Below are 41,979 nucleotides of genomic sequence, written 5' to 3'. Positions count from 1 at the left end.
CCCCCCCCCCCCCCCCCCCACCGGTCTTCTCAGTGTGTGCCCCAGACGCGCGTCAGCATTTGGGTCCCGACACGAGCAACCGCTCGACAGAAGTCCACACGCGTTGGATATGACCATCGCGTGTGGACTTCTGTCGAGCGGTTGTGTGCCTCAGCGGCCCTGCGGAGGTTCCTTGCCCTCTGGGGCGTCGGATTCCTTGGGGGTGTCGGAGTCCCTGGAGGTGCCGGTGGCGGATGTACCCGAAGCGCCGGGGGCCTGCGCACCCTTCGCCCCGGAGGTTCCGGAGCCAGAGTTGCCCTTCACTCCGGCCGCGTCCGCGCTCGCGGAGTCACCATCTGAGGTTCCGTCGCCGGCGGCGTGTGCGGCGGAGTGGTCGGCGCCCGAGTCATCGATCGCCTCGGCGAGCTTGTCCTTCGCGGTTTCGAGGACGGCCTCCGCCTCGGTGTCGGGCTCGGATTCGTCCGGCGGCTCCCCGCCTCCGCGGGGACCGTTGGCGTGGACGATGTAGCTGACGACGGTGTTGATCACCGCCACTGCGGGCACCGCGAAGAGCGCACCGACGATGCCGTAGAGGAAGCCGCCGGCGGCGACCGCGAGGACGACAGCGAGAGGATGGACGGACACGGCCTTGCCCATGAGGAACGGCTGGAGGACGTGGCCTTCGAGCTGCTGGACGCCGATGACGACGGCGAGCATGATCAGCGCCGCGACGAATCCGTTCGACACGAGCGCCACGACGACGGCGACGACGCCCGAGGCGATCGCACCGACGATCGGGATGAACGAGGCGAGGAAGACGAGCAGCGTCAGCGGGATGACGAGCGGGATGCCGAGGATCGCCGCGCCGATGCCGATGCCGATCGCATCGACGGCGGCGACGAGGATCTGCACCCGCACGTACTGGGTCAGCGTCGTCCAGCCGCGCTGGGCGGCGCCGATGGCCACCGGCTGGGCGGGCACCGGCAGCAGGTTCATCACCCAGCGGAAGATCCGCTTGCCGTCGTAGAGGAAGAAGAAGGTCGTGAACAGGCACAGGAGCAGTCCCGCGAGGAACGACCCCACCGAGGAGGTCGCCTCCCATGCTCCGCCGAGCAGCTGCGAGCTGTTGTTCTGCAGGAAGTCCGTCGCCGACTTCACCCCGTCGTCGATGTAGCCGGAGATCGTCGTCGAGTCGAGGCCGAAGGGATTGTGGGCCAGCCAGCTGCTGATGCTCGAGAAACCGGTCATCACCTGACCGACGAGGTCGGGCATGCCCGAGTAGATCTGCTGACCGACGAGCGTGAAGAGTCCGGCGACGACGATGATGAAGCCGAAGAACGCGATGATCGTCGCGAGCACCCGCGGCATCCCCTTCTTCGTCATCCACCCCGTCAGCGGCGCGAGCAGGGCTGCGAGCAGGAGCGCGATGAGCACCGGGAGGAGGACGTGCCAGACCTTCGCAAGCAGCCAGAACGCCACCCCGATCGCCACGAGGACGACGATCGAGCGCCACGACCAGGCGGCGGCGACCCGCAGCCCCGGGGACACGTAGGGTTCGGATGCGGATTCGATCCGGGAATGGGCGATCTCCACGGGATCGATCTCTCCCGCATGGCCTTCGTCGCTGGTCGGCTGCGCGTCGGCGTGTCCTCGGCGATGCGAGGCCCAGGCGGCGCGCAGCCGGTTCGGCGACGGCGTGTTCTCGTTCTCTGACATGCTCCAACAATAGTTGGTCACGACGCGTTCGAGGTGGAATGATGACCCGAGAGGGAGGGTGATTCTCGTGGGCAAGCGCATGCTCTACGCCGTTGCCACTATGACAGGGACGGCTGTCGGCATCGGCGCCTCCGCCGCCGGTCTGCTCCGCCACCAGGCCTCGTCCCTGCGTCGCGGCTTCGACGGCGACGGCGATCGCCCCTTCCCCACGATCGCCGAGGAGGTCTCCGCCCCGCCGGATCACGACGACGGCGGCACCGCCTCACTCGCCGTCATCGGCGACTCCTGGGTGTGCGGCATCGACGTCGACGACCCCGCCGACACCCCGGCCATGCTCATCGGACGCGGACTCGCCCGACTGTTGGGCACCGCGGTGCGCGTGCAGTCGACCGCCCGCCCCTCGGCACTCTCGGACACCCTCTCCGAGCAGGTCGATGAGATACTCAGCTCCGGTCGGCTCGCCCGCCACGGGTCTGATCCGTCGTCGGACCGTCGGCGGTTCGCGATCATCTCGATCGGCACCGGCGACGTCATCCATCCCATCCACGGACCGATCGGCATTCCCGCACTCAACCAGGCGATCAACCGCCTCCAGCGGGAGGGCCGCTATACCGTCTTCGTCCTCGTCTGCCCCAACCTCGGCGGACTGCCGGGGCTGCGCGACCCGCTCAAGACCACCCTGCGCCGCTCCTCCCGGGTCCTCGCCGGCTCCCAGTGGCTGGCAGCGCTCTCGGCTCGGGCCGTGCCCCTGCAGGCCACCGGGTCGCTCACCGGCACGACCCGGAAGTCCCTGCTCAACGAGTCGGGGCGGTTCCCCAGTGCGCTCGGCTACGCCCAGCTGGCCTCCACCGTGCTCTCGGCGATCGCCGAACGTCTCGAGGCCCCCATCGCCGTCGATCGCTCCCATGACATTCCCGACGACACCCGCGAGACGCCCGAGGACACGGCCGCAGCGTCGGACGCCGCCGGGACCGTCGCGTCCGAGGACGTCATGCCCGAGGGCGTCATGTCAGAGGACACAGCGTCGGAGACCGCTGCCGACGACCCGGTCGACCCGCAGACCGAGGGCCGAGCCGGATGATCCCGGTCGTCCTCGCCTCGCAGTCACCGTCGCGGCGCGCGATCCTCACGGCTTCCGGTATCGAGCCGACCGTCATCGTCTCCGAGGTCGACGAGGATGCGATCGAGGAGACGTTCTCCGGCGGCGTCGGTGACCTCACCACGGCCCTGTCCGAGGCGAAGGCCCGCGCCGTCGTCGACCGCATCGCCGCGATGCCGCCCGGTTCCCTGCCTGCCCCGCTCGCAGACGAGCTCAGCTGCGTCGTCATCGCCGGAGACTCCCTGCTCGAACATCGAGGCCAGGCGATCGGCAAACCCGGGACGGCGGAGAGGACCCGCGAGGTGTGGGCCGACATGGCCGGTGAGTGGACGACCCTGCACACGGGGCATTCGCTGGCCCTCCTCGAACGCGCGAGCACCGACGAACCGCTGGCGCTGCGCGACCTCCGCTCGGCCCGTTCGTCGACGGCCGTGCTCATCGGCACCCCGACTCCCGAGGAGCTCGAGGCCTACATCGCCACCGAGGAGCCGTTCCATGTCGCCGGGGCGCTGACGATCGACGGCTACGGCGGAGCCTTCGTCGACCGGCTCGACGGCGACCACCTCACCGTGCTCGGCCTCAGTCTGCCGACTGTGAGGCAACTCGCCCAGGAGATCGGCCTGTTCTGGCCCGACCTCTGGACGCCTCGGCGGTAGACTCGGAGCGGTCGAGAGGACACGCCCGAGGCGTTCGAAGTTTTCTCTCCCAGTTTTTATCGGTGTCCTACAAAGCGTTTGCGGCGATCCCTAAATTGATCTGTGATCATACAAAAGGAGCACCATGACCACAGTTCTCCCCGAAGAGACGACCGCACCGCTGTCCACCACCGTCCCCACTGCGCCCGTGCGCCGGGTCCTCATCGCCAACCGCGGTGAGATCGCCCTGCGCATCATCCGGGCTGCGCACGACCTGGGGATGAAAGCGGTCGCCGTCTACACTCGAGCCGATGCGGACGCAGAGTTCGTCTCGCTCGCCGACGACGCCTGGCTGCTCGAGGGCACCGGCGCCGGGGAGACCTACCTCGACATCGACAAGATCCTCGCCTTGGCAAAGCGCTCCGGAGCCGACGCGATCCATCCCGGCTACGGCTATCTCGCCGAGAACGCCCTCTTCGCCCAGGCCGTCATCGACGCCGGGCTGACCTGGATCGGCCCTCCCCCGGCCGCGATCGAACTCCTCGGCGACAAGTCGGGGGCCCGTGAGGTCGCCGAGGCAGTCGCAGCCCCCGTCGCCCCCGGCTCGGTCGGCGCCGTCGCCGATCTCGCCGAAGCCGCCGAGGTCGCAGACCGCATCGGCTACCCCGTCGTCATCAAGGCCGTCCACGGCGGCGGCGGTCGCGGATTCCGCGCCTGCCCGAGCGCCGACGACCTCGAAGCTGCGTTCACCGCAGCCACCCGTGAGGCGCTCGCGGCCTTCGGCCGCGGCGAATGCCTCATCGAGAAGCAGATCGTCCACCCCCGCCACATCGAGACGCAGTGCCTGGCCGACTCCTTCGGCAACGTCCGCGTCCTCTCCACCCGCGACTGCACACTCCAGCGCCGCAACCAGAAGATCGTCGAAGAGGCCCCGGCCCCGTTCCTCACCGAGGAGCAGGAGCGCATCGTCTCCGAAGCCTCGATCCGCGTGCTCGCCCACGTCGGCTACGTGGGGGCGGCGACGTGCGAGTTCCTGCTCGGCACCGACGGCACCATCATCTTCATGGAGGCCAATGCGCGCATCCAGGTCGAGCACACCGTCACCGAGGAGGTCACGGGAGTCGACCTCGTCGGCTGGCAGCTGCGCATCGCCTCGGGCGAGCAGCTTCCCGAGGCCTTCCCCGCCGTGCGCGGCCATGCGATCCAGTTCCGCATCAATGCCGAGGATCCCACGACGTTCTTCCCCGCCACCGGCACCGTGAAGAACTACCGCGCCCCTGCGGGTCCGGGTGTGCGCCTGGACTCCGGCATCGGCGAGGGCAGCGTCGTCGGCACCGACTTCGACCCGATGCTCGCGAAGCTCATCATCACCGGCGCCGACCGTGACCAGGCGCTCGCACGCTCGCGGCGCGCCCTGGCCGAATACCGCATCGACGGCGTCTCGACCCTGCTGCCGCTCCACCGCGTCCTCGTCTCGGAGCCCGCCTTCGCCGGTGACTTCGACGTGTGGACGAACTGGCTCGAGACCGCGTTCGTCAACCCGCTTGCCGCACCGACCACAGGAGATCACATGAGCACCACTGCCGACAGCTTCAGCGTCGTCGTCGAGGTCGACGGTCGCCGGATGACGGTCTCGGTCCCCAAGGACGTCATCTCCGACCTCGGCCACGTCCCCAGCCCCAGCGTGCCCCGCCGCAAGCGCAACCTACGCCGCAAGGGCGCTCAGCTCGCCGACGAGTCCAACGCCCTCAACGCGCCCATGCAGGGCACGATCGTCTCCGTCGCCGTCGCCGCCGGTGACACGGTCGAAGCCGGTGACACCCTCGCCGTCATCGAGGCGATGAAGATGGAGCAGCCGCTCAAGGCCGGCCATTCGGGCACCGTCTCCGAGGTGCTCGTCGACGCCGGCACTGCCGTGAAGTCCGGCGAGCCGATCATCCGCTTCGCCGCCTGAGGCACCGCGCCGTCGCACGCTTTCCTGCCCGGTTCACCGACCGCTGTCGGTGAACCGGGCAGTGATGTATTCGGACTCCGCGTCATTGCCGGGGCACCCAAGCGCCGCCTCGACCGCCGCCTCGGCGTCCGCGTCCCGGCCCAGCTCCCGCAGCGTGATCGCTCGGGCGAGGTGGAAGGGGCGATGGCGGGAGAGCTGCGGATCATCAGCGAGCGCATCGAGGGCGGTGAGCGCCGCCCTCGGCCCGTCGACCCGACCGCGGACGACGGCGAGGTTGAGCCTGACCACCGGTGAGGGGTCGAGGCGGGCGAGCATCCGGTAGAGGAGGAGGATCTGCGGCCAGTCGGTGTCGGCGAAGGACGCCGCCTCGGCGTGGAGGGCGGCGATCGCCGCCTGCACCGTGTACGTTTCCGCCCCTGCCCGGCTGGTTCCTGCCCGAGCGGCGGCCGCACGGGCGAGTCCGAGCCCTTCGGCGATGAGCGCCGAATCCCAGTCCGCCCGGTTCTGCTCGGCCAAGGGCACCGGTGCGCCGTCGGCGGCGATCCGGGCTCCCGCCCGCGAACGGGTGAGCAGGAGAAGCGCGAGCAGACCCTGGGCCTCGACCTGCTCGGGCAGCAGCCGCACGAGGAGACGGCTGAGACCGATCGCCTCCTCCTGCACGTCGACGCGGGCGTGCGACCGACCCGTGGTCGCGACGAAGCCCTGGGTGAAGATGAGGTAGACGGCCCGCAGCACCCCGGGCAGCCGCTCGGCCAGCTGATCCGGTGCGGGGGCGCCGAAGGGGATCCCGGTCACGGTGATCCGCCTCTTCGCCCGCACGATCCGCTGCTGCATGGTTCTCGCGTCGACGAGGAAGGCCGCAGCGACCTCGGGCGTGGTCCAGCCGGCGAGGAATCGGAGGATGAGTGCGATCCGCTCGCTCTCCCCCAGCGTCGGATGGGAGCAGGTGAAGAACAGTCCCAGCCGTTCGTCGGGGATGTCGGCGGTGCTCAGGGCCTCGCCGAGGCGGTCGGCAGGATCGTCGTGGTCACCGGGCCGGGACTCGTCCTCGATGCGCAGCCGGGCGAGACTGCGGGCCCGGGCGCCGTCGGTGCGGATGAGGTCGATCGCCCGGTTCTTCGCCGTCGTCATCAGCCACGCCTGCGGACGGTCAGGGACCCCTCTGTCCGGCCACGTCTCGACAGCGCGGAGCATGGCCTCGGCCAGGGCCTCCTCGGCGAGATCGAGGTCGTGGAACTTCGCGGCCAGCGCCGCGAGCAGCCGCCCGCGTTCCTCCGCGCCGATCGCGGTGAGGACCCGGGCGGGCTCGGCCGGCTCCATCAGTAGTCGGCGACGGGCCGGATCTCGATATGGCCGAACCGCGATCCCGGGCTGCGCTTCGCCCATGCGATCGCCTCGTCGATCGAGGGCACCTCGATGACGTAGCTGCCGCCGACGAACTCACCGGATTCGGCGAACGGACCTGCGGTGACGACGGAGTCGCTGACCCTCACGGCGTGTTCGGGGCCCTCGAGGGCGAAGCCGCCGACGACGATGCCGGCGTCGGTGATCTCCTTGTCGAAGGCCATGAACTCGCTCGGATCGGGACCGCCGTCCTCGCCGCAGTCGGCGTCGGTGACGTTGCCCATGAGCAGCAGTGCGTACCTCATGTCTCTCTCCTCTTCTCGTGACGCCGACACGGCGCCGTGGGTGCCGGGCAGAAGCGTCCGACACCACTCTGACGCATCGGGGGAGGCGAAATCGGCAGGTGAGGAGGAAAGATTCTCCTACAGGTGCCGGTGGAGGCGACGCGAGGCTTCGGTGAGCGAGCCGCTCAGCGACGGGTAGACGACGAAGGAGGCCGAGAGCTGGTCGACGGTGAGACGGTTCTCCACGGCCATCGTGATCGGCAGGATGAGCTCGCTCGCCCGTGGGCCGACGACGACGCCGCCGAGGATCGAACCCGATCCGCGCCGGGCGAAGATCTTGACGAAGCCGTCCTCGATGCCGAGCATCTTCGCCCGCGGGTTCGTATCCAACGGCAGCATGACGGTGTCGATGTCCGTGGGGTTCTCGCGGTAGTTCTGCTGCGTGAAGCCGACCGTGGCGATCTCCGGGGCCGTGAACACGTTCGAGGCGACGTTGCGCAGCTTGAGCGGCTGCACGGCATCGCCGAGGGCGTGCGACATCGCGATCCGTCCCTGCATCGCCGCGACCGAGGCGAGCGGCAGCACACCGGTGCAGTCGCCGGCGGCGTAGATGCCGGGACGGTTCGTCCGGGACACGCCGTCGACGACGATGTAGCCTGCGTCGTTGACCTTGACCCCGGCGGCCTCGAGGCCGAGGTCGGCGGTGTTGGGGATCGAGCCGACGGCCATGAGGCAGTGCGAGCCCTCGACCCGACGGCCGTCGGCGAGGGTGACCTCGACGCCGTTGTCCGTGCGCTTGACCGACTCCGCCCGGGACCGGGAGAGGACGTTCATGCCCTTCGTGCGGAAGACGAACTCGAGGACGTCGGCGGCGTCCTCGTCCTGACCGGGCAGGACCTTCTCACGGGAGGACACGAGCGTGACCTCGGCACCGAGGGCCCGGTAGGCGGAGGCGAACTCGGCGCCCGTGACGCCGGAGCCGACGACGATGAGGTGTTCGGGCAGGTCTTCGAGCTCGTAGAGCTGGGTCCAGGAGAGGATGCGCTCACCGTCGGGCTGCGCGGTGGCGAGCTCACGCGGGTGGGCGCCGACGGCGAGGAGGATCGTCGAGGCCCGCAGCGTGTACTCCGTGCCGTTGTGCTCGACGACCTCGACGCGGTCACGGCCGACGAGCTTCGCGCTGCCCTTGATGACCTTGACGCCGGCGCGGATGAGGCCGTCGTGGATGTCATCGGACTGGGCGTTGGCCAGGGACACGATGCGTTCGTTGACGGCCTTGAGGTCCGCGGTCACCCGGTCGTGGTCGGGATGCTCCTCGGTCGTCTCGTCCTTGCCGGTGATGCGGATGCCCAGGCCCGCCGACCGTGTGATCTCGTCCATCATCTCCGCCGTGGCGATGAGGGACTTCGAGGGCACGACGTCGGTGACGACCGCGGCCCCGCCGCAGCGGTTGCGCTCGATGAGCATGACGTCGGCGCCGAGCTGGGCGGCGGCGAAGGCGGCTTCGTAGCCTCCCGGTCCCCCGCCGATGATGACGACACGATCTGCTGCGGATTCAAATTCTTCGTTCACGACCCAATCCTCTCAAATCGCCCTGGCCGGGGCGAATGAACTCTCTCAGTACTCGGCCGTGTCGGCGGACGGCTCTGCTGCGTCGGCGGATCGCCCTGCCGTGTCGGCGGGGTCGACCTCCTCGGCGGTGTCCCGGTGAAGGGCGGAGAGCGCGACGTAGGCCTGGGCGTTCTCCCGCACCTTGGCCACCCCCTCCTCCGTCATCTCCCGCCGCACCTTGCCCGGCACCCCGGCCACGAGGGAGCGGGGCGGGATCTCGGTGCCTTCGAGGACGACGGTGCCAGCGGCGATGAGGGATTCGGTGCCGATGCGGGCGTCATTGAGCACGGTCGCGTGCATGCCGATGAGGACGTCGTCGTCGACCCGGGCCCCGTGGACGAGGGCCTGGTGTCCGATCGACACGCGCCTGCCGATGACGACGGGCTTGCCCTCGTCGGTGTGCATGACGGTGTTGTCCTGGACGTTCGAGTCCTCGCCGATAGTGATCGGGGCCTTCTCCGCCCGCAGCACGCAGCCGTAGAAGACTCCCGCGCCCTTCTCCACCCGGACGTCGCCGACGAGGGTCGCACCGGCGGCGACGAACGCTCCGGGGTCGATCTGCGGGGTGTGCCCGCCGACTGCGATGATGCGTGCCTGCGATTCTGTCATGAGTCCTCCATCGGTTCTCGTCCCAGTGCTGTCATCGGCCGCGCGGACACAGCGTCGTGACCGGTGGCAGCCGTTGCCAGTCTACTGCCGGAACCGCCGTGAACCGGGGGTCGTCTCGGGGGCTGACCTGCGCGGCGACTTCACGTCCGCGGCAGACTCCATTCACGTCTGAGACATCCTCCTTCTGCAGAGTGAGACGCGCGGTGGACGGATTTGCGTCGAGCACCCCATAGCAGGAGAATGGGCAGAATATTTGTCAGAAACTTCACACTGCCAGACTCTTGTGCGCCCAAAACGGTTATGTGAACCTTGACTGTGAGAGTTGCGCGCCGCTGTTGTCGTGCGCGCACACCGAGTTTCATCATCTCCGTCGAAAGGTCACCATGGATTGGCGACATCGTGCAGCATGCCTCAATGAGGACCCGGAACTGTTCTTCCCCATCGGCAACACGGGTCCGGCTCTGCTCCAGATCGAAGAGGCTAAGACTGTGTGCCGTCGTTGCGAAGTGGCCGAGACCTGCCTCCAGTGGGCGCTCGAATCCGGTCAGGATGCCGGCGTCTGGGGTGGACTGAGCGAAGACGAGCGTCGTGCGCTCAAGCGCCGTGCGGCCCGTGCCCGTCGCGCAGGCTGAGGTCGCCTGCACTCACCAGAGTCCCCTGCTCGGACCACGATCACCGTGATTCGAGCTGGGGACTCTGTCATGTCCGCACCGACTCCGGCCCCTGCTCCCGCACAGACGTCGGAGTCCGGGGCAGAGGAGTCCGGGGCGGAGGGGTCTCAGTCGTAGGAGTCGGGACGCAGCGGCACATCGAGGATCGCCTCGGTGCCCCCGCCCTCGCGCTCGCGCCACTGGATCGATCCGGCGAGGTCGGCGGAGACGAGGGTGCGCACGATCTGCGTGCCCAGACCGTTGCCCGGGCTCACCGCCTCGCCGAGGCCGACGCCGTCGTCGGCGATCGTCACGTGGAGATGGTCGCCGTCGCGTTCGGGGATGACCCACACGTGTCCTTCGAGCGTCTCGCCCGGGGCCAGTCTCTCCTGCTTCTCGAGCGGGAAGCCGTGTTCGATCGCGTTCGTGATCAGCTCGGTGATCGCCAGCGCCAACGAGGTGGCGTCGGCCGAGGAGATCGTGCCGAAGCTGCCCTTGCGCTGCAGGCTGACCTGGACGAGCGGGCTCGTCAGCTCAGGGGTGAGCCGCAGCCCCTTGTCGACGACCTCGTCGAAGTCGACCTCGGACTCCACTCCCTGGCTGAGCACATCATGGACGACGGCGATGATCGAGACCCGGCGCATCGCCTCCGAGAGCGCGGCCTTCGCATCAGGTGAGTCGATGCGCCGCGTCTGCAGCCGCAGCAGGGCCGAGACCGTCTGGAGGTTGTTCTTCACCCGGTGGTGCATCTCCTTGATCATCGCGTCGCGGGAGAGAAGCTCCCGTTTGCGCCGCCGGATCTCCGAGACGTCCCTGGCCAGCACGATCGCCCCGGTCCGCTGCCCTGAGTCGGTGAGCGGAATCGCCCGCAGCGACACACTTGTGCGCCCGACCTCGAGTTCGGTCCGCCACGGCGCCCTGCCCGTGAGCACGAGCGGCAGGGTCTCGTCGACCTGCCGCAGCTCCGTGCTCAGACTCGAGACCACCTCGGCGAGGTAGGCGCCTTCGATCTCCCCGCCGTGGCCGAGCCGGTGCATGAGGGAGACGGCGTTCGGGGAGGCGTACTGGACGCGGGAGTCCCGGTCGAGGACGAAGATCCCGTCACCGACCCGCGGCTCCCCGTGCCGCACGCCGCTGGGCGCCTCCCGGTCGGGGAACGTTCCCTGGGCGACCATGGTCAGCAGGGCGAGAGCGGCCTCCAGGTAGTGCTTCTCCAGGCGCGAGGATCCCCGCCGGCGCAGGCCCTCCGAATAGCGCACGAGGATCGCGATCGTCTCCCCGTGACGGTTGAGCGGGACCGCCTCGGCGCACACCTCGGTCTCCTCGGTGCCGGCGTTGACCCCGAGATCCTTGGCCGGAGCCGTCTCGGTGACGAGTGCGCCCGAGGCCACGGCGGCACCGAGGAGGTCGCGTTCGAGGCCCGTGGCCCGGGCGCCGAGGAGGTCCCGGTTGAACAGCGTGGGCCCCGTCGTCGGACGGGCATGGGCGACGACGGTGTAGGCGCCGCTGGCCGAGGGCACCCAGAGGACGAGGTCGGCGAAGGAGAGGTCGGCGATGAGCTGCCAGTCCCCCACGAGCAGATGGATGTACTCGACATCCGCCTCATCGGTGATGCCTTCGGCGGCGAGCTGTTCGTTGAGCACGGGTCCTCTGTTCTGTCAAAGCCGGTGGGAGACCTCAGCGGGCCCGGAGCAGCGCTCCGGACCCGCCGTCGATCAGGCGCTGTGCTCGGACTCCCAGGCCGAGGAGCGCACGACGCCGCGCAGCATGCGCAGCAGCACCGACAGCGGCGCCTGCGTCACGGTGTCGAGGGCGAGCACGGTCTCGATCGTCTCGAGCACGCGCTCGGCGACGGTCTCGTTGCGCTCGAGCCATTCGGCCAGGCGCTGCTTGGCGCGTTCGTCCGGGGTCCCCGAGATCGGGGTGTCCGTGGCGGCGATGACGGAACCGGCGACCGAGAGGATCGCGGAGTAGAAGTCGTCGCGCAGCGAACCGCGGGCCAGTGCCGACCAGCGATCGGAGCGGTCGAGATCCCCGATGGCCGCGAGCACCTGCGAACCGGAGAACTTGTCGTTGACGGCGTAGTACACCTCGGCGACGTCCTCCGCGGACTCATTCGTCCGGGCGGCGAGCTGGGTGATGTCGAGGAGGGCGAACTCGTCGAGCAGCGCCGCCGCCCGCCAGGCCAGCTCCTGCGGCACGCCCTCATCGATGTACTCCTGCGCCTTGGCTGCCATCGCCTCGGCGTCGAAGCCGTCGACGAGGTCGGGCACGCGCTGCCGCAGGGCGGCGACGACCTTGCCGTAGAGCTCGATGCCCGAATCGACGTCGAGGGTGTCCGGGGCCTGCTGGACGAGCCAGCGCGAGGACCGGTCGAGCAGCCGCACATAGTCGTGCTGGAGCTGGACCTGGACGGCCGTGGGCACCTCGTTGTCGAGTGCGGTGACCGCGTCGAAGAAGTCGTCGAGGCCGAAGATCTCGGAGACGACGACGAAGACGCGGGCGATCTGCGGCACCGAGGCGGGAGTCTCCTCGAGCATCCGGTAGACGTAGGTGAGTCCGCCGCGGTCGACCATGCGGTTGACGAGCTTGGCCGTCGCGATCTCCCGGTGCAGCGGGTGCTCGGGGATGAGCTGCCCGTACTGCTCGACGAGGGCGTCGGGGAAGTACCCGGCGAGCTCACGCTGCATCCACGGTTCGTCGGGCACGACGCTGCCGAGGATCTCATCGGCGGCGTGCATCTTCGCATACGCGAGCAGCACCGCGAGCTCCGGGGAGACGTAGGAGCTGAACTCGCGCTTGGCCAGCTCTTCGGCGTTGGGGAGGAACTCGACGTGACGGTCGAGGTCGGCGTGCTTCTCGAGGTAGCTGAGCATCCGGCCGTAGGTGCCCGACATCGACTCCGTCTGCGAGCGCGCCTCACCGAGGACGACGTTCTGGGAGTAGTTGTTCGCCAGCACCCGCTCGGCGACGTCGTCGGTGAACGACAGCAGCACCTTCTCGCGGTCCTCGGCTGCGAATGCGCCCTTGTGGAGCAGGGTGCGCAGCAGCAGCTTGATGTTGACCTCGTGGTCGGAGCTGTCCACACCGGCGGAGTTGTCGACGGCGTCGGTGTTGATCGCCACTCCGTTCAGTGCCGCCTGGACGCGGCCGAGCTGGGTCACGCCGAGGTTGCCGCCCTCGCCGATGACGCGTGCCCGGACGTCGTCGCCGTCGATGCGGATCGCATCGTTGGATTTGTCCCCGACGTCGCCGTGGCTCTCCGAGCTCGACTTGATGTACGTGCCGATGCCGCCGTTGTAGAGCAGGTCGACGGGGGCTGCGAGGATCTCGGACATGAGCTCGGCCGGACTGCGCCGGCCGGGGTCGACGCCGAGGGCGGCCGCCGCCTCGGGGCTGAGATCGATCGACTTCGCCGAGCGCGGGAAGACGCCGCCGCCCGCCGAGATGAGGTCCCGGTCGTAGTCCTGCCACGAGGACCTGGGCAGGTCGAAGAGCCGGCGTCGTTCGACGAAGCTCGTCGCGGCGTCCGGGTTGGGATCGATGAAGATGTCCCGGTGGTCGAAGGCGGCGACGAGGCGGATGTGCTCGCTGCGGAGCATGCCGTTGCCGAAGACGTCGCCGCTCATATCGCCGATGCCCACGACCGTGAAGTCGTCTTCGGCGGTGTTGACGTCGAGTTCGCGGAAGTGGCGTTCGACGGACTTCCATGCACCGCGGGAGGTGATAGCCATCTTCTTGTGGTCGTAGCCGACGGAGCCGCCGGAGGCGAACGCGTCGCCGAGCCAGAAGCCGCGGCGCTCGGCGATCGCATTCGCGACGTCGGAGAAGCGCGCGGTGCCCTTGTCGGCGGCGACGACGAGGTAGTAGTCGTCGCCGTCATGGCGGACGACCCGGTCGGGGTGGACGACCTGCTGGGTGCCGTCGGCGGCGTAGACGAGATTGTCGGCGACCTCGAGGAGGCTTTCGATGAAGACCTCGTAGGCGGCCTGACCGGCAGCCATCCACGCATCGCGGTCGCTCATCGGGGGCAGCTGCTTGGGGAAGAACCCGCCCTTGGCCCCGGTGGGGACGATGAGGGCGTTCTTGACCATCTGCGCCTTGACGAGGCCGAGGACCTCGGTGCGGAAGTCATCGCGCCGGTCCGACCAGCGAAGACCGCCGCGGGCGACGGTGCCGAAGCGCAGGTGGACGCCCTCGACCTGCGGGGAGTACACCCACATCTCGAGCGCCGGCTTCGGCTTCGGCAGGAAGCTGAGCTCGGTGGGCCGGATCTTGAGCACGAGCGCCGTGGGCAGCTGACCCGAAGCGTTCTGGAAGTAGTTCGTGCGCAGGGTCGCCCGGAGCAGTTCGAGCGAGGAGCGCAGCACGCGGTCGGCGTCGAGGCTCGCGACGTCGCCGAGCGCGGTCTCGATCGCCTGGTCGATGCCCATCATCGCCTCATCGCGTCCGGCGTCATCGGCGTCGGGGTCGAACTTCGCGAAGAAGTAGTCCACGAGGAGGCGGGAGATCTCCGGGTTGTCGCTGTAGACCTCCCCGACGTAGGCGTCGGAGTAGGTGAAGCCGGCCTGGCGGAGGTACTTGCCCAGGGCCCGGATGATCGTCACCTGCTGCCAGTCGAGGCCGGAGACGACGAGCCGGTCGAAGACGCCGGCCTCCTTGCGGCCCTCCCAGCCGGCCATGAAGGCCTCGGCGACCCGTTCGCAGTCGCCGTCGCCGAGTTCGCGGTCGAAGCGCAGCCCGAAGTCGTAGATGTAGCGGTGGCTGCCGTCGGCGAGGTCGAGTTCGTAGGGGCGCTCGTCGAGGACGGTGGCCCCGAACGCGGTGAGGAACGGCAGGACCGCGGACAGTCCCACCCGCTCGTCACGGTAGAGGGCCAGACGCACCGGGGCGTCCTCGTCATCGGTGGGACGGTAGAGGCGCACGGCCGCACCCTCACCGGCATCGAGCGCTTCGAAGCGGGCGACGTCGGCGACGGCGTCGGCCGGCGTGTGGTATTCGCCGTAGCCGGGCGGGAAGGCCCGCGACCACAGGTCGGCCCGGGCCAGGGCGGTGCCGCTGTCGCCGCGTTCGGCGGGGGCGAGGAAGGCGTGGACGTCCTCGGCCCACGACCGGACCGCGGCGACGATGCGCTTCTCCACGGTCTCCGGGTCGATCTGGGGCAGCTCCTCGTCACGGGCGACGCGGGCGACGAAGTGGATGCGCGCGAGCGCGGATTCCGTGAGGAGGACGTCGAAGTCGACGCTCTCGGCGTTGTAGAACTGCTTGAGCACCTCCTGGACGCGCACGCGGGCCGCGGTGTCGTAGAGGTCGCGCGGCAGGTAGAGGATGACGGAGACGAAGCGCTGGTAGGGGTCGCTGCGGACGAAGACGCGGGACTGGCGGCGCTCCTGCATGTCGACGATCTGCATGACGACGTCGAAGATCGCCTGCGTGTCCTCGTGCAGGAGGTCATCGCGCGGGTAGGTCTCGAGGATGCCGAGGAGCTCGTTGGCCGAATGCGAACCCGTCGGGAAGCCGCTGGCGGACAGGATCTTGCGCACCTTGCGGTTGATGACCGGGATGTTGAGCACGCTGTCGTTGTAGAACTCGGGTTTGAAGACGCCGACGAAACGGCGTTCGCCGACGATCTGACCGGACTCGTCGAAGGTCTTCACCCCGATGTAGTCCATGAACGACCCGCGGATGACGCGGGAGCGCGAATTCGCCTTCGTGAGCACGAGGACGTGCGGTTCGAGCGCCTTCTCCGCGACCGCGTTCGACAGCGGCGACTTGACCAGCGGACGCAGGGCCGAGATGCCCAGGGACGTGTGCTCGATCGGTTCGAGGCTGCTCGACTCGGCGTCGTGGCTGTAGTCGTACTCGCGGTAGCCGAGGAACGTGAAGTGACCGTCGAGCCAGGTGAGCAGCTCGGCCGCGGCTTCGGCCTCGGAGGCGAGCTCGGGGCGCGGGGGGCGGGCCTGGAGCTCCGCGGCGATCGACTTGGCCTTCTCGGCCATCGCCTCCCCGTCCTTCGCGGCCGCGGCGACGTAGTCGAGGACGCTGCGCAGCTGGGTCTCGAGGGCGGCGAAGTCCTCTTCGGGCAGACGGTCGATCTCGAGGCGGATCCACGACTGCTGATGTGGATTGTCGGCGGTCGGTTCGACGATGGTCTCACTGACCACGGGGATGCCCGCGGTGTCCGCGGACACGGCCGGCGCCTCGGCGGGTGAGAGGATGCTCAGGTTCGCTCCGTGGCCGTCGACGGCGATGATCGGGTGGTGGACGAGGCGGATCGCGCGGCCGCTCGCGGCGAGGTCGGAGACGATCGAGGACACCAGGTGCGGCATGTCGGGCAGGACCATGGCGATCACGGTGTGGTTGTCGAGGTACTCCGGGGAGTCGACCGAGGGGTTGTAGATGCTGATCGCCGGCGTCGTGCCGTCGTATTCGAGACCGAGTGCGTAGTGGGTGGCTGCCGCGGCTGCGAGTGCCTCAGCTCCCGCCTCGGCGGTGCCCGGTTCGAACCGGGGATAGTACGCTTCGATGAAATTCTCCGGGGCGCCCTGCCCCTTCTGCTTCCTCCACTCTCCAGCAATGTCCGAAAATGAGACCTGAGACACCTTTACACCTCTACGATCAGCGCACAATGATTGTCGCCGGCTCGACTCCGGGCCGGCACCCCCAACACTATGCCCAATCGGCGACAAAGGCACGCCGGTCAGCGTGCCGCGCCGGGAGCGTTTCCGGCTGGCAGACTGGGACCATGCGAACTCTGACACTCAGCCACGACTACACGGTCGGACTCCCCGACTTCCTCGCCGCCCTCGCCGCAGCCTCGACGTGGGAGGAGCTCGGTTCCCGGGCGAGCACCCAGCGGGTCGACCCCGACACCGAGGTCACGGTGCGCACTCAGGTGCCGGCGAACGAGCTGCCCGCCACGCTGGCCTCGCAGCTGCCCTCGGGCGCCGAGCTCGTCGAGGTCTACATGGTCCCCGGCGACGTCATCGGGGATGCCGCCGAGGTGCGGATGACCGCCCATGCGGCCGGGGTTCCCGTCGAGATCGACGCGCTCATCACGCTGACCGGGCGCGGCACCGGCACAGCCTTGGAGATCCGTGCCGAGATCAGCTCCTCGGTGCCGCTGTTCGGCTCGATGATCGAACAGGCGCTCGTGCCCGTCCTCGAAGCCCGCCTGACCGAGCGCCTCGACGCGCTCGCCGAGATCGCCGTCGGCTGAGTCCCGGCGCTCAGCCGCCGAGGTCCGGCTCAGCCGCGGTCGCGCAGCAGGTCGCCCAGTTCGCTGCGGTCGTACCAGAGCAGATCGGAGTCGCCGAGGAGGTCCTCCCCGACATCGGTCCCACCTGACTGCACGGCTGCGTCCCAGACCGGGGCCTCGTCGAGGTGGAAGCTTGCGATGCGGTCCGTCTCGACCGTCTCGAGGGTGAGCAGGTCGAAGCCGTCGGTGAGCGACCGACGGGATGTGGTCTCCGGGGCGTCGTAGGCGACGACGACACGCGGCGAGGGCGGTTCCGCGCCCAGGGCCTCGGTCGCGGCGAGGGCTGCGGCGATGCTCATCGCGGCGAACTCGCACTCCTCGGCGTCGTCGGGGCGCAGGTCCGCGACCGCGATGTCAGGGGCGACGGCGATCGCGGTGTCGAGTCCCTCATCGAGTGCGGCGAGCGTGGTGGGAATGTAGCAGCGTACGGCCATGCCACCATCCTACGATCGCAGCCGCTCGCGCCGCCGAACGCGCTTGTGCGCGGGGACCAGCCGAGCGGCCGCCTCGGCGAACTCCCGGGTCAGTGCCGAGCGCGGGTTGACCTCGCCCAGGGTGCGCCCGGCCAGCAGTGAAGCGTCGACCGTTGTCCGGTCGTCGCTGAAGACGAAGTCGGGCGCCCGGCCTGCGAACCGTTCGAGCGCCTCGTGGATGCGGGCCTCGGCGGGGGCGCCGACCGCCGAGGCGCGCACCTTTGTGATCCCGATGCGCATGCGCTCCCGCAGCGCCTCGGCCCGATCAGTGCCGAGGAGGCGGACAAGCTTCTGGAGTCCGATGGGGTCGCCTGAGGCGAGGACGAGGACGGTGTCGGCTGCGTCGAGGGCGGCCCGCGTCGCGGCATGCCGGTCGTAGAAGGGGTCGGCGAAGTCGTCGTCGGGATCGAGGCGGTCGGAGACGTCGACGATGACCGCGTCGTAGAGGCCCGCGAGATCGTGCAGCACCGTCTTCAGCACCGCCCCGCGCACCTCCGGCCAGCGTTCGGGGCGGGTGAGACCGGTGACGACGTGGAAGTCCTCACGCACACTCGCGTGCGGCACCGCGGCGACCTCGGTGGGCGGGGACTTCTCCGCGGTGAGCCGGCACAGGCTCGCCAGATGCGAGGACTCCTCCGTCAGGCCCAGCGTCGTCGCCGCCATCGCCCCGACCGTGTCGGCGTCGACGAGGACGCTGCGGTTCCCGAGCCGGGCCGCCTGATCGGCGAGGTTGACGGCTGTGAGCGTCCGGCCGGGTGAGGACCCGGTCCCCCACACCGTGACGATCCGCCCTTTCGCGCGTCCGCGGCTCGGCGGGGCGCTCGGGCGGGGTGGGACGACGGCGCTGCGGAGGACGTCGTCGAGCGCCCGGGAGACCACAGCCGCCTCTGCCGTCGCCGGCACCGAGGCGGTGATCCCGAGGCGGGCCAGTGCCGCTGTGTCCGCGCCGACGCCGAGCACCTTCGTGCCGGTGGCCTGGATCTGGGCGACGACCTCGGCGTCGAGGCCGGGGAAGTACTCGCCGAGGATCGCCACGTCGGCGTCCCCGGTCCGGCACAGCGCGAGGAGTTCGACTTCGTCGGCCGGGCGGGCGACGACCTCGACGTCGTCGAGGTCGCTCAGGAGCTCGAAGAGGATGAGATCGAACTCGAAGTCGACGGCGAGGAGGACCTGGGGCATCGCACTCAGTCCTCGGCCACAGAACCGGGGGCGCCGACGACGGAGAGCACGCTCGTGCCGTCGAGGGCCGCGAGCACCTTCGCAAGCGCTGCGGCCGGCACGAAGACCTCGATGCGGGCGCCGTCCCCGACCCCGAAGCTGCCGACGTCGCGGGAGATGTGGGCGACCGGGGCGGCGCTGACGATCTGCTCGGGATCCGCCGTCTGTCCGTCGAGCCCCGAGGCCTCGGGTTGGGCCCAGACGTCGACGAGGCTGCCGGTGTCGACGACCGAGGGCACCGAGCCGGGGATGTCGATCGCGACGATCCGCCCCTCGAGCTCGGCCATCGGCGCCACCGCCGAGGCGGGCACGAGCTCACCGGGGGCGATGACCGTGCGCACGCTCGTGCCTCGCGGCAGCGGCGCATCCGCGGAGAGGTACTTCTCCCCGACGTCGGCGAGATTGACCTCGGCGACGACGAGATCGTCGGCGCTCAGCGTCTGCCCGGGCACGAGCGCAGCTGCACTCGCCCAGACCCGGGTCGTCGCTGTCGCAGCGCTGACGAGGAGGTACGTCGCGATGATCGCCGCGACGACGAGGACGGCGCCGACGAGGAGTCGGGCATCGGTCCAGCGGGGAGGGCGAAAGCGTCTCGAGAGCTCCATTGCATCTCCGATCCGGCAGAATTTTCCATGACAGGAACTGCTTGTGAGTGATAGTATTGAACACCAAACGAGGTCAAAGCAATGATTTCGGTAAAATCAGTCGTCGCATGGAACTTGGGAGAACGCTCATGGTCGTCGAAAACCGCTTCCTGCCGCTCACCGATGTGGCCGAGCTGCTCAATGTCTCGATCGCTCAGGCGCGCGCCCTCGTGCGCACCGGCGACCTCCGCGCCATCAAGGTCGGCGGCCGCGGACAGTGGCGCGTGGAGAAGGCCGAGATCGAGGCCTACATCCAGCGCATGTACGAGCGCACCGAACACGAGATCAAGGCCGGCCTCATCGACGACTGACGTCGTCCGACCGGCGGGAGACAGCGGTCCCGCCGGTTCGCCGCGCACCGGATGCTCAGGCAAAGGGGTTCACCCGCGCCTGCACCGAGGCGATGCGCGAGAGCGGCACGATCCGCCCCGCGATCTCGAGGTAGTCGGCGGCCACCAGTTCGACGCGTCCGCGCATCGTCCCCTGTGAGGCCCGCAGTTCGACGGCGATCTCCTCGCCTGCCGCGGCCAGCCTGCGCAGCGCCGAGGCGATCCCGAGGCGTTCGAGCACGCCCTCGCCCGCCCGATGCCTGCGGGAGGGAATCCGCATATCGACCACGGCTGCGAGTGACACGATCGTCACCGCCGGCCCGTCGAGGACGATGATCCCCGCCCCGAGGAAGACCAGGGCTCCGGTGATCTCACGAGCATCGGTCGAGACCCGGATCTCCTGCCCCACTGCTCCGCGCAGACGCTCGAGCAGGGTGCGCTCGGCAGTATGCGCGGCGAGCTCGTCGGCGAACTCGCCGCGCCGGGCATGACGCTCCTGCCATGCGTGCATGGCTTCGAGGTCGTCGAGGAAGGCATCGATGCGCTCATCCATATCGTGAAGCATGCCCGAGGCTCCGCGCGTCCGCAAGAGCACGGACCGCCGGACAGCGAACTACAGAGACGTAGTTATTGAAGCACTATTGACAGCAAACACCATTAAACGTCACTCTAGTGGAACCACCTTCACTAAGGACGTTCGACATGTATCTTCTCGGTCTCTGCGCCACCGTCTGGGCGGTCCTGCTCGGGGGCACCGCCGCGCTGTGGGCGGGGCTCCCCCAGCCGTACTCCGTCAGCGATCTCATCGTCCTCGTCCTCGCCTCGGCTGCGACGCTCGCCTTCTCCCGGCTCGGACTCGTCGCCGCGCTCGGGCTCATCCTCCGCCTCCTGCCCGCGGGGCGGATGCGGATGCGCCTGCGCGCCGCAGCCCTGCGCTGGGCACCGCGGACGCTCGCCTCGACCCTCCTCGCCGCCACCGCGGTCGCCGGCTCCGCTCAGTTCGCGCACTCGGCAGGACCGGCCGCACCCGATCCCGGCTGGCCGACCGTGCCCGCCGCACCCCGCGATCCCGGCTGGCCGACGACCGGACCCGACGGCACTTCCCCCGGCAGCGACTCCGGCGGCGGTCAGCCTCCCGCGGACTCCCCCGATGAGCCAGGTCCCGACGAATCAGCTCCTGACAGGGCTCCCGGCGAGGCTCCGGAAGACAGGGCTGCTGACGAGGATGCATCTGATGACACAGCACCGAGGGACGACGATGCATCTGACGACAGGGCACCGCGGGACGACGGACCCCGTGACGGTCCTCGCGCCGCCCCCGACCGGGCACCGCGCATCCACGTCGTCGAGTCCGGGGAGAGTCTGTGGTCGATCGCCGGGGAGTTCACCGATTCGACCGCCGATCAGGCTGAACTTGTGGCGGCGATCCATGCCGAGAACCGCGCGATCATCGGCGCCGACCCCGACCTCATCATGCCCGGACAGCGATTGGAGATCCGACCATGAGCGCCCCGCTCGTCCTCACCCGCCCACGCCGCGCCTCCGTGGGAACATCGCAGGCTGTGCATCCGCGCCCACAACCCGCCGCGGCCGTGCCTCCCACGGATGACGCCGACCGCATCGAAGCGACGGCGAAGTCGCTGGCGATCGCGTGCCTGGAGATCTTCTCCGGGATCCGCCGCAGCGAGTCGATCGCCCGCTGGGTCGACGCCGATCTGCTCACCCGGATCGACCGGAGGGCCCAGCTGCGCGCCGAGATCGCCCCTGCGACCCCGATGCGCGAGCACACAGCTGCCCGAACGCTGCAGGCCGGACATGCCAGGGTGTGCCGGGTGCATGCAGGCGTCGCCGAGGTCACGGTGATGGTCCGCACGGCCACCCGGGTGCGCGCGGTCGCGATCCGCCTCGAACTGCTGACGAACCGGTGGACGATGACGGCGATGCAGACGATGTGAGACTCGCCCTGTCTCCGCACGGCTGCGGGGACAGGGCGAGTCGTCATCGCCTGGCTGGGATCAGCGCTTCGCCTTCTTCTTCGCCCGCCGCTGCGCACGGTTGGCCGGCTGCGGCTGATCTGCGGCTTCCGACTCGTCCTCGGAGACCGAGGTTCCGCCGTCCTCGGACGGGGCGGAGAGCTGCATCTTCGGAGTCGTGTGACGCAGCTCGGCCGCGTCGACCTCGACCTCGGCGTCCTCGTCCCCAGCGCCCTCGGCCCGGTTGACCTTGACCTCGAGGGTGTCGGTGAGGCGGACGACGTCCTCCTTGATCCCGTCCTGCATCGTCGTGAACATCTCGAAGCCCTCGCGCTGGTACTCCACGAGGGGGTCGCGCTGAGCCATCGCACGCAGGCCGATGCCGTTCTTGAGGTAGTCCATCTCGTAGAGGTGCTCGCGCCAGCGCCTGTCGATGACGGAGAGGACGACACGCCGTTCGAGTTCGCGGGTCGCCTCCTCGCCGAGGTCCTCCTCACGCTGGGCGTAGAAGACGTCGATGTCGGACTGAATCTCGGTGTTCAGCCGGTTCTTCGTCAGATTGCCCAGGCCGCCGACCTCCTCGGCGAGGTCCTCCTCCGTGATCGAGGGGGTGTAGATCTTGCCGAGCGCCTCGAAGAGCTCGTCGACCTTCCACTCCTCGACCGGACCCGTGGTCGCCGCCTGGACGTAGGCGTCGATGACCTGCTCGCGGAAGCTCGCGACCTGGTCGGCGAGGTCCTCGCCGTCGAGCACCTTGCGGCGCTCGTCGTAGATGACGGTGCGCTGCCGGTTGAGGACGTCGTCGTACTTGAGCACGTTCTTGCGCTGTTCGGCGTTGCGCTGTTCGATCTGCGTCTGCGCCGAGAGGATCGCGCGGGTGACCATCTTCGATTCGAGCGGAACGTCGTCGGGAACGTTCGCGGTGGCCATGATCCGTTCGGCCGCCCCGGAGCCGAAGAGGCGCATGAGGTCGTCGGTGAGCGAGAGGTAGAAGCGGCTCTCCCCCGGGTCGCCCTGACGGCCGGAGCGTCCGCGCAGCTGGTTGTCGATGCGTCGGGACTCGTGGCGTTCGGTGCCGAGCACGTAGAGACCGCCGAGTTCGACGACCTCCTCGGCCTCCGCCGCGACCTTCTCCTCGGCCTCGGCGAGGACGTCCTGCCACTGCTCCTCGTAGGCGTCGGCGTCCTCGACGGGGTCGAGTCCGCGCTTCTCCATCTCGGACACGGCGATGAACTCGGCGTTGCCGCCGAGCATGATGTCGGTGCCGCGGCCGGCCATGTTCGTCGCCACGGTCACCGCGCCCTTGCGTCCGGCGAGTGCGACGATCGCGGCCTCACGGGCATGGTTCTTCGCATTGAGGACCTCGTGGCGGACTCCGCGCTTGGCGAGGTGCTTCGAGAGGTACTCGCTCTTCTCCACGCTCGTCGTGCCCACGAGGACCGGCTGGCCGGTCTCGTGGCGTTCGACGATGTCATCGACGACGGCGTCGAACTTCGCGACCTCGTTCTTGTAGACGAAGTCGGACTGGTCGACGCGCTGCATCGGCTTGTTCGTCGGGATCGGCACGACGCCGAGCTTGTACGTCGACATGAACTCGGCGGCTTCGGTCTCCGCGGTGCCCGTCATGCCCGAGAGCTTGTCGTAGAGGCGGAAGTAGTTCTGCAGGGTGATCGTCGCCAGCGTCTGGTTCTCCGCCTGGACCTTGACGCCCTCTTTGGCCTCGATGGCCTGGTGGAGGCCCTCGTTGTAGCGCCGGCCCTTGAGCACACGACCGGTGTGCTCGTCGACGATGAGGACCTCACCGTCGAGGAGGACGTAGTCCTTGTCCTTCTTGAACAGCTCCTTCGCGCGGATCGCGTTGTTGAGGAAGCTGATGAGCGGAGTGTTCTCCGCATCGTAGAGGTTGCCGATGCCGAGGTAGTCCTCGACGCGTTCGATGCCGGGCTCGAGGACGCCGACGGTGCGCTTCTTCTCGTCGACCTCGTAGTCGCGGTCGGTCTTGAGGCGACGGACCACCTTCGCGAACTCGTCGTACCACCGGTTCGCGTCGCCTTCGGCGGGGCCGGAGATGATGAGCGGGGTGCGAGCCTCGTCGATGAGGATCGAGTCGACCTCGTCGACGATGGCGAAGGCGTGCCCGCGCTGGACGAGCTCCTCGGCCGACCATGCCATGTTGTCGCGGAGGTAGTCGAAGCCGAACTCGTTGTTGGTGCCGTAGGTGATGTCGGCGGCGTACTGCTTCCGGCGTTCGTCGGAGGGCATGTTCGCCTGGATGCAGCCGGTCTCCATGCCGAGGAACCGGAACACGCGTCCCATGAGCTCGGACTGGTAGGTCGCCAGGTAGTCGTTGACGGTGATGACGTGGACGCCGTTCCCGGTCAGCGCGTTGAGGTACGCGGGCGCGGTGGCCACGAGCGTCTTGCCCTCGCCGGTCTTCATCTCCGCGATGTTGCCCATGTGCAGGGCGGCGCCGCCCATGAGCTGGACGTCGAAGTGGCGCATGCCCAGGGTCCGGCCCGAGGCCTCCCGGACAGCGGCGAACGCCTCCGGCAGCAGCGAATCGAGCGACTCGCCGTCCTCGACGCGCTTCTTGAAGCGGTCGGTCTCCTCGCGCAGTTCGGCGTCGGACATGGCGCTGAACTCATCGGACAGCTGGTTGATGGCGTCCGTGTACCGGCGGAGCTTCTTCAGCGTCCGGCCCTCACCGGTGCGCAGAAGCTTCTCGAGGATATTAGCCACTTCTCTCCTAAACGGCGCGCTGCGCCAGACGACGACTCAAGAACTCTATAGGCCCTAGCTTAATGGCACGTGAGTGCCGGCCACATCCACAGCCTCCACCTGCAGCCACCGCGCCATCTCGCTCAGCTCCGCGACGAGTTCGTCCCAATGCTCCTCGCCGGGCTCCCACGTCACCCGGTGCGCGCGCAGCACCCCGGCCGCTGCGTCCCGGTGGAGGTCGACGCGTCCGACGAGGCGGTCGCCGAGGAGGAACGGCAGCACGTAGTAGCCGTGGACGCGTTTGGGCGCGGGCGTGTAGATCTCGATCCGGTACCGGAAGTCGAAGAGCCATTCGATCCGCCTGCGGTGGAAGACGAGCGGGTCGAACGGGGCGAGCAGCGCGCGGGAGGACACCGAGCGCGGGGTCCGGGCGGCATGCCACTTGAGCGCCCGCGTGCCCTCGACCTCGACCGCGATCAGCTCCCCGGTCTCGAGCAGCGTCGAGATCGCTTCGTCCGTCGGGGCCTGCAGCTGGCGGAAGTAGTCGGCGAGGCAGTCGGGACGGGCGATGCCGAGTGCCTGCGCGGCGATGCGGGTGAGGGCGAGGACGTCGTTGTCCGTCCCCGAGATCCCCCGCCGGCGCGGTGAGCCGTCCGTGCGCAGACCGAGTTCGGGGTCGTCAGCGGTGCCGAAGGTCAGCGGCTGGTCGCCCAGCAGCGGGCTGACGTCGCGGGGCAGAGCGTAGATGCGCTCGAAATGGTCGTTGCGTCCGGCCGCGCTCACGGCCCCGGCAGCGAAGAGGGCTTCGAGCGCCATCTTCACCTGGCTCGGGTTCCATCCCCAGTGGCCCCGATGCCGTTCGGGGATCTCATGGTCGACGAGCGCGGCCACGGTGCGCGCGGTCTGCGGACCACCCTCGAGCGCCTCGAGCAGGGCACACAGCAGGCGACGGAACTCCTCCCCCGTCTCGGGGTCGCGCTGTCCGTAGTCGTTGCGCCACCATTCGGCCCGAGTGCGGGCGAAGAGGCTCCAGGTCGTCGGGGGCACGAAGGCGGCCGCGTGCGCCCAGTACTCGACCCCCATGCGCGGGGCCGTGTAGAGGAGGCGGTCGAGTCGGCTGCGGTCGTAGGGGCCCAGACGGGAGAAGAACGGCAGGTAGTGGGAGCGCACGACGCGGGCGACGGAGTCGATCTGGGTGAGCCCCATCCGGGCGAACGTCGCCTTGAGGTGACGCGCGGTGACCGTCTGCGGGCGCGGCCGGTCGAGTCCGGTCGCGGCGATCGCCGTCCGCCTGGCCGCTGCCAGTGACATTCTCTGCATGCCTCCCACCCTAGGTCACGGCCCTGACGCAGCTCTGCCCGTTCGGCTGAGGCGGATCGGCCGAACGGCTGAGGACCGGAGGCGCCCGGCCCGGAAGGATGGAGACCACACAACGGAAACCTCGAAAGGATCCATCATGAAGAAGGCTCTCATCGCCCTCACCGCCGTCCTCTCCGCCATCGCCGTCGCCGTCGGCGCACTCTTCATCTGGGAGTACCGCTCGAAGGCCCAGCTCGAGGCGCAGGTCGAGGACTACCTCGGCGAATGCAACGTCAAGTCCGAGAACATCGAAGTCCACGGTCGCCCGTTCATCCTCTCCGCGATCGAGGACAAGGTCGACCTCACCTACGTCGATCTCGCCCCGGCCCCGGGCACGAACAAGGATCAGATCCTCATCCACCGTCTCAGCAACGGCCGTGCCGACCGCCTCACCCGGTTCATCACCTTCGACTACCCGCAGGGCGATGTGCGCCCGGTCACCGATGCCGACGGCGCCTTCACCGACAAGGCCCGCCTGGACGGCAAGGAGGTGACGTTCACCGCGTCGATGAAGGGCAAGACCCTCTCCGCCTTCGGCAACAAGCGCAGCGTCGGCGAGGTGAAGCTGACGACCAAGGCCGAGCTGCTCAATGTCTCCGCCACCGACAAGGGCATCGTCGCGGAGCTCGAGTACCCCGGCAACGGCTGCTCCTGAACCTTCGCCGACTAGACTGACTGCCGATGAAGACTGTTCTGCCCTGGCTGTGGCTCGTGCCGGTGCCCCTCGTCGTCCTCTTCGACCTGGGCACCGGCAACGGGTGGTGGCTCGTGGCCGCGTCCGTCATGGCCGCGGCTACCGCGGTGCCCGGGCTCGTCCTCGCGCAGCGCAGACCCGGCATCCGCGCCCGGGCCCTGCTCGTCGCCGGCCTCGGTCTCCTGCTCGCCCTTGCCCTCTCCGCCGCCTCGGGACTCGTGAGCGCGACGACGCTGTGGCTCTCCCTCGTCGCCCTCGCGATGCTCGCCCGCTGGCAGTCGGCGAAGCGCATCGTGTGGCTGCTCATCGCGGTCGGACTGGGCAATGTCATCGTCCCCGCCCTCATCCCCGGCGACGGTCTCACCTTCGCCTTCGCCGTCTCCACGCTCGTCGTCGTCGCCATCGCCTTCGGCCTGCTCATGCGCATGGTCGACCGTTCGCTGCTCGAGAGGCACGCGACCGCCGCCGAGGCGGAGCGCCGTCGCATGGCCACCGACCTCCACGATCTCGTCGCCCACGAGATCACCGGCATCGTCGTCCTCTCCCAGGCCGCGGCGCGCAGCGACGATCCCACCCTGCTCAAGACCACACTGGGACGGATCGAGGAGTCCGGATCCCGCGCGCTCGAGGAGATCCGCTCCCTCGTCGCGAATCCCGCCCCGACGGCCGTGCGGACGCCGACGGCCGCCGGCGCGGAGAACCTGCGCCAGCGCCTCGACGATTTCGGGACGAGCGACGACGCGGAGACGACGAGCAGCCTCAGCCTCACCGCTGCCGTGCCCACCTCCCTGTGGCCCGTCCTCGACCGCATCCTTCTCGAAGCGCTGACGAACATCCGCAGGCATGCCGGCCCAGGAGCGCGCGTGAGCATGGCGATCGCCTCCGATGCCACGGGCGTCGAGCTCACCGTCGAGAACTCCGGAGGCTCCGGCGGCATCGGACGCGGCAGCGGAACGGGTCTGCAGGGACTGCGCACCCGAGTCGAGAGCCTCGGCGGGACCCTGTCGGCGGCACCGCAGAACGGCGACACCTGGCGCCTGAGCGCCCGACTGCCGTTGGGCTCGGCACAGTGAACCCGAACGCGATGCGGCCACGCACACCGATGGGCACGACCCCGGAAAGAGGAGCAGCATGATCCGAGTACTCGTCGTCGACGACCAGGAGATGGTGCGGATGGGCTTCACGCTCATCCTCGACGCCGATCCGGAGATGACGGTGGTCGGACAGGCCGCCGACGGGGTCGAGGCGATCGAGATCGCCAAACGCGAACGCCCCGACGTCGTCCTCCTCGACATCAGGATGCCCCGCCTCGATGGGCTCGCCGCCCTGCCCCGGCTGACCCCGCTGGCGAAGGTCATCATGGTCACGACCTTCGACGACGAGGACTACGTCGATGCGGCACTCGCCGGCGGGGCGAGCGGCTTCCTCCTCAAGGACGCCGGCCCCGACCTGCTGCTCGCGGGCATCCGGGCCGCAGCCCGCGGCGACGCCCTCATCTCCCCCTCGCTCACCCTCGACCTGCTCAGCCGGCGCGCCGATGCACGGCCGGCCGGGGACGATCGGGTCGCACGGCTGAGCGAACGCGAACAGGACGTCGCCCGCCTCGTCGCGATCGGACGGACGAACCAGGAGATCGGGGCGGAGCTCTTCATCTCCCTCGGCACCGTCAAGACCCATCTCGCGAACATCCAGACCCACCTCGGCGCGCGCAACCGCGTCGAGATCGCAGCAGCCATGTGGGAGTCCGGGGCGATGAATCAGCCGAACGGCTGAGGAGACCGGCCACGCGGCCGATGTCCGGGGTGGCGGGAGCCGGAAGGATGGGAACCATGAGAACACCCACGCCTGACACAGACCCGACCATCGACAACGCGCCCCTGCGCCGGACCCGCCGCATCGCCGCCCTCGACGTGCTGCGCGGATTCGCCCTCTGCGGCATCCTGCTCGTCAACCTGCCGCCGATGTTCGGCCTGTCCTCCGTCGACGCGAACGACGCGGTCTACCCGCTCTACGCGCTCAGCCAGGACTTCGTCCAGAACCGCTTCTTCCCGATCTTCTCCTTCCTCTTCGGCATCGGCTTCGGCATCATGTGGCTCTCCGCCGACCGCCGCAGCACGAAGCCCCGCCTCGCGCTCCTGCGCCGCTTCCTCTTCCTCGGCGTCCTCGGCGCCGGCCACATGCTCCTCCAGCCGGGTGAGGCGCTCCTGCCCTACTCGATCACCGCGCTCGTCGTCCTCCTGCCCGCCACGTTCATCCCGGCCCGCTTCCTGCCCGCCATCACCTCGGCGGCCGGCGGCATCCTGCTGCTCGGCGCCATCGCCACCGGCGGGGGCCTGACGATCATCCCCGGGCTCTTCCTCCTCGGCTTCGCCGTCGGCTACACCGACCTCGTCCGCCGCGCCCTCGCCCATCCCGGACTGCTCGCCGTCGTCGGCGGTGTCGCCGCGGCCATCAGCGTCGCCGGACTCATGCTCACCGACTTCCAGACGCGTCAGATCGACCAGTGGATCAACGCCGGCCTCGGCATCACGATGGCCCTGACCTACGTCGTCATCATCATGCTGCTCATGCTCACCCCGGCCAAGGCGGTGCTCGAGGCACTGCTCGCCCCGCTGGGTCGGATGGCGCTGTCGAACTACGTCGGGGCGACCCTCCTCCTCGTCGCAGCCCACGCTCTCGTGCCCGACCTCTCGGCCTACGACGACCAGGGAGGCTACCTCGCAGGCCTCGTGCTCAGCGGCGTCATCCTCCTCATCCAGATCGTCGTCTCCGCGATATGGCTGCGGTTCTTCACGCAGGGCCCGCTCGAGAAGCTGTGGCGCATCGTCACCTGGGGTCCCTCCCGCGCGAACGGCTGAGCCGCTCACCCCTCCCGCCTCGAGGCGTGTGCGACACCGCGACATGCAGAAGGCGGCACCCCCGGAATGGGAGTGCCGCCTTCTGCGGATCTGCGCGCGGTCTCACTCGGTGAGGACCTCTTCGGGTTCGAGGTCCTCGTCGAGGGCGATGACGCCGTAGCTCCAGCCCTTGCGACGGTAGACGACGGAGGGCTTCTGCGAGGCCTCGTCGATGAAGAGGTAGAAGTCGTGACCGACGAGCTCCATCCGGTTGAGCGCCTCCTCGATGCCGATCGGGGCGGCGGCGAACGACTTCTCCCGCAGCACCACCGGCGAATCGCCTTCGGCCTTGATCCGGCCGTTCGTCCGGTCGGTGCTCACCGGGGCGTCCGCCTCGCCCGCGGAGTCCGCGTCCGCACCGGCATCGGCGATCGGCATCTTCGCCAGCGCCTCGGCGGTGGACTCCTTGCGGTGGCGTCCCACGCGGGAGACCTTGTTCCTGTCCCGGGCCCGTCGCAGTCTCTCGACGAGCTTCGCCCACGCGAGGTCGAGGGCTGCGTACTTGTCACTGGCCATCGCCTCGGCGCGGATCACCGGCCCCTTGGCCACGACGGTGAGCTCGACCCGCTCGCTCGTCTCCGGCTGCTTCGTGTTCTTGTCATGAGCGACGTGGACCTCGACACGCTGCGCCCGCGGTGCGAGCTGCTCGACCTTGGCGATCTTGTCTTCGATGTGCGCGCGAAAGCTGTCGGAGATGGTCAGTTGGCGTCCGGTGACAACAATGTCCATGATGGGTCCTTAGCGACTCGTTCTTCGGATGAATCCGATCCCATTCCCTTGGATGGGTAAACACCGTTATACAGTAAAGGGAGAGACAAATCGAGTGCCCCCACGGCCGAGCCCGATGACCGCGGCTGCAGTGGGCCTGACCTGCACCGATGTCAAGACTCGTGCGCTTTCGGCCAAGGTCGCCCCGGTGGTCGAGAAATCATCGACGAGCACCGTCGTCGCAGTCTTCGTCCGCATTCGCACAATTCCCTCGGCGTCGAGATCCGGGCTGAGGAATTGCGATTTCGCCACATTCGCCTCCCGGGCGTGTGCGCCCAGGCCCACCTGATCGCGCCGCCGCGAGGTGCGCAGGACGTCGATGACCTCGAGTGACAGTTCGGGGGCGAGTTCAGCGGCCCGCAGCGCGAGCGCCGCGGTGTGCGACCCTCCCCGGCGTCGCCTGGCCCGCGGCGAGCTGGGAGCGGGCACGAGAAGGACGGGTCCGCCGCGATGGCCGACGAGATCGAGGGCCGCGACGACGGCCCGGGTGAGCGCGAGCGCGAGCGGGTCGAGGATGTCGCGGCGCCCGTTGTCCTTGAAATTGACCACCATGTGGGACAGCCGAGAATTGTACTCCGAGACACCGACGACGGGCAGCGTTCCGTATCGCGGTTCCATCGCGCGCGGAACTCCCGCGAGCAGCTGCAGGCACGCCGTGCACAGCGACACCGTCTCGCGTCCGCAGCCGGCGCACCGGCGCGGCAGGAACAGCTCCGTGACCTCACTGAGCAGACCCATCGGCGGCCTCAGCCCGGGTAGGCGGGGTCCTTCGCCGTGACGTCGATGAGCCTCTGCCACGCGTTCGAGTTGTACGAGTAGATCTCCCCCGCGCTGCTCGTCACGAGGATCGACCGGCCGTCCTCGCCGGCGGCGATCCGATCGCCGCCGCCGGGCAGCTGACCGAGCTGCTCGGGTGGTCCGGACACGCCCACACGGTAGGGCTGCACGGTCTCCCCGGGCATCTGCGCCAGGGCCGCCAGAGAGGTCGAACCCGCCCACGAGATGTCGCGGATCTGCGAGAAGTACGACCCGACTTCGAGCGGAGCATCGGCGAGGGAGGCCGAGGGGTTGCCCGCGCGGTCACGGGGAATGCCGACGACGTCGATGCGCGCCGGTTCGCTGCCCTGCCTGCTGAGCACGGCCAGCCTCGTCCCGTCGCGGGAGATCTCCAAGTCCATGAGCTCGCGGCCGGAGAGGAAGTCGGCGGAGACCCGGTAGACCTCGTCGTCGCGGCCGACGGCGATGATCTCCCCCTTGTTCTTCCGCTCCCCCGTCCAGATCGAGTTGAAGCGGTCGATGCTCGGACCCACGAGCCCCTCGCCGCGCAGCACCGTGCGCGGATCGGAGGAGTCGGCTTTGAGGCGCTTGAGCTCCCTGCCGCCGCCGGAGAGGTAGGAGTAGAGCGAGTCGTCGAAGGATACGGCGGGATCGCTCGCCTCGGCGCCCTTCAGGTCCGGACTGTTCTCGACGCGGGCCACCGTGGTGCCCGAGATCCGCGAGATCCGGTCACCGGCGATGACGACGGGCGGACCGTCGACCTGGACGGAGGAGTCGGTCTTCGGCTGCAGGCTCTCGGAGACGACCTGCCCGCCGATCGTGAGCTCGACGCTCGAGATCGACGGGATGGCCTTGAGCGTCGAGGAGATCTGCTGTCTGATGAGCCCCTTCTCGCGGTCCGTCGGCGCCGGGGTGAGGTTGCCCAGCGACACGTGGGCGACTCCGCTCTCGATGGTCACGACGTTCGAGTCGTTGAGCTTCGCCCCATCGGGGGCGGCCGTGACGACGGCCCCGGCGAGGTAGGGGGCGGGGCCGGCGAGGAGTTCGTTGATGATCGCCGTCGGCGTCGACGAGGAGCGCAGGAACCACCGCGAGTCGGGGACGAGGTACGAGAAGTCCGAGGTGAAGAACTCGAGCGAGTAGTTGAGGAAGATCGTGCGGAACGTCGTCGGGGAGATGACGAGGCCGTTGGGCGCCGAGGAGATCCGCCATTCGCCGTTCTCCTGGCGCAGCGAGAACTCGAGGTTCGACCGCGTGCTCGGCGTCGCCGAGGAGAAGATCCCCGAGGAGTCGACGATGCCGACGACCGGCACCGACATCGTCAGCGTCTTCTGGTCCGAGGTCACCTCGTAGTTGAGCGAGTCGACCTCGGTGTCGCCGGAGAGCACGGAGACGGAGGCGAGCGGATTCCACTCCTGCGCTTCGGCCTCGGTGAGGAAGGACTTCGCGACGGCGAAGTTGTTCGCCGTCCCTGCGCCGGCGGCGAGGAAGCCGCGCACGATCTCCCCGACGCTGTCACCGGGCTTCGGACCGTCGGGCGCGCGGGCGCTGTCGGCTCCCGGCTCGCTCGTCTGCGCTTCGATGTGACCGACCGGCGAGTCCGTGGGGATCGAGGAGCAGGCCGTGAGCACGAGCGCGGACAGCGCTGCGAGGACGATGACGGTCAGTCGGCGAAGGTTCGCGGGCGTGCTCATCCTCGTCCCTCCTGCGGTGTGTCGGCGGTGGTTCGGGCCTCTGCGCTGGGCGGTGTCTCCGGCGGCTCCTCGGACTCCTCGGGCTCGGTCTCGACGACGATCGGGATCGACCCGGTCTGGATCCGCACGGATCCGTCCGAGGACAGGGGTCCGGCCACGAGCGCGGCCCCGCGGATCTGGGCGTCGCGTGGGGGCAGGGGCAGCGGCGAGGAGGTGATCTCCTGGTCGGGGCGGCGGGGAATCGTCAGGCGGAAGCACGAGCCCTCACCGGGGTTGCCCCACACCTGGAGCCAGCCGTTGTGGAGGTAGGCGTCCTCGAGCGAGATCGCCAGTCCCAGGCCGGAGCCGCCGAGGGTGCGCTTGCGGGCGGGGTCGGCGCGCCAGAACCGGTCGAAGACGTGCTCGACCTGCTCTTCGTTCATCCCCACCCCGTGGTCGCGCACGCTCACCGCGACCGCCTCGGCGTTCGAGGCGACGTAGACGTCGATCGGCTTGCCCTCACCGTGCTCGATCGCATTGACGACGAGGTTGCGGATGATCCGGGTGATCCGCACCCGGTCGATCTCGGCCATGACCGGCGACGACGGGGCGTGGACGACGATGTGCGTCGACATCTGGTCGGCGACCATCGAGACGTTCTCGACGACGGAGGTGACGATCGCGCAGACGTCGACGGGCTTGGCGACCAGCGCGGCGGCCCCCGCATCGTAGCGGGAGATCTCGAGGAGGTCGGAGAGCAGATTGTCGAAGCGCTCGGCCTGCGAGTTGAGCAGTTCGGCGCTGCGGGCGGTGACGGGGTCGAGGTCGTCGCGGGCGTCGTAGATGAGGTCGGCGGCGGCCCTGATCGTGGCCAGCGGGGTGCGCAGCTCGTGCGAGACGTCGGAGACGAACTGGCGTTGGAGGACGGAGAGCCGCTCCATCTGCTGGATCTGATGCTGGAGGGTGTCGGCCATGTCGTTGAAGCTCTCCCCGAGCACCGCGATCTCGTCGTTGCCGTGGACGGGCATGCGCTCGTCGAGGTCGCCGTCGGCGATGAGCCGGGCCACCTCGGCGCCGGTGCGCACAGGGGTGACGACGAGGCGTGTGACGATCCATGCGACGGCGCCGACGAGGACGACGAGGACGAGGGCGGCGACGAGCATCGAACGCTGGACGAAGTCGAGGGTGCCCTGCTGTTCGCGGAGGTCGCCGAGGTAGTAGAGCTGGAACTGCCCGGCACCGGGGATCGTCAGCTCCTGCGTGATGAGCAGGCCCGGGCCGGAATCGGCCGGCAGGCTCACGGACTGGTAGAGCATGTCATCGGTCGGCGCCTGGCTGATGGCCTCCTCGAGGTCGTCGCTGACCGGCATCGCCGGCAGCGACTCCGCCGAGGAGTCCATGCCCACGCTGATCGTCGAGAACGCGGAGTTCGGGTCCTTCGGGACGAGCGAGAGCGCGTAGACCGACCCCGTCGTGCGGTTGTAGATCGAGGACAGCTGCGCGGACAGGGTCTCCTGCGTCACCGCCTGCCCGTCGGCCGGGGCGACGCTGCGCAGCTCGGAGACGACGGTCCCGGCCTGGGAGGACAGGGACTTCAGGCGGGTGTCGAAGAGTCCCCGCGAGATCTGCTGAGACATGTACGTGCCCACTCCGAAGATCGCCACCGAGGTGAGGACGACGGTGAGGACGACGATGCGGACCTGCAGGGAGTAGCTGAAGGATCTGCGGACGAACTCCCAGAACGCCTTCAGACCTGCAGCGGTGGTGCGGAGCGCTCCGCGCACGGCGGAGGTGGGTTTCACGCGGCTCGGCCTGCCTTGTATCCGACGCCGCGCACCGTGACGATGATGTCCGGCTTCTCCGGATCGCGTTCGATCTTCGACCGCAGACGCTGCACGTGGACGTTGACGAGCCGGGTGTCCGCGGCATGCCGGTAGCCCCAGACCTCTTCGAGCAGGGTCTCACGGGAGAAGACCTGCCACGGTTTGCGGGCGAGCGCGACGAGGAGGTCGAATTCGAGCGGGGTGAGCGAGATCGGCGCCCCGCCCTTGGTCACGGTGTGCCCGGCGACGTCGACGACGACATCGCCGACGGTGAGCAGCTCGGGCGCCTGCGGTTCGGAGATGCGCAGGCGGGCGCGCACGCGCGCGATGAGCTCCTTGGGTTTGAACGGTTTGGGCACGTAGTCGTCGGCGCCGGACTCGAGGCCGAGGACGACGTCGACCGTGTCCGACTTCGCGGTGAGCATGATGATGGGAACGGACGAGACCTCGCGGATCTCACGGCACACTTCGAGTCCGTCCTTGCCCGGGAGCATGAGGTCGAGGAGGACGAGGTCGGGTCCCACCTTCTGGAACTCGTCGAAGGCCTGGTCGCCGGTCGCACAGAAGAAGGGCTCGAAGCCCTCACTCTTGAGCACGATACCGATCATCTCGGCCAGGGCCGTGTCATCATCAACTACGAGGATACGAGCGTTCATACCTCCATTGTCTCCCAAAGTCAGCAGAAGTTTCGACCATGACACTCACCCCCGGGCCGCAGCGCCGGCATCCATGGCAGGATGGTCGGTGATGGGAGCTAAGAACGCATGGACCTCGCAGGTCGACTGGCATACCGGCCGGTGGCAGGCCCGTGGTCCGGCCCCCTCCCCGCGCCCCTGGCAGCCTCCGCTGCGGCGCGGAGTGCTGCCGAAGCGTCCGCTGACGTTCTTCGAGGTCCTCGACTCCGGCTTCCGGCTGCTGCGCTTCGTCCCGGGCCCTGCCATCGGCGCCCCGCTCATCGTCTTCACCCTCTGGACGCTGCTGCTCACGGCCGCGCTCACCGCCGCGACGATCGCGTTCCTGCCGTTCCTCGACGACCTCGGCGGCAACGACGACGCGCTGACCGGCTTCTCGACGCTCGCCCAAGCCGGATCGTTCGTCCTCAGCCTGCTCAGCCTCGGCCTCGCCCACCTGCTCTCGGGCATCGTCGCCGTCGCAGCACAGGCCTCCTTCGGGGCCAGGCGCACGAGTCTGCGGGAGTGCTGGACGCAGCTGCGGGGTCGGCGATGGCGCCTCGTGCTCGCCTCGGCGCTCGTCACGGCCGTCGACCTCGTCCTCCTCGTCCTGTTCGCCCTGCCCTCGATCCTCCTCGCCCTCGTCGACTCTCCTGTGGTCGCGGTCATCCTCGCACTCGGGGCGCTGGGACTGTGGATCTGCGCGACCGTGTGGCTCAATCTGCGGTTGGCCTTCCTCGGGGCCGCCATCGCGATCGAGGGCCTCGGCATGCGCGCGGGCCTGCGGCGGACCTGGACGCTGACGGCTCGCGGCTTCTGGCGCACCTTCGGCCAACTGGGCCTCGGCTACCTCCTGTCCAACCAGCTCGTCCAGCTCATCATCTCCCCCCTCCTCCTCATCCTCAGCGTGCTCGCCTTCGTCGTCATCTCGACCAACGGCGCCGACGTCGTCGTGCTCGGCACCGTGGGGATCGTCGCCGGCGGGGTCGTGCTCGCGCTCACCACGGTCTCGCAGGCGGTGCTCTTCGGCTACTTCTCCTGCCTCGTGAGCGTGTGCTACTTCGACTCCCGGATGCGCGCGGAGGGCTTCGACCTCGAGCTCATCCGGCGAGAGGAGGTGTCGGCCGCATGACCCTCCTCACCGCCGCCCCGTTCGGCCTCGCCCAGCTCACCGCCGCTCCGCTCGCCGCGGCCGTCGACCGCGACACCGGGCGGCAGTGGCTCGAAGAAGAACTCAGCCGGGCGGAGTACTCCGCGAACGACCTCACCCTGCTCGAGCGGATCGGACGGTGGATCGACGAGACGATGACCGGGCTGCTCTCGGCCGCACTGTCCGGGAACTCCCCCTGGCTGCTCCTCCTCGTCGTCCTCGCCGTCGCGGCGATCATCGCCCTCATCGTCTGGCGGGTCCGGGTGCTGGGCCTGCGCCGGGCGCACGTGCCGCTGGCGGCCTTCGACGCCGTCGTCGCCTCCCCCGAACCGGGGCCGTGGCGGGAGAGCGCCGAGGCGGCCGCGGCGGCCGGCGACCACCGCAGGGCCGTCGTCGACCGCTCGCGGGCGATCTTCGCCGTCCTCGGCGCCCGTCGCATCGTCGACCTCGAATCCGCGTCGACGGCGACCGAGATCGCCGTCCACGCCTCCGCGGTCCTGCCGTCGCGGGCCCGGCAGTTGAGCGAGGTCGCGACGGTCTTCAACGACCTCGTATTCGGCCGGGGCTCCGCCCGGGACCGCACGCCTGAGGAGCTGCGAAGCCTCTACGCCGAGTTCTCCGCCTTCGACGCCGAGCTCACGCACATCCCGGTCCCCCAGCCCTCGGGCGGACGGCGATGAGCGCGGGCATCGACGTCGCCACGCGCGGCACCCGGCGGGCGACGACCACGCCTCTGCGTGCCCGCCTCCGCTCGGCGGGGGTGTGGATCGTCGCGGCGGTCGTCGTCCTCGTCGCCGTCATCCTCACGATGCTCATGACCGGGAACCGGGAGGCCTCCGACCCGCTCCACTACGACTCGACGGCCCGCGACGGGATGAAGGCCCTCGTCGAGACCCTGACCGACCACGACACCGAGGTGACCACGACCGAGGACGTCGCCGCCGCCCGGGCCGCCGCCGCCCGCCCGGGCACGACCCTGCTCATCCCCACCGGCACGGACCTCCTCTCCGAATCCGAGGTCGCCGGTCTCACCTCGGCGCTGCGCACCGGGGGCAACCGGCTCGTCCTCGTCGACCCCGGTCCCGGCATCGCCGCCTTCACGACCCGCATCGAGCTCGCCCCCGATGCTCCCCTGGCCCAGCCCGACCCGGTGTCCCAGCCCGACTGCACCCTGCCTGCTGCCCGCGCCGCCGGTGATGTGAGCACCGGTCAGAGCCTCTACACCCCCACCGAGGCGGCCGCGAACCAGGTGCTCAGGTGCTACCCGTTCTCCGGGCCCGGCGTCACCGACTCTGCCGAAGCCGGTCAGCTCGTCGTCGACGACGGCGGCCGGTTCCCGCTCACGGTCCTCGGCAGTCCCGAATGGGTGAGCAACGGGACGATCACCGAGAACGGCAACGCCGCCCTCGCCCTGTCCACCCTTTCGGCCGAGGAGCGCCTCGTCGTGTTCTACCCGCGCCCCGACCCCGGCGACGCCGCCCCGCCGTCGACGCTGGACTACCTGCCGGACTGGTTCGTCGCCGGCGCCCTGTGGCTCCTGCCCTGCCTCCTCGTCGGACTCCTCGTGATCGGCCGGCGATTCGGGCCGCTGGCTCTCGAACGCCTGCCCGTCATCGTCCCCGCGATCGAGACCGTCCGCGGTCGGGCGGCGCTCGCGCAGCGCAGCCATGACCGCAGCGGTGCCCTCCACGCCCTGCGCACCGCCGCACTGCTGTCCATCGCCCGCCGCCTCGCGCTGGGCCCGGAGGTCGGGGAAGCGGAGATCCTCTCCCGCATCGCCGCCGCCACCGGCCGCGACCCCGCGCAGCTCGCGCACGCCTTCACCACCGGTCAGCCGGCCGACGACCGCGAACTCACCGAGCTCTCCGAGCTCATCAGCACGATCGAAAGCGAGATCCCATGAGCACAGATCCCCGGCCGCACCCCGCGACTCCCCCGGCCCCCGCCCAGCCTCCGACCCCTCCCGCCGAGGCGGTGGCACCTGATCCGCTGCGGGCGGCCTTCTCCGCGGTGCGCGCGGAGATCGGCAAGGCCGTCGTCGGGCAGGACGACGCGGTCACCGGTCTCCTCCTCGCCTTCCTCTGCCAGGGCCATGTGCTCCTCGAGGGCGTGCCCGGGGTCGCGAAGACCCTGCTCGTACGCAGCTTCGCCACCGCCGTCGACCTCTCCCACACCCGCATCCAGTTCACCCCCGACCTCATGCCCTCCGACGTCACCGGGTCGCTGGTCTACGACGCCGCCGCCGCGGACTTCGAGTTCCGGCCGGGGCCCGTGTTCACCAACATCCTCATCGCCGATGAGATCAACCGCACCCCGCCGAAGACGCAGTCGGCCCTGCTCGAGGCGATGGAGGAGCATCAGGTCTCCGTGGGCGGGCGCTCCCGCGCCCTGCCCGAGCCCTTCATCGTCGCCGCCACCCAGAACCCGCTCGAGTACGAAGGCACCTACCCGCTGCCCGAAGCCCAGCTCGACCGCTTCCTCTTCAAACTCGTCCTCACCCTGCCCGGCCGCGACCGCGAGTTCGAGATCCTCGACCGGCATGCCCGCGGCTTCGACGCCTCGCACCTGTCCGCCGCCGGCCTGTCCCCGGTGCTCACCCCGGACATGATCGCCCGGGCCCGGCAGGCCGTGGCCGCCGTCCACATCGCCCCCGAGATCATCGCCTACATCGTCGACCTCGCCCGCGCGACCCGTCAGGCGCCTTCTCTCGCACTCGGCGTCTCCCCGCGCGGGGCCACCCGGATGCTCGCCGCCGCCCGGGCGTACGCCTGGCTGGGCGGCCGCGACTACGTCACCCCCGACGATGTGAAGTTCCTCGTCCCCATGACGCTGAGCCACCGGGTCATCCTCCGCCCCGAAGCGCAGATGGACGGGCTGAGCGTCGGCCACGTCCTCGACTCGATCGTGTCCACCACCGAAGTGCCGCGCTGAATGACGACGCGTCTGCTCCTGCTCACCGTGGCCGGGATCATCCCGGTCATGCTCGTGCCCACATGGTCGACGGGACTTCTCGTCTTAGGCGTCATCGTCCTCCTCGCCGTCGTCGACCGGTTCCTCGCCCCCTCCCCGGCCCTCATCGGCCTCCAGCGCACCCCGGGACCGATGGTCCGCCTCGGCGATGACACCCATAGCGTGCTCACCATCGTCAACGACTCCGAGCGCACCCTGCGGGTGCGGGTGCGCGACGCGTGGCCGCCGAGCGCCGGGGCCCATGAGACGCGGACGACTGCGACGCTGGCCCCGCACGAGACCCGGGAGATCACGACGGTGCTCTCCCCGCGGCGCCGCGGAGCGCTGAGCGCCGACCTCGTCACCGTGCGCACGCTGAGCCCCCTGGGTCTCATCGCCCGCCAGCGGAGCATGAGCGTGCCCGCCGACATCCGCGTCCTCCCACCCTTCCTCTCCCGCCGCGAACTGCCGTCGAAGCAGCAGAAGCTGCGGGAGCTCGACGGCCGCTCGGCCGTGATGATCCGCGGTATGGGCACGGAGTTCGATTCGCTGCGCGACTACGTCGACGGCGACGACGTCCGCTCGATCGACTGGCGGGCCAGTGCCCGCGCCCAGGACCTCGTCGTGAAGACGTGGCGTCCCGAACGCGACCGCCGCGTCGTCATCGTCCTCGACTCCTCACGGCTCTCGGCACGGCGCTCGGGCGAGGGCACGGTCTTCGATGCCGCCCTCGAATCAGCGCTGCTGCTCACCGCGCTGGCCGCCGGGGCCGGGGACCGCGTCGAGGTTCTCGTCGCCGACGCCCGCGTCCGCGCCAGAGCCTCCTCCCACCGGGCGAAGGACCCCGTCCACGATCTCTCCGTGGCTCTCACCCCCGTCCACCCGGAGCTCTACGACGCCGACTGGGAGCAGATCGCGGCCGCCGTGCTCGCCACCACCCGGCAGCGCGCCCTCGTCGTCCTCCTCACCGCGCTCGACGAGGCGACCGTCGCCGAGGAGATCCTCCCGATCCTGCCCGCACTGACCTCCCGGCACCGGGTCGTCCTCGCCGCGGTGAGCGACCCGGAGCTCGACGAGCTCACGACGCACCGCGGAGATGCCACGGAGGTCTTCACCGCCGCCGCGGCCGCCGCTGAGCTGCTCACCGCCGAGGCCGTGCGGGCACGCCTGCGCGGCCTCGGCATCGACTCGGTGAGCGCCCCTCCCGAGAGGCTGCCGGGGGCGCTGGCCGACCTCTACATCGGCCTCAAAGCCACCGGGCGGCTCTGAGGTCCGGGATCCCGGACTACCGACCGCCTCGGCGGGCACGGGAGACGCGGCTCAGCGGTCGGTGACGACTCAGCGGTCGGTCGCGACGATCTCGTATCCGGCTTCGTGCGCGTCGAGATCCGCTGACAGCCGCGCTGACCAGGCCCGCCGGCCGAGGACGGCCGCATAGACGACGACCGCGGCGGTGCAGGCGACGCCGATGCCGATCTTGAGCACCGGCGGGAGCGGATTGGGGGTGACGAAGCCCTCGATGAGGCCGGAGACCAAGAGCATGATGACGAGCCCGCCGGCGACGACGAGGAGGGACCTCGCCTCGGTGGCGAGCTTCGTCCGACGCAGCTGCGGGCCCGGGACCACCCACGCGAAGAACAGGCGCAGACCCGCGGCGGCGGCGAGCATGATGCAGCTGATCTCCGGGATGCCGTGCGGGAGGATGTAGAGGAAGAAGTCGGCCCCGCGGTCGAACTCGAACATCATCGCCCCGGAGAAGCCGACGTTGACGGCGTTGACGATGAGCCCCTGGAGGACGAAGACGCCGGTGACGCCGAGGAGGACGAACTGGACGGCGATCCACGCATTGTTCGTCCACACGCCCACGGCGAAGAAGCCGTTGGGGTTCTCCTTGTAGTACTCGACGAAGTCGTGCTCGGCGAACTGCTGCCGGTAGGCGCGGTCGCCGAAGGTCTCGAGCACCTCGGGGTGGGTACCCGCCCACACGCCGGCGAGCACGGACACGGCGAGGAAGAAGACGGTCACGGCAAGGACGTCCCAGCGCAGACGGTAGAGGCAGACGGGAAGGGAGACGACGAAGAACCGGCTGAGACCGGACAGGCCGCCTGCGGGAACGGAGGAGAGATGGTTCCGGGCGCGGTGGACGATCGTCGAGAGCCTCGCGGCCTCGAGGGAGTCCGGGGCCACCGTCATGATCTGCGAGAGGTCCTTCGACGCCGCCCGGTAGAGGTCGAGGAACCGCGCCGACTGCGCCGGATCGAGCCGGTTGCGACGGGCCAGGTCCGACAGCTCCCGCCACTTCTCGCCGTGGAGTTCGGCCAGCAGGTTGGGATCCATGCCTCCACCCTAGACGATGCCCACGCCCCCGGATCGTCGTTCGGAGGCGGGTCGGGTGTGCCAGGATGGTGGGGTGAGCACTCTGGTGACAGGCGAGGCCGTCGAACTCAGCGTCCAACCCGCGGCCCTGGCCGCTCGCGCGCTCAGCTGCCTCATCGACGTCGTCGCCTACACGCTCGTCAACATCGGGCTGCTGCTGGCGACCTTCTGGCTTCTGCTGCGCATCCTCGACCTCAACGGTCTGCTGCTGACCGCGGTGATGACGATCATGTCGGTGAGCGTCTTCGTCCTCCTGCTCATGCTCGTCGAGGTCCTCACCCGGGGCCGGTCGCTGGGCAAGCTCATCCTCGGTCTGCGGATCGTCCGCGACGACGGCGGGGCGATCCG

37 protein-coding genes (1 of these 37 cut by a window edge) are annotated in these 41,979 nt (G+C 69.5%); 18 read left to right on the top strand and 19 right to left on the bottom strand.

Going from position 1 to position 41,979, the window contains the following annotated elements; all coding sequences use genetic code 11:
- Window positions 1-150 precede the first annotated feature (150 nt).
- Window positions 151-1,695: an AI-2E family transporter gene (locus tag AACX88_RS10850; RefSeq protein ID WP_339393025.1), complete on the bottom strand. Its 1,545-nt coding sequence runs from the start codon at window positions 1,693-1,695 to the stop codon at window positions 151-153.
- 100 nt (window positions 1,696-1,795) lie between these two features.
- Here AACX88_RS10850 and AACX88_RS10845 point away from each other — a divergent pair, with 100 nt between their 5' ends.
- The 3 genes from AACX88_RS10845 (at window position 1,796) to AACX88_RS10835 (ending at window position 5,383) form a co-directional block, all read left to right on the top strand.
- Window positions 1,796-2,776, top strand: coding sequence for an SGNH/GDSL hydrolase family protein (locus tag AACX88_RS10845; protein ID WP_339393023.1), 981 nt, complete (start codon window positions 1,796-1,798; stop codon window positions 2,774-2,776).
- Complete coding sequence (locus AACX88_RS10840; protein WP_339393022.1) at window positions 2,773-3,450, top strand: Maf family protein; 678 nt, start codon at window positions 2,773-2,775, stop codon at window positions 3,448-3,450. The genes AACX88_RS10845 and AACX88_RS10840 overlap by 4 nt, the downstream gene beginning before the upstream one ends.
- 124 nt (window positions 3,451-3,574) lie before the next feature.
- Window positions 3,575-5,383: an acetyl/propionyl/methylcrotonyl-CoA carboxylase subunit alpha gene (locus AACX88_RS10835; protein WP_339393021.1), complete on the top strand. Its 1,809-nt coding sequence runs from the start codon at window positions 3,575-3,577 to the stop codon at window positions 5,381-5,383.
- 33 nt (window positions 5,384-5,416) lie between these two features.
- Here AACX88_RS10835 and AACX88_RS10830 read toward each other — a convergent pair whose 3' ends face one another.
- The 4 genes from AACX88_RS10830 to AACX88_RS10815 form a co-directional block, all read right to left on the bottom strand.
- The gene (locus AACX88_RS10830) at window positions 5,417-6,703 is read right to left on the bottom strand and encodes an RNA polymerase sigma factor (RefSeq protein ID WP_339393020.1); all 1,287 of its coding nucleotides are present in this window, start codon (window positions 6,701-6,703) and stop codon (window positions 5,417-5,419) included.
- Window positions 6,703-7,032, bottom strand: a complete 330-nt coding sequence (locus AACX88_RS10825; RefSeq protein WP_339393019.1) for a YciI family protein — start codon at window positions 7,030-7,032, stop codon at window positions 6,703-6,705. Before AACX88_RS10825 ends, AACX88_RS10830 begins: the two co-directional genes overlap by 1 nt.
- Before the next feature lie 117 nt (window positions 7,033-7,149).
- Entirely contained in the window at window positions 7,150-8,583 is a 1,434-nt protein-coding gene (locus AACX88_RS10820; RefSeq protein ID WP_339393018.1) for an NAD(P)H-quinone dehydrogenase, read from the bottom strand.
- A gap of 45 nt (window positions 8,584-8,628) precedes the next feature.
- On the bottom strand, window positions 8,629-9,231 hold the full coding sequence (locus tag AACX88_RS10815) for a gamma carbonic anhydrase family protein (protein WP_339393017.1): 603 nt from the start codon (window positions 9,229-9,231) through the stop codon (window positions 8,629-8,631).
- Between the two features lie 383 nt (window positions 9,232-9,614).
- Here AACX88_RS10815 and AACX88_RS10810 point away from each other — a divergent pair, with 383 nt between their 5' ends.
- Window positions 9,615-9,863 (top strand): WhiB family transcriptional regulator, encoded by a 249-nt coding sequence (locus tag AACX88_RS10810; RefSeq protein WP_009374875.1) that lies wholly within the window; start codon window positions 9,615-9,617, stop codon window positions 9,861-9,863.
- A gap of 146 nt (window positions 9,864-10,009) precedes the next feature.
- Here AACX88_RS10810 and AACX88_RS10805 read toward each other — a convergent pair whose 3' ends face one another.
- Window positions 10,010-11,524, bottom strand: coding sequence for a sensor histidine kinase (locus AACX88_RS10805; protein ID WP_339393016.1), 1,515 nt, complete (start codon window positions 11,522-11,524; stop codon window positions 10,010-10,012).
- 72 nt (window positions 11,525-11,596) lie between these two features.
- Window positions 11,597-16,483 (bottom strand): NAD-glutamate dehydrogenase, encoded by a 4,887-nt coding sequence (locus AACX88_RS10800; protein WP_339393015.1) that lies wholly within the window; start codon window positions 16,481-16,483, stop codon window positions 11,597-11,599.
- Window positions 16,484-16,626: 143 nt separating this feature from the next.
- Here AACX88_RS10800 and AACX88_RS10795 point away from each other — a divergent pair, with 143 nt between their 5' ends.
- Complete coding sequence (locus tag AACX88_RS10795) at window positions 16,627-17,100, top strand: DUF2505 domain-containing protein (RefSeq protein WP_339393014.1); 474 nt, start codon at window positions 16,627-16,629, stop codon at window positions 17,098-17,100.
- A 29-nt stretch (window positions 17,101-17,129) separates the two neighbouring features.
- Here AACX88_RS10795 and AACX88_RS10790 read toward each other — a convergent pair whose 3' ends face one another.
- From AACX88_RS10790 to AACX88_RS10780, 3 genes are read right to left on the bottom strand one after another with little or no spacing between them, the layout of a single operon-like run.
- The gene (locus AACX88_RS10790; RefSeq protein WP_339393013.1) at window positions 17,130-17,573 is read right to left on the bottom strand and encodes a DUF6912 family protein; all 444 of its coding nucleotides are present in this window, start codon (window positions 17,571-17,573) and stop codon (window positions 17,130-17,132) included.
- Between the two features lie 9 nt (window positions 17,574-17,582).
- On the bottom strand, window positions 17,583-18,791 hold the full coding sequence (locus AACX88_RS10785; protein ID WP_339393012.1) for a CpaE/TadZ family protein: 1,209 nt from the start codon (window positions 18,789-18,791) through the stop codon (window positions 17,583-17,585).
- Window positions 18,792-18,796: 5 nt separating this feature from the next.
- Window positions 18,797-19,435, bottom strand: a complete 639-nt coding sequence (locus AACX88_RS10780; protein WP_339393011.1) for an SAF domain-containing protein — start codon at window positions 19,433-19,435, stop codon at window positions 18,797-18,799.
- A 128-nt stretch (window positions 19,436-19,563) separates the two neighbouring features.
- On the opposite strand from AACX88_RS10780, the gene AACX88_RS10775 reads away from it, so the two are divergent.
- The gene (locus tag AACX88_RS10775; RefSeq protein WP_009374868.1) at window positions 19,564-19,785 is read left to right on the top strand and encodes a helix-turn-helix domain-containing protein; all 222 of its coding nucleotides are present in this window, start codon (window positions 19,564-19,566) and stop codon (window positions 19,783-19,785) included.
- Window positions 19,786-19,840: 55 nt separating this feature from the next.
- On the opposite strand, the gene AACX88_RS10770 is transcribed toward AACX88_RS10775, so the two are convergent.
- Window positions 19,841-20,356: a hypothetical protein gene (locus tag AACX88_RS10770; RefSeq protein ID WP_339393010.1), complete on the bottom strand. Its 516-nt coding sequence runs from the start codon at window positions 20,354-20,356 to the stop codon at window positions 19,841-19,843.
- A 149-nt stretch (window positions 20,357-20,505) separates the two neighbouring features.
- Here AACX88_RS10770 and AACX88_RS10765 point away from each other — a divergent pair, with 149 nt between their 5' ends.
- Together AACX88_RS10765 and AACX88_RS10760 are read left to right on the top strand one after the other, a co-directional pair.
- Complete coding sequence (locus tag AACX88_RS10765; RefSeq protein ID WP_339393009.1) at window positions 20,506-21,309, top strand: LysM peptidoglycan-binding domain-containing protein; 804 nt, start codon at window positions 20,506-20,508, stop codon at window positions 21,307-21,309.
- On the top strand, window positions 21,306-21,758 hold the full coding sequence (locus AACX88_RS10760; RefSeq protein WP_339393008.1) for an Rv3235 family protein: 453 nt from the start codon (window positions 21,306-21,308) through the stop codon (window positions 21,756-21,758). The genes AACX88_RS10765 and AACX88_RS10760 overlap by 4 nt, the downstream gene beginning before the upstream one ends.
- 60 nt (window positions 21,759-21,818) lie before the next feature.
- Here the strand turns inward: AACX88_RS10760 and secA are convergent, their stop codons facing one another.
- Window positions 21,819-24,515: a preprotein translocase subunit SecA gene (secA, locus tag AACX88_RS10755; protein ID WP_339393007.1), complete on the bottom strand. Its 2,697-nt coding sequence runs from the start codon at window positions 24,513-24,515 to the stop codon at window positions 21,819-21,821.
- Between the two features lie 54 nt (window positions 24,516-24,569).
- Window positions 24,570-25,814, bottom strand: coding sequence for a winged helix-turn-helix domain-containing protein (locus tag AACX88_RS10750; RefSeq protein ID WP_339393006.1), 1,245 nt, complete (start codon window positions 25,812-25,814; stop codon window positions 24,570-24,572).
- A 136-nt stretch (window positions 25,815-25,950) separates the two neighbouring features.
- On the opposite strand from AACX88_RS10750, the gene AACX88_RS10745 reads away from it, so the two are divergent.
- The 4 genes from AACX88_RS10745 to AACX88_RS10730 are packed head-to-tail and all read left to right on the top strand — an operon-like array spanning window position 25,951 to window position 29,405.
- Window positions 25,951-26,508, top strand: coding sequence for a hypothetical protein (locus AACX88_RS10745; RefSeq protein ID WP_339393005.1), 558 nt, complete (start codon window positions 25,951-25,953; stop codon window positions 26,506-26,508).
- 26 nt (window positions 26,509-26,534) lie between these two features.
- A complete protein-coding gene (locus AACX88_RS10740) occupies window positions 26,535-27,620 on the top strand; it encodes a sensor histidine kinase (RefSeq protein WP_339393004.1) in 1,086 nt (361 codons plus the stop codon).
- A gap of 58 nt (window positions 27,621-27,678) precedes the next feature.
- Complete coding sequence (locus tag AACX88_RS10735) at window positions 27,679-28,320, top strand: response regulator (protein ID WP_339393003.1); 642 nt, start codon at window positions 27,679-27,681, stop codon at window positions 28,318-28,320.
- Between the two features lie 56 nt (window positions 28,321-28,376).
- Window positions 28,377-29,405 (top strand): DUF418 domain-containing protein, encoded by a 1,029-nt coding sequence (locus AACX88_RS10730; RefSeq protein WP_339393002.1) that lies wholly within the window; start codon window positions 28,377-28,379, stop codon window positions 29,403-29,405.
- Window positions 29,406-29,507: 102 nt separating this feature from the next.
- Here AACX88_RS10730 and hpf read toward each other — a convergent pair whose 3' ends face one another.
- The 5 genes from hpf to mtrA form a co-directional block, all read right to left on the bottom strand.
- Window positions 29,508-30,173, bottom strand: a complete 666-nt coding sequence (hpf, locus tag AACX88_RS10725) for a ribosome hibernation-promoting factor, HPF/YfiA family (protein ID WP_339393001.1) — start codon at window positions 30,171-30,173, stop codon at window positions 29,508-29,510.
- A 66-nt stretch (window positions 30,174-30,239) separates the two neighbouring features.
- Window positions 30,240-30,950, bottom strand: a complete 711-nt coding sequence (locus tag AACX88_RS10720; protein WP_339393000.1) for a ComF family protein — start codon at window positions 30,948-30,950, stop codon at window positions 30,240-30,242.
- A gap of 8 nt (window positions 30,951-30,958) precedes the next feature.
- Window positions 30,959-32,683 carry an LpqB family beta-propeller domain-containing protein gene (locus AACX88_RS10715; RefSeq protein WP_339392999.1) on the bottom strand — a complete coding sequence of 575 codons (1,725 nt, stop codon included), beginning with the start codon at window positions 32,681-32,683 and terminating at the stop codon, window positions 30,959-30,961.
- Window positions 32,680-34,464: an MtrAB system histidine kinase MtrB gene (mtrB, locus tag AACX88_RS10710; protein WP_339392998.1), complete on the bottom strand. Its 1,785-nt coding sequence runs from the start codon at window positions 34,462-34,464 to the stop codon at window positions 32,680-32,682. The genes AACX88_RS10715 and mtrB overlap by 4 nt, the downstream gene beginning before the upstream one ends.
- Window positions 34,461-35,141, bottom strand: coding sequence for an MtrAB system response regulator MtrA (gene mtrA / locus AACX88_RS10705; RefSeq protein ID WP_009374854.1), 681 nt, complete (start codon window positions 35,139-35,141; stop codon window positions 34,461-34,463). The genes mtrB and mtrA overlap by 4 nt, the downstream gene beginning before the upstream one ends.
- Window positions 35,142-35,232: 91 nt before the next feature.
- Between mtrA and AACX88_RS10700 the strand changes: the two genes are divergently transcribed.
- From AACX88_RS10700 to AACX88_RS10680, 5 genes are read left to right on the top strand one after another with little or no spacing between them, the layout of a single operon-like run.
- Window positions 35,233-36,288, top strand: a complete 1,056-nt coding sequence (locus AACX88_RS10700; RefSeq protein WP_339392997.1) for a hypothetical protein — start codon at window positions 35,233-35,235, stop codon at window positions 36,286-36,288.
- Complete coding sequence (locus tag AACX88_RS10695) at window positions 36,285-36,986, top strand: DUF4129 domain-containing protein (RefSeq protein ID WP_339392996.1); 702 nt, start codon at window positions 36,285-36,287, stop codon at window positions 36,984-36,986. Before AACX88_RS10700 ends, AACX88_RS10695 begins: the two co-directional genes overlap by 4 nt.
- A complete protein-coding gene (locus AACX88_RS10690) occupies window positions 36,983-38,209 on the top strand; it encodes a DUF4350 domain-containing protein (protein ID WP_339392995.1) in 1,227 nt (408 codons plus the stop codon). The genes AACX88_RS10695 and AACX88_RS10690 overlap by 4 nt, the downstream gene beginning before the upstream one ends.
- On the top strand, window positions 38,206-39,237 hold the full coding sequence (locus AACX88_RS10685) for an AAA family ATPase (RefSeq protein WP_339392994.1): 1,032 nt from the start codon (window positions 38,206-38,208) through the stop codon (window positions 39,235-39,237). The genes AACX88_RS10690 and AACX88_RS10685 overlap by 4 nt, the downstream gene beginning before the upstream one ends.
- Window positions 39,238-40,524 (top strand): DUF58 domain-containing protein, encoded by a 1,287-nt coding sequence (locus AACX88_RS10680; protein WP_339392993.1) that lies wholly within the window; start codon window positions 39,238-39,240, stop codon window positions 40,522-40,524.
- 69 nt (window positions 40,525-40,593) lie between these two features.
- On the opposite strand, the gene AACX88_RS10675 is transcribed toward AACX88_RS10680, so the two are convergent.
- Complete coding sequence (locus AACX88_RS10675; protein WP_339392992.1) at window positions 40,594-41,592, bottom strand: stage II sporulation protein M; 999 nt, start codon at window positions 41,590-41,592, stop codon at window positions 40,594-40,596.
- 73 nt (window positions 41,593-41,665) lie between these two features.
- On the opposite strand from AACX88_RS10675, the gene AACX88_RS10670 reads away from it, so the two are divergent.
- Window positions 41,666-41,979, top strand: the beginning of a protein-coding gene (locus tag AACX88_RS10670) for an RDD family protein (RefSeq protein WP_339392991.1). The gene runs 508 nt beyond the window's last position; 314 of the gene's 822 nt are visible here — the first part of the coding sequence; it begins with the start codon at window positions 41,666-41,668; the stop codon falls past the right edge of the window.

This window comes from Brevibacterium metallidurans (genome assembly GCF_037101285.1).
GTDB classification, from domain to species: Bacteria; Actinomycetota; Actinomycetes; order Actinomycetales; family Brevibacteriaceae; genus Brevibacterium; species Brevibacterium metallidurans.
This window is presented reverse-complemented; position numbering and strand designations above follow the sequence as displayed.

Coding starts and splice junctions, on each gene's coding strand:
- AACX88_RS10850 (WP_339393025.1), bottom strand. CDS start 1,695: ATGTCAGAGAACGAGAACACGCCGTCGCCGAACCGGCTGCGCGCCGCC.
- AACX88_RS10845 (WP_339393023.1), top strand. CDS start 1,796: ATGACAGGGACGGCTGTCGGCATCGGCGCCTCCGCCGCCGGTCTGCTC.
- AACX88_RS10840 (WP_339393022.1), top strand. CDS start 2,773: ATGATCCCGGTCGTCCTCGCCTCGCAGTCACCGTCGCGGCGCGCGATC.
- AACX88_RS10835 (WP_339393021.1), top strand. CDS start 3,575: ATGACCACAGTTCTCCCCGAAGAGACGACCGCACCGCTGTCCACCACC.
- AACX88_RS10830 (WP_339393020.1), bottom strand. CDS start 6,703: ATGGAGCCGGCCGAGCCCGCCCGGGTCCTCACCGCGATCGGCGCGGAG.
- AACX88_RS10825 (WP_339393019.1), bottom strand. CDS start 7,032: ATGAGGTACGCACTGCTGCTCATGGGCAACGTCACCGACGCCGACTGC.
- AACX88_RS10815 (WP_339393017.1), bottom strand. CDS start 9,231: ATGACAGAATCGCAGGCACGCATCATCGCAGTCGGCGGGCACACCCCG.
- AACX88_RS10810 (WP_009374875.1), top strand. CDS start 9,615: ATGGATTGGCGACATCGTGCAGCATGCCTCAATGAGGACCCGGAACTG.
- AACX88_RS10795 (WP_339393014.1), top strand. CDS start 16,627: ATGCGAACTCTGACACTCAGCCACGACTACACGGTCGGACTCCCCGAC.
- AACX88_RS10790 (WP_339393013.1), bottom strand. CDS start 17,573: ATGGCCGTACGCTGCTACATTCCCACCACGCTCGCCGCACTCGATGAG.
- AACX88_RS10785 (WP_339393012.1), bottom strand. CDS start 18,791: ATGCCCCAGGTCCTCCTCGCCGTCGACTTCGAGTTCGATCTCATCCTC.
- AACX88_RS10780 (WP_339393011.1), bottom strand. CDS start 19,435: ATGGAGCTCTCGAGACGCTTTCGCCCTCCCCGCTGGACCGATGCCCGA.
- AACX88_RS10775 (WP_009374868.1), top strand. CDS start 19,564: ATGGTCGTCGAAAACCGCTTCCTGCCGCTCACCGATGTGGCCGAGCTG.
- AACX88_RS10770 (WP_339393010.1), bottom strand. CDS start 20,356: ATGGATGAGCGCATCGATGCCTTCCTCGACGACCTCGAAGCCATGCAC.
- AACX88_RS10765 (WP_339393009.1), top strand. CDS start 20,506: ATGTATCTTCTCGGTCTCTGCGCCACCGTCTGGGCGGTCCTGCTCGGG.
- AACX88_RS10760 (WP_339393008.1), top strand. CDS start 21,306: ATGAGCGCCCCGCTCGTCCTCACCCGCCCACGCCGCGCCTCCGTGGGA.
- AACX88_RS10750 (WP_339393006.1), bottom strand. CDS start 25,814: ATGCAGAGAATGTCACTGGCAGCGGCCAGGCGGACGGCGATCGCCGCG.
- AACX88_RS10745 (WP_339393005.1), top strand. CDS start 25,951: ATGAAGAAGGCTCTCATCGCCCTCACCGCCGTCCTCTCCGCCATCGCC.
- AACX88_RS10740 (WP_339393004.1), top strand. CDS start 26,535: ATGAAGACTGTTCTGCCCTGGCTGTGGCTCGTGCCGGTGCCCCTCGTC.
- AACX88_RS10735 (WP_339393003.1), top strand. CDS start 27,679: ATGATCCGAGTACTCGTCGTCGACGACCAGGAGATGGTGCGGATGGGC.
- AACX88_RS10730 (WP_339393002.1), top strand. CDS start 28,377: ATGAGAACACCCACGCCTGACACAGACCCGACCATCGACAACGCGCCC.
- hpf (WP_339393001.1), bottom strand. CDS start 30,173: ATGGACATTGTTGTCACCGGACGCCAACTGACCATCTCCGACAGCTTT.
- AACX88_RS10720 (WP_339393000.1), bottom strand. CDS start 30,950: ATGGGTCTGCTCAGTGAGGTCACGGAGCTGTTCCTGCCGCGCCGGTGC.
- AACX88_RS10715 (WP_339392999.1), bottom strand. CDS start 32,683: ATGAGCACGCCCGCGAACCTTCGCCGACTGACCGTCATCGTCCTCGCA.
- mtrA (WP_009374854.1), bottom strand. CDS start 35,141: ATGAACGCTCGTATCCTCGTAGTTGATGATGACACGGCCCTGGCCGAG.
- AACX88_RS10700 (WP_339392997.1), top strand. CDS start 35,233: ATGGGAGCTAAGAACGCATGGACCTCGCAGGTCGACTGGCATACCGGC.
- AACX88_RS10695 (WP_339392996.1), top strand. CDS start 36,285: ATGACCCTCCTCACCGCCGCCCCGTTCGGCCTCGCCCAGCTCACCGCC.
- AACX88_RS10690 (WP_339392995.1), top strand. CDS start 36,983: ATGAGCGCGGGCATCGACGTCGCCACGCGCGGCACCCGGCGGGCGACG.
- AACX88_RS10685 (WP_339392994.1), top strand. CDS start 38,206: ATGAGCACAGATCCCCGGCCGCACCCCGCGACTCCCCCGGCCCCCGCC.
- AACX88_RS10680 (WP_339392993.1), top strand. CDS start 39,238: ATGACGACGCGTCTGCTCCTGCTCACCGTGGCCGGGATCATCCCGGTC.
- AACX88_RS10675 (WP_339392992.1), bottom strand. CDS start 41,592: ATGGATCCCAACCTGCTGGCCGAACTCCACGGCGAGAAGTGGCGGGAG.